Raw genomic sequence first — 57,671 nt, 5'->3', positions numbered from 1 at the left:
ATTAAAGATTGATTGTCATTAGATTACAATCAGATATATTTTCTCATTTTTAGGCAAAAAAAGAGGATAGACTGTTAAGTTTCTATCCTCTTTTATACTTTATTAAAAGGTATTCTGATATTCCGGCTTATTTAACGGCAGGAATAATATCAATTATGACAGTACGATTGTAAAAACGTTCTTCGGGAGTTTTGTTATCAAACGGAGAATTATTTTCATTTTCACCATAACCAGATACATTAAATTTAACATCATTTCTACCCGCTTTAGCTAAACTGCTCTGAAGGATAGTTTTAACATCATTTGCACGAGCCAATGATAAGTCTTGATTGTAAACTTCTTCACCAATAATATCCGTATGACCTTTAATAATTACGGTTGCTCCAACAGGAATTTTAGGCGTAACAACTTCAGTTAGGTATTTTTCATACAATGAAATTGCTTTAGAGGTATTGAATTCATAGATAATACTATATCTCATACCTTCTTCCATTTTTGCAGGAGTCCAAAGTACCATGTGAACAGGAGTTTCCTTTTCTATAATTTTACCACTTTTAGTCTGGCCAATCATTTTTACTTTGTAATCTCCTTCTGGACGGCTACCTAAAATTGCTTTTCCAGGAATGCTAACCTCATCTTGAGTATAAGGTCCAAAAGACTGTATTTTTCCTTTCTCGTCAGTTATTTGCAATGACCAAGATGATAGTGCTTCACCAGCTCCTTTATTATTGAAAGTAACATAACTTTCCAAAGGTGCTTCTTGTGAAGCTGTAATTTGAACTGGTTTCAATGGCGCATCAGGACCACTTTGAAATTCCATCAACAAATCAGCAGAATTACTTTCGATAGAAACTCTACGATCTCCTTCACGTAGTAAAACTAACTCTAATGTTCCACCTGGTTGTTCTGATGGGATATTTGGTTTACTTTGACCTTTAGTGGTAATTCTAGTTGGATTTATTGCAAATACATTTACCAAATAGGTTTTAACAGATTCAGCCATAGCAAGACCATCTGTATTGTCATTATTTGATGAACCTACCAAAGTAATTGTTGAAGAAGGATTTTTTTGCATACGATCTCCAAGGATGTTCAGCACATTATAATAAACAGTCATTTGACGTTTAGAACGATCTGATAAATTTTTTGGAGCAAATGTTTCTAATTGATCTTCTTTGAAGTCTTTTACTTGATTTGTTGTCAATAAAACATAACGATTTGGAATCTCTGTTGATCCTTCATTAAAGAAAACATAGTTTCTAAGCGGGAAAATTTCAGTCATTCTTCTTTCTCCGGGAACATTGCTAGGAGAATTTACGGAGAACTCAACTTCACGGTCTTTAGCCATATCTGTAGCTTGTTGGATATTTTGTCCTTGACCAAATTTAAGTGCAACACCAGCTCTAATTGTAGTTATGTTCCAAGTTTCTGTGGCACGAGGATTTTGACCAAAATAAGGTTGGAAAGAAACAAAAGGAGACAATACAAATTGTGTTTTGTTGCTATCTGAAGAAAGCGGTATATCATATCCTGCACCAATTTGCATTGACAGAATAGTTTTCTCAATCTCGCTAAATTCACCAGTTACTGCAGGGGAAGGAGCTTGATCAGGGAAAGCTGGATTAATACCTAATTGATAGGTAAATGATTTGTCCAAATTGAAAGCCAATCTTGGGCCTCCATAAAGGTAAAAATTAGATTTAAATGGAGCAAAACGTACGCTAGGTTCTACAGTAATGTAACTAAGATCAGTTTTTAAATCAGCAGGACAGTCGCATGCAGTAAGCACTTGGTCAAAAGAACCTTTACGGCTATCAAACCCGGCTTGCAACATAACTCCCCATCTTGAAGTAGCAGGACGATATTCTAAAAGTGGTGCAATAAAAAGCCCTGTGCCATTTCCTTCATGAAAAGTAGCCGGAGGAGTAAAGCTTGCATTTAACTGATTAGTAGAACCTTCGTAAAAATTGAAATTGGCTCCACCAGCAACACCGAAATACCAGGAAGGTTTAGCATATTTAACCACTTGAACTTCTTGTGCCTGAACAGTCGTTTGAGCACTTAACCATGTCAATGAGACTACTAAAAGACTTTTGATTGGTAAGTTAATTGGAGACCAAGCTAGGCGTAATCCCTTTTTGAAATTATTTATATTGTCCATGTTATTTTTTATTTGATTCATTTTAAATATATCCCGTCCTAAGACGGGATGAAAAGTTTGATTCTAAAATTTATTTTATCAAATACCTAGTTAGGTACATTAATAACTGTATTCACCATGGTAACTGAAGCTACTAGAGAAATCGCTCTACCATTTAGTACTGTTAAAAAAGGATTTGTGCTATTGGCAGGAGAAGACAAAGTCACACCATTGTTTGCAATGATGTTTCCTACCATAACTCCACCACCTGCGTAGTTAATAACTGCTGCACTACCAACATACCAGTATACATTATTAGGATTACCTACGCCATTTAAAAATGTAACGCTACTTGGCGCTGAATCACCTACTGTTAAAGTAGAAGGAGCTTGAAAGTACCATTTGGCATTTGGATCACCATTAGCATTTAAGGTTAGATTCCCGTTGGTTATTTTAAAAGAACTAGATGCAGTATATACACCAGGAGCTAATGTTAATCCACCTAATTCACCTGCTCCAGGGTTAACATTACCACCCGGCATTGAGGCAGGGGAGATGCTATTATAAAGGTCTCTTGCTGCATTCAATCCTGCTAATGCAGTTGCTGCTTTAGTAGTATTTCCGGGTGCAGGAGCATCAGTAAAGATACCATCTGTTACAACTCCGTTATTTAATGGGGTTACGATATAAACATCACCATTGGTTCCATCTGTAAAACCGGTCACTAAAGATGACGCAGCGGTAGTACCTATTGTACCATCTACTACAGATAATAATCCTTGGTTAGTTATTCCGGCATTACCTCCAAAAACTCCAAAAAACAGTCCGCTAGTAACTATAGGACTTGGTGTTACTGTATTTGCTGTAGTGAAATTCCACACATAGTTATTTGCTAACGGAATACCTAAAGTACTTTTAGCACCAGTTGTTATGGTAGCGGTGTAAGTAAGTCCTGGATTAAGTGAATTTACCGGGTTAAAAGAAGCTGTATTTCCACCAGTGTAAGTAACAACACCTGGAATTACTGTTGTACCTTGTCTCAAAGTAAAAGTAGTTGCATTTATAGTCAAAGGGTCCATAGCTACACTGAATGTTGCAGTAACTGTTTTACTTAAATTAACTCCTGTAGCATTATTAAGTGGATCTGTTACAGTTACTGTAGGTGCTGCTGCTGTAGTGAAATTCCATACATAATTAGCCGCTAACGAAGCATCAGCTGTACTTTCAGCTCCAGTTGTGATAGTAACGGTATAAACAGTATTTGCAGTTAACAGATTTGTTGGGGTAAAAGATACTGTTGAACCAGAATAAGTAATTACTCCAGCAACCGTATTTGTTCCTTGTTTTACCGTAAAAGTTGAACTGTTTAATGTCAAAGGATTCATTGGTACACTAAAAGTGGCAGTGATTGTTTTATTCAAAGTAATGTTTATGGCATTGTTTAGCGGATCTGTATTACTCACCATAGGAACAATAAGCATTCCTGTACTGAATGTCCAAACATAATCAGCTTGAAGTGCATTACCCATTACATCCTTAGCTCCAGTTTTAATTCTAGCACTATAGGTAGTATTAGGAGTTAGAGGAACACCAGGAGTAAACAAAGCGGTAGTTCCACTGTATGTTACTGTACCTGTAACTGTAGTACCATCAGCTTTAGTGATGATAAAAGTGGATTGATTAATTGTTGCTGCATCCATCTCTTCATTGAATGTTGCAGAAATCAGTTGTCTAAAAGGAACGGCTAAAGCTCCATTGACAGGAGTGGTAGATTCAACAACTGGGCATACGCCTTCGGTCTCTATAAAATCGTCTTCTGCACAACCTGAAATTAATGCAATAAAAAGTATTGCAAACGTTAATAGTAAATTTTTAGTTTTCATCATTATTGATTTAGGGGATTAAGTATTTTATACAACAAAGATTGTTTTATTGTGAACAGAAGCTGTTATATAATTAAAAATGGAAATTGTAAAATTCACTCATTTAAAATGTTAAAGGATTTATTGTTAATCAGTATTTATGATTTTAGAAGTGTTGTATGTGTATCAGTTTGTATAATTTTTATCTTTCTAAATATAGAAATTGTTAAAAAAAGGATCTTTAACAAATTGTAGCAGAAACATTTTTGAAGAAAAATATTTTCATGGATTTGATAAAAAAAAAATAAAAAAAAGGTCCAACTTTAATGAAAAGTTAAACCTTGTTGTCCTGAACTGACACAATTTTTAGATTGCGCATTATTAAAGTACTTTCTGAAATTTGTATTTAAATGCAATTTTCCCTTTTTTTTCCAGATTAAAAATGAATTCAGTAAGTTCTTTTGTAAAAGCATCAAGACACATAGCAGATTGCTTGATGTAATCTAAAGATTTTTCTAACTCATCGGGTGAATTGACAGATTGTTGATGTAGCAAATAAGATAAACCAAAATATTAGCAATTGGTTGTCTTACTTTATGGGAAGTTATAAACATCATTTCCTCCAATCTTATTATATATTTTAGTTGGTATTTTTCGGCTTTTTTAAGTTTATTATTAGCAATAATTAGTTCTGCAGCTCATTTTTACTTTTCTAAGTTTTAAAAAGCAAGTTTTCTGTGTCCTATTATTAGCGCTTTCTTTTTTAATCTTTTTTCTATGCTTTTTAATTAGTTTTCAAAAGATATTATCTTAAATACAATAAGTGATCCAGTTAGATATTTTGTTTTTGAGCTTATTTAAAAAAGAACAATAAATAGTTTATACCTGATTAATGTAATTATTGTATTGGAATTAAATCAATTCGAAACAAAGTACAAGCGTAGTTATAATTTTGAAGCTTCTGAATGTTTTGTTACAAGGTTAGTGATTACAAATTGTAACATCGTTCCTAATATTCTTTTGATGGGATTGTGAGTTGATCCTAATAACACTTTTTTAGTTAAGTACCCTGTTGTCATGCCAACAATATTATTTAGTATATTCCCTTTAATTTCAGGAGAGGTTGCCATAAGGCCAAAAGCATTTTTTATAAGATTTAAAGGTTTTAAACTTTCGATGGTATACTGGTACTGATCTTTTAGTTGAACTAATTCTTCGGCTTGTTTCATTTTCATTAATATGATAGTTTCCTTAAGAATTTCTGTTTGGTGTATCTTTTTCATACTAACTTTTTTTTAGCATTTTAATAATAATAAAATTGCTGATGGGCATTTTAATCCATTCATCTTTAAATATGTAAAGAATGATTGTAATTAGTAAATAAAAACTCGATACTATAAAAAAACCATAATATACTTTTCCAACTAATTCACCAATCCATAGGGAAAGGCCAATGTTTACCAAAAAAGCAAACATTGCAAAAACAACAGAAACGGTTAATCGAGAAAGTAAAGAAGACAAGACATCAGCAGTTTTATCCACTGCGTTTAACTTCGCTAATTCTACTGTTGTTCTAGTGTAATCCTCTGCTCTTTCAAAAAGCATTTCTATTGCTGTTGCGTTGTTTTCCATGATATAATTTGTAAGCGTACTTTATATTGAAATTTTAATTACTAAATATCGTATTAGATACTAGTATTTTTAATTTCGTTTTTTGCATCGTAAAATTTTGATTTTCCTTCAGAAAGTAATGATTCACCTTCATATTTAGCATCATCAAATTTTGATTTTCCTTGAGCGATTAAATCTTCGCCTTCACTCCAAATTTTCTCATACTTTTTATTAATTGTTCCCAATAAAGTATCTAATTTGTCTTTTAATTCATCAGCATAATCGTTACTCTTATCCATAATTTTTTTTCTTGTTTTGTCCCCTTTTTCAGGTGCAAACAATACTCCTAATAATGCTCCAACGGCAACGCCACCTAAAACTCCTAATATTATTTTATCTGCTTTCATAATTATGTATTTTACTGTTTTATTATTTGATTTATATACTTCTACCTTGTATTAGTCTAAATAGTATTGCAATAACTGCAATAACAAGAAGTACGTGTATAATTGATCCTAAGCTGAATGCAAAGAATCCAATAGCCCAAAAAATGACTAAAATAACTGCAATTGTGTAAAGAAGGTTGCCCATGATTTCTAGTTTTTAATGATTTATATTTTGTTTGTTTTTTTTAATTAAATAGGCAGAAAAACTAGATTTTTCTGCCTTGTATAATTCTAAATATAACTGCAATAACTGCAATAACGAGAAGTATATGAATAATTGATCCTATGCTGTATGCAAAGAAGCCAATTGCCCAAAAAAGGACTAAAATTACTGCGATTGTGTAAAGTAAATTGCTCATAATTTTTAATGATTAATTAATATGTATTAGTTTAATCTCAAACCTACGTAAACGTTAAAAACACTGTTTTTTGCGTCTGACGAAGTAAAGCTATTGTCTTTTCCTATTTTAGTTAAACCATAATTATAACGAACACCAAAGTTTACTACATCAAAATCAAGTCCTAGTCCACCAGATATACCAGCATCAATTTTGTTAAAATCATCAGTGTCTAATTCACTTTCAGATGAACCAAAATTCGAATCATTTTTTGTTTTTCCACTAACCATAAACGCTGCGTATGGACCTATATGTACATTAAAATTATCAGTCAAATTAGCAACTAATAAAACAGGAACTTCAATGTAATTGATATTGAATTTTGATGTTCCTTGAACTACTCCATTATCGTATATTTGCTCAGATCCTTTTGTTGTGTAGTTAATTTCTGGCTGAATTGCAATACTATTTGTAACTGGAAATTTTGCGTATAAACCAGCATTAAAACCTGTCAGTATGTTGCTGTCATCTACAGTATCTATATAAAAATTAGAGAAGTTTAGTCCACCTTTAAAACCATAAGAAGGTGTTTTTTCTTGCGCTTGTGCGTTTGTAAAGCTCATGAAACTTAATACTAATGAAGCAAAGATTAGTTTTTTTGAATTTTTCATTTTAATTGTTTTTGTTATTGAATTATTATACTACAAATATCACCATCTTACAGACTAACTTTGTTACAATACTTTTTGTTAAGTTTATATTATTCACACCTTAAACGATTTACTATCAGATATTTTTAAATCAAAAAAGAATTAAGCAAAAAAAAGACGAGTTGTGTAACTCGTCCTTTTAATGTACTATTTGTTGTCTACTGTGAGGTTTTTAAAAGCCTCTCCAAGTTCATCCATATCACGATTGTATTCTTGTTTAAAAGATTCCCAATCACTACTGGAATCATTTTTATACGTTTTAATCGTAGCTTTTATGTCATTATTTTTTTGTTCTAAAGCATCAATTTTTTGAGCATATTCTTCATCGATTGATTTTCCAGTTTTTCTCATACTGGCTTTCATCTCTGCGATTCTCATTTCATTTTCAGTAATTGTTGCATTAGTACTTGCCTTGAATGCATTCCATTCTTCTTCAGTTGCTGCTTTTCTTGCCTCTGTCAATTCTTCTTTTGCATCATCAAGATTTTCTCTTGCATCCTCTACATTATCTTGTGCAGCTTCTTCTTTTTTAGAAGTATTTTGACAACCTGTTAAAACGGTTCCAGCCATGAAGGTTGTTATTGCAAGGGTAAAAAGTGTCTTTTTCATAATATATAGTTTTATTTTTTTGATTTGATTAAAGAGCTTCAGGTGTACCATTTTATAATTCAAACTAGGAGTATTTAGTACTGCTACTTTGAATTATGCAACGGTATTAGCTAAAGTAAATAATGTAATAATAGGGTCAAACAAGTCTTTTTTTGAAACAAATTATTAGATGGATTCAATAATTTTAAGAATTTCGTCTTTAGTTTTACCCAATTTAATTTGGAGTTTGCCCATCATTTCTTCTTTTTTACCTTCTGTGAAAAGTAAATCATTATCGGTCAAAGCTGCAAATTTTTGTTTTAATTTTCCTTTTTGCTCTTCCCAATTTCCTGTTAGTTCTATTGAATTCATTTTTTTTGTATGTATTGTACGCGAAATAATTTTCACTTTACAAAGTTGGCGTGATTAAGGCCTAAATCAGTTATATAACTTTGGGAATTAGTTGTTATATTCACTGATTTTGTAGAATGAACAATAAACAATGAGCGTACAATTATATCAATTTTGACTATTATATCAATAAATAGTTCTATTGATTTGAATCGTGGTTATGATTTGGAATGTATTTTTTCAATATGTTTTCTAGTGATTCATAATAATCCGTTAGTGTTTTAATATTTATTTCGGGATTTGTAATATCAGGAATAGATACGGGCATCTCAGACAAATATTTTGATAATTCGGGATAGTAATTCCGAATTTTCATAGTAATTTCAAGAATAGCTTCATTAAGTTCTTTTTCTGTTTTCATGATAAATTAAATTTTAAGATTATTTGGTAAGGCACGGTTTATTTAAGTGTAAAAAATAAAATCATTAAAAATATCGCATTATGTAATGATGTTTTTAATGATTTTAAATGTATTAGGTTGTTGATAATTTTGCTTTTGCATTATAATACACCATTTATACAATAATTTTATAATATAATAAAAGCGCCTATTTCAGTAGTTAAACCGGCTGTAACTACGACATTAGTTTTTGTTACAGGTAATAACGGCAGAGCAGGAGTGATGGTAATGGTGTACATTCCTGGAGGAAGTCCCATTATTAGGAAGTCCCCTTTTTCATTTACATTACTTGTATAACTTACTGCTGTTGATGAGGTTGCTTCAACTACTGCCATAGTTCCTATTGGAGTAATTTTACCTTTTATAGAACCGCTAATTGCTTTTTCTATTGTTCTAATGACCGGTTTCAATTGGTACCCGCCATTTCCTAATTTAACTACTGATTTATTGGCATCAAAATCTAAAAGGACAGTATACAATATCCCTTCTTGAAGTGTTTGGTTAACTTGAAGTTTTAATCCGCTTTGTTCCGCACTTGGGGTACTCAAAGGATAACTTACACCATTAAGAACTACTGTATTGTCAGCACCTAGAATAAGTCTTATTTGTTTTACAGAAGAAATTTCCAGTGAATCAGTTGCAAGTAATGTATCGACACCATTAGAAAATTCTAGTAAGTTATAAATACCTTTTTCTACATTTAGTGCTACAGTTTTACCATCTTCTCCTATTACTTCCACACCTTGTACGTCTACATTCACTTCGTCATATGGTCCTGGAGCATCAGTCAATCTTACTGCATACGGGTAACTCGCATTTGTATCATCATTGTTACAGGAATAAATTAATAATCCAAGCATGATGAAAGACAGAATAAGTTTCATTTTTTTCATTTTCATTTTAATTTAAAGGTTCAAAATATTTGTAGTATTGTAAAGATACTTTGCATCTGTAAATCAAATGTTATACAACTTTGCTATAAAGTTGTAGAATTCTCACTCATAAGTAGTAAATAATAAGTATTCTCTTAATTTGATGTATTTTCGAGAAATATATTAAGCTATTGCTATTTAAAGACTATTTTATAGTATCAAATTTTGCCCCAATATTTAATTCCTTTTTCATTTCTATTTCCTCCTGATCTTCGAGCTCTTCCAGCTTTTTATCTTCTGCTTTTTTCTTTTTATTGAAATAGCCTCTTAACAGAAAATTATGTTTTGCAGCTTCTATAACTTCATTGAGTCCTTCGGTTCCTGTTTTTACATTTGTTAGGGTAGAATCAATCATTCGACCCATTTTCTCATCACTCACTAATTTTGACAGCGCTCCTTTTCCGTCATTCATTTTGATTGTGAATTTTTTAAATTCATTTGAACTGTTTTCAAGATTAGCAACCATGTTTTTTATACTGTTTCCAAATTCCTCATCGGAGACTAATTTAGATAAAGCGCCATTTCCATTGTTCATGCTATAACTGAACTGAGCAAGTTGAGCTGTAATTACACCGGCATTATCAACACTCTTTTTAACGCTGACCATTAAATCTTCCATTTCTATAGCTTGCTTTGAAGCAATATTGTCATTGTCTTCTACAATTACTTTAGAGTTTTTTCCAGAGGATATTATTAGGACTTTATCTCCCATTAAACCATCAGAACTGATACTTGCAATAGCATCTTTCTTGATGTATTTACGGACTTCTTCTTTTATGACTAATTTAATCACCACAGAAGTATCCGTTAGAAATTCAATTTCTTCGACAGTACCTATGTTAATACCCGAAAAACGAACATTATTCCCTACTTCGAGTCCATTCACCGAATTAAATTTTGAATTCAATTCAAATGTAGAGCCAAATAGATTTTTCTGTTTTCCAACAAAATATATTGTTGTAACAAAAAGTGCCAACCCTATGATTACAAACATTCCTAATTTCCATTGATATCCAGATTCTTTATTCATTTTATATTTTTTTATTGGTTATAGGAAAAAGGAACGAACCCATTCGTCATCACTTTTTTCTAATTCTTCGTAAGTTCCTTCAATATGTATAACACCATCTTTTAAAATCACAAGCCGATCAGCAGTGTGTTTTGCACAAGCCATATCATGGGTAATAATAATCGAAGATGTTTTATGTTTTTTTTGTATTTCTAATAACAATTCACTGATTTCTCTTGAAGTTATCGTATCTAATCCTGTCGTAGGTTCATCATATAATATGATTTCAGGTTTTAGAATAAGAGTTCTCGCAAGTCCAATTCTTTTTCGCATTCCTCCTGATAATTCCGAAGGCATTTTATCAATTGCCTCAGCCAGGCCAACGCTCTCCAAAACGTCTTTTATTTGATTTTCTAATTCTTCAGCAGATAAATTCTTAGCGTGTCGTTTCAATGTAAATCCTAGATTTTCTCGAACACTCATGGAATCATACAGCGCAGCATTTTGAAAAAGAAAACCTATGCGGACTCTGATTTCATTAAGCTCATTGTTATCTATTTTTGTAATATCAGTGCCAAATACATTTATTTCACCCTCGTCAGCAACAACTAAACCAACTATACATTTTATAGTTATTGATTTTCCAGAACCTGATTTTCCTAATACCACTAAATTTTCTCCTTTATTTACAGAGAAAGTAACTCCTTTTAAAACTTCGTTACTCCCGAAGGATTTATAAAGTTCTTTTATTTGGATAACTCGATCATTAGTTTTAGAAATAGGAGTAGGGGCAGTAGTTGTTATATCTTGTGTCATTTTAGAAAAATAAATCAGTTATTTGTACGGCAAGCATATCAATAATAAATATTGTTAATGAAGCAGTAACTACAGCTGAGTTAGCCGCTTTTCCAACACTTTCAGTTCCATTAGCCGCATTAAATCCTTTATAACATCCAATCATTCCAATAAAGAAACCAAAGAAAAAAGTTTTCATAGTCGCAGGAAAAATATCTAAAAAAGTAATGGATTCTAAAACTTGTGAGAGGTAACGATACATATTAACGTCACTATGAATATTAATACCTACATATCCTCCTATAATGCCAATACCATCGGCATAAATCACTAAAAGCGGAATCATGAGCGATGTGGCTAAAATCCTTGTAACAACTAGATATTTATACGGGTTTATTGCCGAAACTTCCATTGCATCTATTTGTTCTGTCACTTTCATAGAACCTAATTCAGCACCAATACCGGAAGAAACTTTACCAGCACAAATCAAAGCGGTTATTACGGGAGCAATTTCCCGGATTAATGAAAGTGCAACCATACTTGGCAACCAGGATTCTGCACCAAACTTGGCTAATGTTGGCCTTGATTGTAGCGTAAGTACTAAACCCATTATAAATCCCGTGATGGTAACTAGTGGCAAAGATTTATACCCAATAACGTAACATTGTTTTATGAATTCCTTGATTTCATAAGGAGGCCTAATTACTTCTTTGAAAAAACGCGATGCAAATAATGTAATTTTGCCTACGTCATTAAAAGTTTCTTTCAAATAGCTGATTATACTTTCTTTTTTGGCGGCTATTATACTATTCATTAGTTTTTGGGTTTTATGGATGCGAATTAAGTATGAGCTTAAAGGAAATTAGAAAAAATAAATTGCTTTAAGACTACATTAAATCTCCTGTTTTTTTTACCTATCAAGATGTGCAGTTAAAAAAATTTGCTGTGATTTAACGATGATAAGAAACGCAACTGTATGAAGCTTTAAATTATCAACTAAGGTTTCTTCATAGTTTTTATAGCTGTAAATTCTTTATACTAAAGAGTTTTTAAAATATCTTCTCTGTTTTTATCAATAAGACATGCTTTGAGATTTATCCAAAGTCTCACAAAAAAGCTGTTTTTTTTAATCACATCCACAGGAATTCCACCCATTTATTGAACTTCTTGTGCCAGTTCTGATTTAAAAATTTTACTTGTTTGTTGGAATTCAGAAAATAAATTTTTCAAATCACTTTCGTCTATGGCTATTGTTCTAGTTTCATAAACTAAATTTTATCAGTATTGTTTTCAATAAGATTATTTAATACCACAATTGATTTCTCTGTATTCATCTTATTATATTTTATCAGTGATTAAACTAGATTATACTGTACTATATTTATTTTAGATTACCTGCTTTGCAAAGGTCATTATGAATGTCGCTAAATGTGTTATATAACTATTTTTTAAAGTTGCATTATTCACACATTCAATAAATTGAAATTTCAGCATCAGAATTAAGCTTCTTTTTTAGTGCCCACAACAATCAAAACAATACCACCTACAGCAAGTATAATTCCTATAATAGGAGACCATTTTATGGGATGATTAACTTCCTTGTTGATTTGAATTGGACCTATATCAACTACTTTTTCGGTTGTTACATAATTAAAACTAGTGTACATTAACATAATTATTCCTAAAACAATCATGACGATTCCTATGGTTTTTATTTTCATTTTTTAAAAGTTTTTAAGTTGATTTATAATGGTATAAAGTTTGGATTATGCTCTTGAAAAGTATTCTTTGACAAAACTATGTTGCTGATTTTAGTCTATTTTTTCAGTGTCTTTAATATCGAATTTAATTTAAAAAAAAACGCTGTCTTCACTCAAGAGATCAAAGAGTTTTATTTTTGAATCAGTTGGTCCAAAAAGAATTACGCGTTTGTATTTTTACGGCTTCTCCAATTTTTTTATAGTATTCAAAAAGTTGTTTTTTTTCTGTATTAAAATTTGAATTTTCAGATTTCGCTAAACTTTCAATTTTTTCCTGATTGCCAAGTTCAGATTCATTGGTTTATATTTCAAAATGATTATTGGTAAATTATATTAAATGAGCCATCCAGACACCTAATTCCTTTGTTGTTTTCATAATTTTTTAGTGTTGTGTGACGTAACTGATATTGTAATTAATTACAATAGTTTAAATTTCAGTTGTTTAGTTTAGAAAAAATAGTGTATTACAATAGCTAAACATTACATAATTTACATACTTGTAAATTATATTAATGAGTAAGATTCATTTTTATTGAAGGGAATTTTGCTAACTTATTTGGATTTCCAATGTGTACTGGAATAGTTTTTTCTTCTTTTTTAAATGATTTTTCTATTGTTAATCGTGCCATCAAATAGCTCACTGTTGACTCCGCTCCTTGATTTAGATTTATATAATCCTCTTCTAATCCGTCATAACAACCTCCAGTACAAGGATTGTACATAATCTGGTGCAAATGATTATTTCCTAGAAACCAGTTGAAAGCTGTTTCCATTTTTTCGAGGTATTCCTCATTTTTATAAACAGTAGCAAATTTTCCTAACGCCAGAATAGTATATGCTACATCAATAGGTTGTTCGCCGCCTATAGGACTCTGAACCAATTGATTTTCTTTTTTCAGCCATCCTTTATTAGAAATTACCTGAATCCTGTTTTCTATAAAAATTTTGGAAAGAAGAAAGTCAAAGGATGATTTTGCAACTTCTTTATAAATTAATTTGTCTGTGGCTAACCAAGCACAAAGCATTGCTTCCGGCAAAATGCTGTTGCCATAAGTAAGATAACTTTCAAACCAATCCCATTCCTTATCTGCTTCATGTTTGTACATTTGCACTAACCTGTTAGCTAATTTCTTAATTATAGCAATGTTTTGTGGTGACGCGCTTTTTGTATTGTAGTAATACACTCCTTTGATTATGAAACCCATTGTTCGTGTGGAGTGAAATTCAAAAACATTTTCTAATGCACTTTCCATGGTAAGAGCAGCATCTTTAGCTAATTCTTCGGGAAGAATGCCGCTAATTGAATTTAGATAGCCTAAAGCCCAAATAGCTCGTCCATTTGAGTCTTCTAAGTTTGTTTTGTAATTTTGTTTAGTGAAATTATATTCTTCATTTATATAATTTAGAAAATATCCATTGGGTTGCAAACAATATTTTATAAAATCGAAATAGATCTGTATGTATTTTAAATCATTATAATCCTTTGTCAATTCATATTGTTGGCATAATGCTACCATGGCTCTCGCATTGTCATCTAATGTATATCCAGAATCAATATCCGGTTGATTAATCATTGAAAATTGAATCATTCCAAAAGAAGTGGTAAGTTTTTTTATATGATCAAGATTGACTTTTGGAAGTTTATATTGTAAGTTGAAGTTTTTCTGTCCAATTTTTTCAAATAACATGGCATGAGCAATTGCCGCATTTTCCCAAGCGGTAGGAGCAATTCTATGTATCCCGTTTGAACCCATATTTTTTCTTAACGGCTCATCAAGCAATAGCATATTTGTTTTTTGAGCTAATTGTTTTGGATTGTCAAAATCAATAATCATTCCTACATCATTCTTCAATACTTCACATGCATGGGGAATAGGAGTTGAAATAATTGGGCAGCCACAACTGATAGCATATGAAAAAGTACCACTTACGGCTTGATTTGGGTCTTTGGAAGTAAAAAGATAAATATCAGTAAGTTGTAGGTATTCTAAGAGTTCGGGTAAAGGCAGAAAATGATTTATAAATTGAACATGCTCCTGAAGTTGTAAGTCTTCAATCTTAGCTTGAAGCATCAAACGGTATTTTTCGCCTTCTTCTTTTAACACTGAAGGATGGGTTTTTCCAATAATTAAAAAGACCACATCTTTATTTTTTTTTACTATTCTAGGCAATGCTTCTAAAGTAGTTTCAATGCTTTTTCCAGAGCTTAATAACCCAAAAGTCGAAAGAATTTTTTTTCCTTCTAATTGGTATTTTATTTTTAATTCCTCTTTATCAGAATGAGGAACTAAATGAGTTCCGTGTTGAATTATTGTTATTTTATTTATTGCTATGCCATAATCTTTAACTAATAACTCTGCAGCTGAATTTGTCATTACAATTACTGAATGTGCTTCTCCTGCTATATCTTGAACAGTTGTTTTTAATGATGGATTTGGTCTAGGGAGTACAGTATGGAAAACAATAATTACAGGTTTTTTAAGTGTTTTTGTAAACTGTTTTAAACTAGCTTCATTGTTTTTAAATAATCCAAATTCATGCTGAATCAAGACCATTTGTAAATTATTATTAATATTAATTTGATTTGCCAAGTTGATAAAGGCATTTGGATGATCTGTATTGAGAATGTATTTTATGGCATCAGTATAATTATGTTGCTCATTATTAGATTCCAAAGGGCAAATTTTTATTTTAAAAGAATTCTGAAATTTATTATTCAGCGCTTTAATCAAGTCTTGAGAATACGTAGCAATACCACATTCTCTTGGAGGATATGTTGTGATAAATAGTATTTCAGGCAACTCTTTTTTTGTGTCTTGATGGAGTGAATTATTTAACACATTTCCATAAGTTTTCTTTGAAATATTTATGGATTGTATATTTTGACGTTTAAGGATGATTTTATTAATCATGATCTATAGTGTTTAGCATTAATTCTTTTAGTAATTCAGATTGATTAAGAGAAGCACAGCCAATGCGCTTATCAGCCGCACCATAATAGATATAGAGCGTATCACCAAATAAAGCCGTGCCTGATGGGAAGCATACATTATTTACGTCTCCTTTTAATTCCCAACTTAGTTCAGGTTTAAATAAAGGATAGGGTAACCGCGCAATTTCTTTTTGAGGATTGTTTAAGTCAAGTAATGATGCGCAGGCGGAATAAACAAAGCCTTTTATAGTATCTTCTACACCGTGATATATTAATAACCAACCAAATTCCGTTTCAATAGGAGGGCAGCCTCCTCCGATGTAGCTTGATTCATGATCGTATTTTGGTGTTAAAAGAATAGTATCTTCAAAATTCATAAAGTAATTTTCCCAAAATTCAGGTGTGAGTTCCGCTATTTCATTTACAGTAACAACAATTTGGATATCAGGCTTTATTCGATGTAAAAAGCAAAGCATTCCATTAATTCTTCTTGGGAAGAAAATTAAATTTTTATCCCAAAGGAGCACTTTTCCTCCATCTTTTCTTCGCACGGCTCTCTGTCGATTATAGCGAAAGTATTTTTCACTTTTTGGTTTATGAGATTCAGAAAGTTCAACAAATTCCTGATAGGTTATTTGTGCCACGATAATGCCTTGTTTTTCCCATTTGATTAAATCTTTGGAAAAAGCCAAAGCACCCAAAGCATTTATACCATCATAGGCAGTATAAGTTAGGTAATATAAATCATCGATTTTTACAATGCGAGGATCTTCAACACCATGAGACTCATAATCAAATTCAGGGATAATAACTGGGGTCTCGTTTCGGTTTTCAACAGTAAGTGGACCGTCTAATTTGCAATAGCCAATACTTGAAAAATTACCACTGCTTACTGCCCTGTAAAAGAGATGGACATTATTTCCTTCTTTTATTGATGCAGGATTTAGTACAGCTTCATTTTCAAAATCGAGTGCTGTTTTTTCAATTATAATGCCTTCTTTTTTAACTGCTACCATAGTAATTGTTTATGAAAAAGATTATTTGATAACCCTTAAGTGAAATTATGATTTTGGACAATGCATGTACTTAACTAAGAATATAAAGGTCGATTTCTTATCCGTTAAATGTGTTATATAAATTTTTAAATTATTTATACTATTCACTGTTATAGACACTAAGATTGTTATGTTTTTTATCAAAAAAAAATATTTTAATTATAAGAACCAAAAAGGGCTATTGTAAAAACAATAGCCCTTAACCAAACCTAAAAAAACCAACCTAACCTTACTATTTTAATAAATCTACTGTTGTTGTAGATTTATCTTCCTCAATTGTTTTAGGAGTTATTTTACCAACTCTACAATGACTTCTTGAAGCTGAATAAACTTCGTTTTCTGAATTTTCCATTTGTTTATATTTTCTATTATTCTAAATATCTTCTTAATGTCCAAGCCATTGTTTCGTGTGCTTCCATTAGACCAGTGAGGAAATCAGCAGTTCCAGCATCCTTATTTTCTTCGGCACTTATATCAACATCTTTTCTAAGATGAATAATAACTGTTTCATGATCTTCTAATAATTCTGTAACCATTTCTTTTTGAGATGGGTAATGATTAGGCGACTCTTTAATTATAGTTAAATCTGAAAACTCTTTCATTGTACCAATAGTTTTTCCTCCTAATTTGCCGATGCGCTCTGCAATTTCATCTATTGAATCTTCCAGTTGTGTATATTGACCTTCAAATAGTTTGTGAAATTCCATAAAACTTTCGCCAGAAACATTCCAATGAAATTTTCTTAATTTAACATATAATGTCATTTCATTGGCTAAAACTGATGATAGGATAGAAATGCTATTTTTTAAATGCTCTTGTGTAATTCCAATTTGTGGTTTCATATTTTCTCTATTTTATTATTTGATAGATGCTACTTTTTAACTATTTGTATTGGTTTATTGAAATTATTTCAACTGTGCACAACAATTAGTAAAGTATTATAATAGTACAAAGGTCATTTTATTCCTTCCTAAAAGTATTATAAAATTGTAAAAATAAGTTACATGATTCACACTTTATGTTGTTGTAAAAGCTATATAATCAGTGTTTTGTTTTGTTTTTGACGTTTTTTATCCATTTATAAATTCATACGTTATGCAATAGAAACTTCTTGATTAAGGCAAATTTCCTGAACAGCATTTATCAGCTTTACGGCTGCGTCAAAGGGATGTTGGAAAACTTTTCGGTTCATAATCATTCCGGCACTGCCAGCTCGTTTATTAATGACCGCAGTTTTTATGGCTTCAGCCAAATCAGTTTTGCCTTTATATTCACCTCCGGATTTAATCATACTGATTCGTCTAGAGAAACAGTTCATTACCTGATAGCGGCATAAGTCTATGGGATGATCGCTGGCTAGTTTGGTATACATATAAGGGTTTGTTTTGGCAAATTTTATTGCCGTAAACCGCCGTTATTAGTAGGTAGCTTTTGTTTAATAATATCAGCCTGAATGGAAGCGCCTAAGTAATTGGCTTAACAGGTAATATAAGCAGCGGTATTATAATAGACATTGTCTTTTATTAACCCATCATTTCTCGAGTAACACTGGAGTATGGTTGCCATACCTAAATTATGCGCTTCTTCAAAAGCTTTTGCTATTGCTATAATTTGTCTGTCTGATTCCGCTGAGCCAAAGTAAACAGTTGCGCCCACAGCTACAGCTTCCATATTCCAAGCGTCTCGAACACTTCTAAACATGATTTGATCTGTTTTAGCACCAAATCAGATACTTTTATTAACCTTTGTATACTTGATAATCAGTATATCCTTTTTCATCCGCACTATAAAACAAGTCCATGTTGAGGTCTTGGGATAAAGGCCAATTGTTTTCTAATCGTTCTACTAAATCAGGATTATTTATAAAGGGACGACCAAAAGCAACCAAATCTGTAAGTCCACTTTCAATAGCCTCTTTGGCGCTTTCTTTGTTATAACCACCACAAAGGATTAGCGTATTTTTGAAATTATGACGAATCATTTTTTTGATTTCCAAAGGAACCTCCGGTGCTCCCATAGCGGAATGATCTACAAGATGAATGTATGCTATTTCCAGCTTGTTGAGTTCTTTAGATAAATAATCATAAGTAGCCTCTATTTCAGTATAATGAGGCATGTCACTTGCTACTCCATAAGGTGATAAACGAATACCCGTTTTTTCTTTTCCAATAGCTAGTGCAACTGCAGTGGCAAGTTCAATAACAAAACGGCATCTGTTTTCAATGCTTCCACCATAAACGTCTGTTCTGATATTACTTACGGGCGACAGAAATTCTTCCAGTAAATATCCATTTGCTCCATGCAGTTCTACACCATCAAAACCTGCTGATAAAGCATTTTTTGCTGCAGTTACATATTCTTCTTTCGCAGTCAAAATATCTTGGACTTTCATTTCTTTTGGTACTGTAAAATCTTTAAACCCTTGTGAATCAGTCCACATTTGCCCCGCTGCTTTGACTTGAGACGGTGCTAATATCTCCGCTTTTTTAGACATATTAAGCGGATGGCTGATTCTTCCGGAATGCATCAATTGAATGATTATTTTACCTTCGTTTTCATGAACTGCGCTGGTGATTTTTTTCCAACCTTCAATTTGTGACGTATTAAAAACTCCAGGAATTCGAGCATATCCAAGACCGTTTGGTGACGGAGAAGTTCCTTCTGTTATGATCAATCCTGCACTTGCGCGCTGCTGATAATATTTTGCCATTAATTCATTAGGAATATTCCCAATTGCTCTACATCGGGTCATGGGAGCCATAACAATTCGATTTTTTAAATCAATAGAGCCTACTTTTTTTGATGTGAATAATGGATTTTTTTTCATGTTTTTAAAACTTAAAAAGTTGATAAAAGATCATTATATTTATTGGTATCTTTATTGGAAAAAGAAATAATTGATTATATAAGACACTCTAAAAAAGTCAATTATAATCTTAAAAACAATTCTATTCATGCAGTTTATATTGCATAAATAAAATTGCTCTTAAAAATTAAGTTAGATACTATTCTCTTTTAAAATCTTCTGATTAACAGGTATCAAGCTCGTGTACCACTTCGTTGGTCATAGGCGGAAGGTTGGAAAACCCCTATGTTCTTGATGCTGTTACGCCAACCTGGCAAACCAGAAAACAAACTATCTAACAAAATGGCAGTGTTGTTTTATGCCTATGCACTATTACTGATTTATTTATCCTTTAGGTGTAATTGATCCATACATTGCATTATATTTTAGTATAATTTCTGTTTCGCCAATTGAACAAAAAAAATCTTCTAAGCGTTTTAGATGATCTAATGTAAATTGCAAATGTACTTTAAGCGCATCGACTAATTCATCAGTAGTTGCATTCTTAATCATTACAGGTATGGATAGCATTAGTGCTTTTTCACTAAAATAAATTTCTTTTAACTCGTCTACAAAAATATTTCGACAATTTTCCTTTGTCTCAAGTATAGTATTTTGTGAATTTCCTTTACCTACTTGCAACTTTATTTTTTTAATAGTTTTGGTGGCTGTACTTTTCATCAGTTTCTATTTAATTATTGTTTAGAGGTGTTTAGTAAAGCTCTGTTTTTAAATCTAAAATTCATTATATAATTTTTACAATGAGTTATAAGATTCACACATATACTAATATTATAAAGGAGAGTTTAATAAAGAAAATGAGGTATTTTACATATCGCAAATAACTTCTCTTGACTGTTTTAAAAAAGCGGAGAGAAGCTATTGTAGCTATAAATTGCAACGATTCAATTCTAAATTTGTTTGAGGTATTTTTAACGCAGCATCAGGAGAATAAAGTTTAAAAGCTAATCTAAATTATTTTGTTCCCCAGTTTAAAGGTGTTAAATATCAAAAAATATTGGTAAAGAAAATGTTGTAATTTTATGATTCGTCTTTAGTTGTACGAACCAAGCTAATTCCTGAAACGAAGAAAATAATACCAAGTACACCGTAAATAATTAGTGATTTAACATCTGTCATGTCGCCAGATGTTCCAGCAAATAATATTGCGGTGTAAATAAGACCACCTATTCCAAGTGCCGTAAGTAATGCTCCAAAAATTCTTTTAAGATTCATATTTTTATTTTTTAAAGATTTATACTTTTTAGATGTGAGTTTTTAACTGAAATAGTTTTAAACAAACACTTTTAATTAATTAATATTCCGATTTAACGAGGTACTAACTACTTTACAAATGTATTGTGATTGAATAGTCAAAGTCTTATACAATTGTTAATAAAAGTTATATGATTCACAGTTTAAAGCTAATCTAATAAATCTTCAAACAAATTAATTGTTTTTAAATAGATGATAATCAGTGATGTGTAAGGTTTTTTTCATAATAGAGTGGTGGTTTGTTCTTTTTTTGACTAATGGCTTATTCTTTTTGTGTTCCAACACTTTTAATTGTGTTAAGTTCTTCCTGTAATTCGATACAAGTTTTCAGACAAACTTCTTCAAGTTGCAATACTAAGTCGTGTATCCCCTCTGATTGTTCTTGTGCTGTGGCTAATTCATGAATTTTTTTTGCTATATTTTCAAAGTTTGAACCGATTCCCATTATTGAAAAAGACGGTATCATTTTATGCACAGCGGCGCCTAATAATTGCCAATTTTGCTCGGCTAAACTTTGTTTCATTGTGCTTATTAATGGAGGAGTTTGTGCTAAATATAATGAGATCATTTCCATCATTAATATTGGATTTGATTTAGTCCTATGATGTAAATATTCTAAATTAGTGTATTTTGTTTTTTCAATTTCAACAGTACTAATTTTTTCTTTTTTATCAAGTTTAGATTTTTTTAATGTCCCTATAATTTTATTATATAACACTCTTTCATCAACTGGTTTAGCAATGTAATCATTCATTCCCACAGCTTTACATTTATCCACGTCAACGGTTGTAACATCAGCGGTTAATGCAATAATTGGAATTGTTGAATGCATTGTGTTTCTAATATATTTTGTAGCTTCAAATCCATTCATTTCTGGCATTTGCAAGTCCATCAGTATGATGTCGTAGTCTTTTTCCTGAAGTTTTTCAATCGCAATTTTACCATTTTCGGCAATTTCATGCTCAAATCCAAAATCATCTAAAAGTGTTTTCATTAGCAATTGATTTAGAACAATATCTTCTACTACTAATACTTTAATATTTTTCATTTCTGAATCTATTTCTGCCAACTCATTTTCCAATTCTACATCGGAATTTGTTTTTAGAAAAGGTAATGTGAAACTAAATGTTGACCCTTTATCAATAGTGCTATTTACACGAATAGTTCCGTTTTGAGGCTCTATTAATTGTTTTACAATAGCAAGACCCAGACCAGTTCCACCATACAATCGAGAGGTCTCGCTGTTTGCCTGTTGGAAATTTTCAAATATTGTCCCTATTTTTTCCTCGGAGATGCCAATTCCTGTATCAGTTACTGCAAATTTGAGTATTACTTTATCATCATCTTCATGCAATAAATCAACGCTAACAGTAATTTTTCCTTTAGATGTAAATTTTACGGCATTACTAACTAGATTTAAAATGATTTGATGCAAACGAATAGGATCTCCCACCAGAACATCAGGAATTTTACTGTCGTATTCCTTAACCAATTTTAAGTTTTTTTCCTGAATTTTGGTTTCAAATAAATGAAGCATGGCAGCAATGGAAGACTTCATTTTGAAAGGTGTTTTCTCAAATGTCATCTTGCCCGAATCTACTTTTGCCAGATCGAGTATGTCGTTAATAAGTACGATTAAGGCATCTCCACTTATTTTTATTGCGTTTAAATATTCTTTTTGTTTATCTGTAATCTCTGTTTTGAGAACCACTTTTGTAAATCCGATGATTGCATTCATTGGCGTACGGATTTCGTGACTCATATTCGACAAGAATTGCTGTTTGGCTTTTACGGCATTCTCAGCTATGATTGTGGAGTTTTCCGCAAAAACTTTCGCTTCAATCAATTCTGTTTCAATTATCTTTTGATTGGTCACATCTCGTGCTACAATTGCTGCTCCCATAACGTTTCCTTTATCATCTTTATATACTGATCCATTGTATAATACATGAATCAATTTGCCATTTTTATGACGAAGAATTAGTGGAGAATCAGCAACAAATCCATTTTCAAACACTTTTTGATATACTTCACGTGCCATTTGCGGTTCAGTGAAATAATCAAAAAAATCGGTTCCAATTAATTTATGACGTGTTATACCAGTTACTTTTACCGATGCATTATTTAAATCGGTTATTTTCCCTTCTGTGTTAATTGCAAATAAAGGGTCATGACTTGCTTCAATAAGACTAAGAGAATATTCAGAACGTAATTTTTGGTCTATAAGTTCTGTATTAAGTTTTTTTAGTTGTTCTGCTTGAACTAATAATTCCTGATTTTTAGTATGTAAATCTACAAAAACAGCCACTTTTGCTTTTAATATTTCTGGCGATAGCGGTTTTATCATATAATCTACAGCACCTGCCTGATAGCCTTTAAAAATTTGTTGAGAATTATCCATGCTCGCCGTTAAAAAAATAATCGGAACATGTTTCAGTTTTTCAATTTGGCGAATTAATTCTACGGTTTCAAATCCATCCATCATTGGCATTTGTACATCGATTAATATGATGGCAAAATCTTGTTGGTGTAACAGAATTTTTAGGGCCTCATTACCGGAATTTGCTTTAACACATAAATAATTTTCATTAGAAAGTATCACTTCTAAAGCAAACAAATTTTCGGGCAAATCATCGACCAATAAAATTTTAACTGGGCTATTTATTTTCATTTCTAATTGTAAAATAAAAGTTTGAATGTAGAGTATCTAGTAATGTTAAATACTAACAAAAAAATGTAACTTAAATGACATTGGGGATATCCCACCTTTGTGATGTTATTATTTACTTAACCATACGCGCATCAATGATAACAATCGTTCAACATCAATGGGCTTAGTGATATAATCGTTTGCACCTGCATCAATACATTTTTGTTTATCGTCTTTCATGGCTTTAGCTGTAAGGGCAATTATGGGTAAGTTTCTGAATTTTATTTGAGATCGTATTCGTTTCATTGCTTCGTAACCGTCCATTTCAGGCATCATAATATCCATTAAAACTAGATCAATATCAGTATGTACATCCAGCTTATTCAATGCATTCTTTCCGTCTTCTGATTTTATAACTTCCATTCCACGTTCTTGTAATATTTTAGATAATGCAAAAACATTTCGCATGTCATCATCAACTAATAATATTTTTTTGGAATGAAATATTGCTTCTTTATCATGCAAATTATTAATCATCATTTGTTTTGATTTTGGTAAATTGCTAATCGTTCGGTGAAGGAAAAGAGCAGTCTCATCCAGCAATCGTTCTTCGGATTTTATACCTTTTATAATGATACTCTCTGCATATTTGTGAAGAAGATTGTTTTCTTCTTTTGTAAGCTCTTTTCCGGTGTAAACAATAATTGGTGGTAGGTTGTGAGCTTTTACATCTCCCAGTTTTTGAATAAGTTCAAAACCAGTCATATCAGGTAATCCAATGTCTAATATGATACAATCAATATGATTGTGCTCAAATAATTCTAAAGCCTCTTTTCCTGTTTCTGCTTCGTAACATTCAACATCACCATTACCAATGAGTATTTTCATGGCTTTTCTGGAATTTTCGCTGTCTTCAATAATCAAAAGATTTTTTATTTTTCTATTCACAAAATTTTCAATCCTTATGAAAGCTTCTTCCAGACCATCTTTAGATATCGGTTTCATTAAATATTCTACTGCACCTTCTCTAATTGGTTCCAGCGAACGGTCATTTGCCGATATAATATGCACTGGTATATGTCTTACAGAAGGATTTTCTTTTAGTTCATGCAATACTTGTTTTCCTTTGATTCCTGGTAAACCCATATCGAGAATTATTGCTTGAGGTTTGTATTTTACAGCAAGCAATAAACCATCTTCTCCTGAAGAAGCTGACAAGCATTTGAATCCTTTTTTATTAGCCTGTTTTAAAAGTATAGCCGCAAAATTTTGATCATCTTCAATAATGAGCACTATTTTATCATCTGTGTTTATGGTATCTCTATCGTCTTTTATAGTTGGATAGTTTAGATAGTTGATGTCATTTACGGACCGTGGTGTATATGAAATAGGTTTCAATGGAATTTCATTGACAGACTCTTGTGTAGGATGTATTTCTAGTGGAATAATGAGTGAAAAAGTAGATCCTTTGTCTAAATTACTTTTTACTTTTATTTCTCCTTCCAGTAATTTTGCTAGTTCCCGTGAGATAGAAAGTCCTAATCCTGTACCGCCATATTTTCTGGAAGTACCGCCTTCGGCTTGCTGAAAAGCTTCAAATATGGCACTTTGCTTGTCTTGTGATATACCTATTCCTGTATCAGTAACAGAAATGTTCAAAGTAGTCACCGTATTTGGGTCAATACTTATAGTTACACTTCCTTTCTCAGTAAATTTTACAGCATTGGATAAAAGATTTTTCAGTATTTGATTTAAACGTTGTGAATCAGTGTGGATATATTCAGGTATTCCTGGTGCTAATTTGCAAACTATTTTTAATCCTTTTTGCTCCGCCTGATGTTTAAAATCACGAAGAAGATTATCTGTAAAGTTTTTCAGTGCTACTTTTTCAATATTTATAGCCATTTTTCCGGCTTCAATCTTGGATAGGTCTAATACTTCATTAATTAGCACTAGAAGATCATGACCACTTTTATAAATTATTTCCGCACTTTCAACCTGAATATCATCTAGGTTTTTCTTCCTGTTTTCTGATAAATCTTTGGATAGAATAAGCAAACTGTTAAGTGGTGTTCTTAATTCATGCGACATGTTTGCCAGAAATTCTGATTTATATTTGCTGCTAATTTCCAGTTGCTTGGTTTTTTTTTCAATATCATTTTTTGAAGCTTCAACTTCTTTGTTTTTTTCTTCTAATGATTGGGTCTGCTCTTCTAATTCTTCATTAGTCATTTGCAGTTCTTCCTGCTGTTGTTTAAGATTTTGGGCTTGTTGTTCTAATTCTTCATTCAGCTGTCTAAGTTCTTCCTGTTGTATTTGAAGTTCTTCTGCTTGATTTGAAAGCTCTTTGTTTGCAAAACTTAACTCTGCAGCTCGTTTTTCTTTTTCCTCATTTTGATAGGCAAGTTCTTTATTTGCAATGCCTAATTCTGCAGCTCGTTTTTCTTTTTCCTCATTTTGATAAGCAAGTTCTTCGTTGGCTATTCCTAGTTCTGCGGCTCTTTTTTCTTTCTCTTCATTTTGAAAGGCAAGCTCTTTGTTAGCAATGGCTAACTCTGCGGCTCTTTTTTCTTTTTCTTCAGCTTGTTGAATAGTATTAACGCTTATAGCAATGCTGTTCATAGAAACATTGATAAATTCTTTTTCGGTTTCATTAAAATCAGTAAGCTTGCCTATTTCTATTACGCCTATGGTTTTTCCGTCATGCAAAAAAGGGGTAATCAGCAAATGTTTTGGTTTTGCGTTTAATACGGACGAAGTAATCCGAATTTGATCATCAGATATATCTGTTAATGATATTTGCTTTTGTTCCCAAGCTGACTGACCAATTAATCCTTCATTTAATTTAAAATTAACACTAGTGTCTTTACCAGACGAAAAAGCAAATTTGCCTCTAAGCAGTAGCGCATTTTCGTTTTCGTTAAACAAGTAAACAGCACCAATATTAGCTTTCAAATAGGTACAAAGAAAACTTATCATATTATTTGCCAACTGCTCTATACTTTGATCTCCTATTAATTTTTCATTAAGTGCTGAGTTACCGGTAAGCAACCAGTTTTTGCTTGCAGTTTCAGACTCGGAGCTTTTAAGGGCTTTTAAATTTGTGGTAACAATAGTATATACAACGATAAGAATCATAACAATAACTAGTAATAAAACAGCAAATACAATATTAAATTTAATAGCATCGTCAGCACTGTCTTGTATCCTTTGAGCAAGTAAAGTGCGTTCTAATTCCTGCGACTCGTCAACTATTTTTCTTATTTCATCTTGTATTTCTTTTCCTTCGCCCGAAGCAATAAATGCTCTGACTTTTTCATAATTGTCTTTACGTAAGGTTATGCAAGTGTTTAAATTGTCAAACCGCATTTTTAATTGTTTCTCAAGTTCCTCAATGTTGTTCTGCTGATTGGGATTGTCTTTAGTTAATTTCTTTACTTTTTCAAGTTTCTCAATTGCTTTTATATTGGCAGTTGTAAAAGGTTTCAAAAAATTATCATCGCCCGTAATGACATAACCTCGTACGCCTGTTTCTGCATCAACAGAAGACATGAGTATTTGTTCAAATTCATATAATACCTGATTGGAAACATTTACCAGAGTATTTGAAGCGACAAATTTTTTAGTATTTTTAAAAGAGAAAATAGCAACTCCTAAAAGTACTACAGCACAAGCAATAAATCCTATTACTATTTTTCTTCCTAGAGTCATTTTCATTTTGCTATTTGTAAAGTTGATGCGGATTATTTTTCTTGTTGATTTATTTTTATTAGTAACGTAACCATATTCTCTAATGACACAATATAATCAGGTACAATAGCTGCGATTGCTGACTTTGGCATGTATTCAGAGTCTGCTGTTTTTGGATCTTCAATAATGGCCAGACCTCCACAATCCTTTATTCGTTTAATTCCTTTTGTCCCATCACTATTAGATCCTGTGAGCACGATTCCAATTAATTTATTGCTAAAGGCTTCGGCTGCTGATTCAAATAATACATCGATTGACGGTCTTGCAAAATTTACACGTTCGTCTATAGTAAGGGATAAGGTTTTATCTTTTTCAATCAGCAAATGATAATTAGGAGGAGCAATATAAATGGTACCTTTTTCAATTTTGTCTTTTTCATCTGCTTCTTTTACATGCAGATGACTTTTTTCATTTAAAAGATTTATCCAATGGCTATCGGAATGAGCGCTTAAATGTTGTACCACGATGATTGGTATATTGAAATTTAACGGTAAAGTAGAACTTATAATTTTCAAAGCATTCATACCTCCGGAAGAAACGCCTATTACAATTGCTTCATAATGCATTTTCAATATTTCTTTTTAAATATTCGTTGTTTCGTGTCTAACTCAATATATTGCTCATACAAATCGGAAAAACGTAAACTTTCTTTAGATCCTAAACATAAAACACCACCATTGATTAGGCTGTTATAAAAAAGGGTTTGGACTTTATTTTGTAAATTTTTATCAAAATAAATCAGTACATTTCGACATAAAATCAAGTTTACTTCTGCAAATACACGATCAGTTACCAAGTTATGATTGGCCCAAACAATGTTTTTTTTCAAGGATTGATTCATGATGACGTTATCATAATTAGAAGTATAATAACTTGAAAATGATTCTTTTCCTCCAGCTAATTGATAATTAGAAGTATATTCTTTTATCATTTTATTCGAAAAAATCCCATCTTTTGCTCGGTTCAAAGCCATTTGGTTAAAATCAGTAGCATAAATGGTTGTTCTGTCATACAAGCCTTCTTCTTGTAAAATAATAGCCATGGAGTAGGCTTCTTCTCCAGTAGCACAGCCTGCATGCCATATTTTTATAAAGGGGTAAGTCTTTAAAACGGGGATAACATTTTCTCGTAATGACCTATAAAAAATAGGGTCACGAAACATTTCGGTTACAGTAATTGATAAATCCTGTAAGAGTTCAGAGGCGAATATTTCATCATTTAAAACCCTAGATTGCATTTGAGAAACATCCTCTGATCCAGATACTGACATTCTGTTCATAATTCTGCGCCTAATATGGGCTTGGGAATATTCTCTGAAATCATAACCGTATTTCCTATAAATAGCTTCTAATAACAATGAAATTTCCAAATCTGAGGTGTCTTTATACCGCATTTTTTTAACAATTTTGGTTTTAATTTTTGACCAAATCAGAAATGATTAATCTAAATCTATTATTAATTTTATACAAAACTATGTTGTAAAACACATTACATCCTGTCCATATACCAATTTAATTCCTTTTCCATTTTTTGATATTTAAAAACAGAAGTAATAATTTTTTGCAGCCTAACAAAAGCAGTTTCGCTTTTCACCACATAGTCTACAGCTTTATGGTGCATGCAATTTATAGCTACTTCAATTTTATCTTGAGAGGATAGCATTACAACTGGAATTTCTGGATTAAAATCTTTAATTTTATCTAATGTTTCAATTCCGTTCATGGCATTTTCTACGATACCATCAAGTTGATAATCTAAAATCACTACATCGGGATTGTTATTTATATTAGCAATGCATAACTCTCCTGTAGAATAAGTTTCTACTATAAAATCAGCATTTTCTAAAAATTCAATTTCTAAAGATTTTAAAAATAATGCATCATCATCTACTAGGAAAATCTTTATTTTAGTTTCATTTTTCATTATATGGTATTTTTGATTATGTTAAATTCTTCTTGTAATTCTTGGCATGCTTGTAAACAAATTTCTTCAAGTTGTAGAACTAATTCCTCTATTCCGTCTGATTTTTCTTGTGCAATTGCAAATTCCTGAATGTTTTTTGCAATATTTTCAAAATTAGTACTGATGCCCATTATTGAAAAGGATGGAATCATTTTATGTGCAGCAGCTCCTAATAAGTCCCAATTTTTCTCCTCTAAACTTTGTTTTATTGTATTGATTAAAGGAGGCGTTTGTGCTAAATAAAGTGATATCATTTCCATCATTAATTTTGGATTCGATTTTGTCCTTTGATTTAAATAAACTAAATCAATACATTTTATTTTTTTATCCTCTAAATTCTCATTCAACTGTGCAGCAAGTTTTGCGAGTTTAGGTTTCTTTAATATTCCAACAATTTTACTGTATAAGAGTCTTTCGTCAATTGGTTTTGCAATATAATCATTCATTCCTACGGCTTTGCATTTAGCTAAATCCACAGTGGTGACATCAGCAGTTAAAGCAATAATTGGAATTTTTGATTTCATTGTATTACGGATGTATTCTGTAGCTTCAAATCCATTCATTTCTGGCATTTGTAAGTCCATCAAAATAATATCATAATCGTTTTCTTTTAGTTTATCGATTGCTATTTTGCCATTTTCAGCAATGTCTCTGGCAAATCCAAAATCATCTAACAATGTTTTCATTAGCAATTGATTAAGAGGAATGTCCTCGACAACTAATACTTTAATGTTTTTTATTTCACTATCTAATTCCATGATTTCATTTTCTAATTCAGCTTCTGCATTAGTTTTTTGAAAACTCAATGTAAAACTAAACGTAGATCCTTCATTAACGGTACTTCTAACCCGAATGCTACCTCCTTGTGGTTCCACTAATTGTTTTACTATGGCAAGACCTAATCCTGTTCCTCCATATAATCTTGAAGTGCCACTGGAGGCTTGTTGAAAATTTTCAAATATCTTCTCTGTTTTTTCTTTTGGGATACCAATTCCTGTATCTGTTACTGCAAATTCAATTATCACTTTATCTTCATCCTGATGTAATAAATGAACACTTACTATAATTTTTCCTTTTGAGGTAAATTTTACAGCATTACTCACTAGGTTTAAGATAATTTGATGCAAACGAATTGGATCTCCTACTAGAACATCAGGAATTTTATTATCATATTCCTTAATTAATTTTAAATTTTTCTCTTGAATTTTTGTTTCAAACAAATGAAGCATAGCAGCTATGGAAGATTTCATTTTGAAAGGTGTTTTTTCAAATGTCATTTTGCCGGCATCAACTTTTGCTAAATCAAGTATATCATTTATGAGTACGATTAATGCATCGCCACTCATTTTTATTGCGTTTAAATATTCTTTTTGTTTGGTTGTCAATTCTGTTTTTAAAACCACTTTAGTAAATCCAATAATAGCATTCATCGGCGTACGAATTTCATGGCTCATATTAGACAAGAATTGTTGTTTTGCTTTTACTGCATTTTCCGCTATGATAGTAGCACTTTCGGCATTTATTTTAGCTTCTTCAGCAATTTCTGTGGCTAATTCAGCAAATATTCTGGCTTCTATCAGCTCCGAAGCAACTCTCTTTTGATCAGTTACATCTCGAGCTACAATTACAACTCCAACTACGTTTCCTTTATCATCTTTATAAACGGAACCATTAAATAATACATCCGTTAGTTTACCTTCTTTGTGGCGAAGTGTAAGCGGAGAATCAGCAACAGAACCTTTTTCGAATACTTCTTGATATACTTCCCTAGCTTTTTGTTGCTCAGTAAAGTAATCAAAAAAATCAGAATCTGTAAGTTCGTTACGCGTCATACCCGTAATATTTACCAATGCCTCATTCATATCTGTAATCTTACCGTTGGTGTTTATAGTGACCAATGGATCCCGACTTGCTTCAATTAGACTAAGAGAATATTGGGAAGCTAATTTTGCTGCGTAACTAAGTTCTTCCAGTTCTTTAGTAGCAATTTGCTGTTTTACCTTTTCTTTGTTTTGAAATTGAAGTTCCTTGTTAGCAATGATTAATTCATCAGCTCGTTTTTCTTTTTCATTATTTTGATACGCTAATTCTTCGTTAGCTATTACTAATTCTGCCGCTCGTTTTTCTTTCACTTTATTTTGAAAAGCAAGCTCTTCATTAGCAACAACTAATTCTGCCGCTCGTTTTTCTTTTTCATCATTCTGAAAAGCAAGTTCTTTATTGGCAACAGCTAATTCAGCTGCGCGTTTTTCTTTTTCATTATTCTGAAATAGAAGTTCCTTATTAGCAATGATTAATTCATCTGCTCTTTTTTCTTTTTCATCGTTTTGAAAAGCAAGTTCTTTATTAGCAATTACTAATTCAGCTGCCCGTTTTTCTTTTTCATCGTTTTGATGCGCTAATTCTTTATTGGCAACTCCTAAATTTAATGCCCATTTTTGCTCAGCAATATCTCTGGCAACAATTACAACTCCTAATACACACCCTAAATCATCTTTATAAACAGAACCATTGAACAATACATCTGTCAATTTACCATCTTTATGCTTCAGTGTAAGTGGAGAATCTGAAACAGAACCTTTTTCAAATACTTTCTGATAGACTTCACGTGCTTTTTGTTTTTCGGTAAAATAATTAAAAAAATCAGAATTTATTAAGCCATCTCGATTCAGCCCAGTAATATTTACTGTAGCTTCATTTACATCCGTAATTTTTCCTTCAGGATTTATTGTAATTAAAGGATCTAAACTAGCTTCAATAAGACTTCTGGCGTATTGTGATTCTTGATTTTTTATGCTTTCTAGGTGTATTTACAAAATTGACATTATTTCTTTTTATTTTGAATTACCAATTTCTTCAATTGGATTACGCCTCTTGTCTTTCAATTGTTTAAAATGCGAAGGAGAAAGACCGGTAACTTTTTTAAATTGACTGGATAGATGGGCAACACTGCTGTAATTCATTTTCCAGGCAATTTCAGTGATATTTAATTCCCCATAAATGATCAATTCCTTAATACGTTCTGTTTTATGAGAAATTATAAATTGTTCAATTGTGGTCCCTTGCACTTCCGAAAATAAGTTTGATAGGTACGTGTAATCGTGATTTAATTGTTGACTTAGATAATCAGAAAAATTAATTTTTATATTTTCTGTTGAATGGTGAACCATCTGGATAATTACATTTTTTATTTTTTCGATTAGCATGGATTTTTTATCATCCATTAATTCGAGTCCGGAGTCTAAAAGCGCTGTTTTTAATCGTTGTCTTTGGTCCATAGAAATGTTTTCCATGATTTCAACTTCGCCTAAATCTACAACCATGAAGTGTAGTCCAAGTTTTTTCAATTCCTCTTTTACCGCCATTTTACAGCGATTACTGACCATGTATTTTATGTATAGTTTCAAATTATTTTTTTTAACAGATTATGTAAAAATCGAATAAAATTTAGCAACAAAACTTATATAACTAAAAAAAAAAATTATATAATTCACACATTATTAATTTTAATAATATAGTGTTTTAAAAAAAATAAGCAATTAGAAAAGAATCGTCATTAAAGCAGATTCATTAGTTACTAATTTTAATAATGTTTAAATTTACGAATAAACAGTTAGAAAGATTATGAATTGAGTTATAATAAAAATAGTAGTACCCTGTAATTGTATTATTCTTGAAATATGGATAATAAATTACTGTATGCAAAATAGTATTTATACGAGTTGTTTGAATACAATATTTCCAAAAAAAAAATATATTCGTGAATAGATTCTTTTGAATTATTATTTGGTAATCAGATAGGCTTAATACCCTTTAAAGTTTAGGACTTTTCCGGATTCATTACTCAAATAGTTATGCTGAACTGTAAAAAAAACTTTTTGAGCAATGAATTTAATTGTATCATTTTAAATTATTTCATCGAGAAAGGAGTGACCCAATCTAATGATTTAATAGATGAAACTTTATTTTCTTGGTTCATAGAAACACGAAGTTCCTTATTAGCTACTTTCTTTGTATACAATGCTTTGTAACGAAAAATAGTTGTTCCGTCAAAATTATTGTTGTAAATCTCAATTAATTGAATATCAATGAAAGTCCCATAATATTGTCGAAATCTCGTACAGGTTTTTGTCAATCTTTCCTCTGTCGTATTTTTGATGACAGATTCTGTTGCTTCATTCTGGTTGAAAGGCTTGAATTTAGAGGTATTACAAGTCATTAAAACTCTCTTTCCTAATTCATACGCTTTATTTTTTTTGCTTTCGTTAACTTCGGTCAAACCAAGTTTTTCAATTTTAGCTTTGTCCGGTTCAGCAGTTGTAATAACTTTTTTTGATTTACATCCAATGAGCAGTAGAATGCTAAAGACAATAATTATTTTTTTCATTTTATATAATTTTTAATAAGATATTCGGGTCTGGACAGTTCTTTAAATATTGCTTCAAGTCATTTTCACTGCAAACTCCAGGATAATCACCAAATGTTTGTGAAATTTTTTCTATGATCTGAAAATGTAAATGGGGTGCATAATCTCCATTCACAGCAGCATCTCCTAAAGTCGCTATTTGTTGTCCTTTTTCGAAAATATCACCAATTTCAATATCGCTGATACTTTCTAACGAAAGATGACCGTACAAAGTATAAAAACGCTGATTTTCTATTTTATGTTCTAAGATAATCGTTGGACCATAATCTCCTACACCCGTATTGTAATTAAAACTATGTACAAATCCATCAAGTGCCGCTAATACTGGAGTTCCGGCTTTTATCCATAAATCTAAACCAATATGGATATTTCGTTCCTCAGTTTTAGAATCATTGAAAATATCACTTCGTTTGTACAGATTTCTAATTTCATTATAACCACCAAAAGCTACTTTAGCATTGTTTTCGACTAAATAGTTTTCGATATATTTTTCAAAATCATTTGCAGTGTCAATAGCCTGTTTAGTAAATTTTTCATTTTGTATCGATAAATCCAATGGGATGTATTGGTTGTAATCTATTGATTTGTCTATCACTTTTACATTTTGGATGTCTTTTAAGATAGTTTCTAATGCAGTCATAATTTGTATTAATTTTTTATAATTCTTAAATTTAAAATAAAAAATGGCAACATAAAAATTTAGGTAGTTTTATAACTTTTAATTGTGAAAAATGTTTTTAAAAAAATTGCCAATATGAAATTTCATATTGGCATTCTAACATTTTGTTGCCATAATAATGGGGTGTTACTTTTTGATCTCCACTTTTGCTTCACCACTGGAAAGCTCTACGCTGGTTTTAGTTTTCCCATCTTTTGTAGTGACACTTACACCATTTGTAGCTACTTTTATTGAAGTGCTATCTTTCGCTTCAGCGGTAACAGTTGTAGTTGTTGTAGTTGTTTTACTTGAAGTTTCAGTTTGTGTTGCTGGAACTGGAGTTTCTTCTTTTTTCTTGCAGGATACAATAGCAAGTAGTGATAGGATTCCTAAAAATAATGATGCTTTTTTCATATTTTATGTTTATTAACCAATTAATTGATTTACAATTTACTGTTTTAAATCTATAAAAGAGAAAATTGATTTAATATTAAAAAAAATCCCAATCGTAATAGATTGGGATTTCAATTTATGATATTAATTCTTAATATAAATTTGGATATTTAGAAGGATTAACTTCGTTCATCATTGCATAGACTTTTTCAAAAATATCTTCTGCAGAAGGTTTTGAGAAATAGTCTCCGTCTGTTCCATAAGCAGGTCTGTGTGCTTTTGCAGTTAAGGTTTGTGGTTTGCTGTCTAAAAAGGTATAGCCATCTTGTTGCTCAATTATTTGTTGTAATATATATGCCGAAGCCCCGCCAGGAACATCTTCGTCAATAACTAACAGGCGATTTGTTTTTGCAATACTTTTTACCACATCTTGATTGATGTCAAATGGAAGTAAAGACTGTAAATCGATAATCTCACAGTCAATACCTACTTCAAGTAGTTCATTTGCGGCTTGTTGCACTAATCGCAATGTTGAACCGTATGAAACTAGTGTAATATCAGTTCCTTCTTTCAACGTTTCCACAACCCCAATTGGAGTTTTGAATTCGCCATAATTCAAAGGCATTTTTTCTTTTAATCGGTAGCCATTCAAGCATTCGATTACTAAAGCAGGTTCATCACATTCTAACAAACTGTTATAAAATCCTGCTGCTTGGGTCATATTTCTTGGAACCAAGACATGAATTCCTCGGATGGCATTTATAATCATTCCCATAGGAGATCCGGAATGCCAGATTCCCTCTAAACGATGACCACGAGTACGTATGATTAATGGTGCTTTTTGTTTTCCAACAGTACGGTAGCGTAGTGTTGCTAAATCATCACTCATGATTTGTATTGCATACAATAAATAATCTAAATATTGAATTTCAGCAATAGGACGTAAGCCTCTTAATGCCATTCCTATTCCTTGACCTAATATGGTTGCTTCACGAATTCCCACATCGGCAACACGTAATTCTCCATATTTTTCCTGCATTCCTTCTAGACCTTGATTCACATCTCCGATGGCTCCGGCATCTTCACCAAAAATCAATGTTTCAGGATATTTTGTAAAAATAGCATCAAAGTTATCACGTAAAATCATGCGACCATCCGTGTCTTCTTTTGCGTTTTCTGGGTATACCGGAAGAACCTTTTTGACAGAAAAGACATTTAAATCTGTTTCTGAAAATAAGTTACTACTAAATTTTTCCTGGGTAGTTTTAGTATAAGAACTGATCCATTGTGACAATTCTTCTTTACCGTTTTCATTTAGGATTAAGCGTAAAACTTTACGTGCTGTAACTAGAATTTCCTTTTTCAAAGGTGATTTAATACTGCTTAAATCAGATGTGAATTGTAAAATTCTATCTTTATTTTTACTGGTCTCCGCTATTTTTTCTAATAACTCGATCAGTTGTTTTTGCTCTTCAATAATGGGTTCAATAAATGCGTTCCAAGCTGCTTTTTTACCTTCTAAAACATCTTTTTTGGCTTTAGCATCAATAGCATCGATTTCTTCAGGTGAGGCAACGTTGATTGCGATCATCCATAATTTCATTTGGCGGATACAATCAAAATCTCTTTCCCATGCTAATCGGTCTGCATTTTTATATCTTTCATGAGAACCTGAACTGGAATGTCCTTGTGGTTGTGTCAATTCATTTACGTGAATTAAAACAGGAATGTGGTTTTCTCGGGCAATATCAGCAGCTTTTTCATAAGTAGCAATTAAGTCAGCATAATCCCAACCCTTTACTTTTAGTATTTCATAGCCATTGCTGCCATTTTCTCTTTGATATCCTTTTAAAATCTCAGAGATATTTTCTTTAGTAGTTTGGTGTTTTGCATGTACAGAAATTCCATACTCATCGTCCCAGATACTCATAACCATAGGAACTTGTAATACTCCTGCAGCATTAATGGTTTCAAAAAATAAACCTTCAGATGTACTTGCATTTCCTATAGTTCCCCATGCAATCTCATTTCCTTGATTAGAGAAATTAGCTGCATTTGGTATTCCTGAAACTTGTCTGTATATTTTTGAAGCTTGCGCAAGTCCTAATAATCGAGGCATTTGTCCAGCTGTTGGAGAAATATCAGCACTTGAGTTTTTTTGTTTTGTTAAGTTTTTCCAAGTTCCGTCTTCATTTAAACTATGAGTAGTAAAGTGACCACCCATTTGTCTTCCTGCTGACATTGGTTCTTGTTCAATATCGGTATGGCCATATAAACCCGCAAAAAATTGTTGCACGGTTAATTCGCCAATAGCCATCATAAAAGTTTGATCTCGATAATATCCGGAACGGAAGTCACCATTTTTAAAGGCTTTCGCCATGGCTAATTGTGGTACTTCTTTTCCATCACCAAAAATGCCAAATTTAGCCTTTCCAGTCAATACCTCTTTACGTCCTAAAAGACTACATTCTCTGCTGATTATAGCTAATTTATAGTCATTCATCACCTCGATTTTGAAATCTTCAAATGTCAATGTAGGAGTGGTTTTTTCTTTTATCATAATTGAAAAGTATAACTTTATGAGACAAATTTACTTAAAAACTAGCTATTTTCATAATTCATAAAAAAAAATAAATTTAATTATTTCAATTTATTCTAATAAAAAGAAGAATATTTTTTTGTTATATATAATTTTATATTCGTTATATTGAGAATTATTTAATAAATAATGAAAATTATATTGGATTAGAACCATTTTCGATTAAAAAGATTGATTAATGTTTTAGGCGAAAAAGTTACTATAAAACGTACTTTCTCATTATAATTATTTTGCACTATTTCCCATCCATTATTAGAGTATATAGGAAAATACAGCTCAAAGTAATCTGTAACAAGGTTGAGGCGAATACCGCTGTCGTATAAAAATGTTGCATTTTGGTTTTTATTTTTAATAAAACCTACATCTCCGTAAATTTCTATCCAGTTCCATACGCTCACGCTTGCATTTAAGCTGGTAATCCATCTATTAGCATAAGGAGTATTCATTTTTGATTTAAAACCACCTTCTGCTAATATGAATTGCTGACTATAAAAACCAGTACTTTCTGATCGGCCAAAATAATTATAATCAAATAAATAATCAGTAGGTCTGTCTGATGCGAAACTAAAAAATTCTGATTCAGTTTTGTTATATAAAAAACTTCCCGCATAGAATCGCAAATTAATTTGACGATTGTTTTCAAAAAGCTTTCGATATTCTATTTCGCCATTTACTTTTCCAAATTCTCCTGAAATTTGAATATTTGAACTAAAATTGAAATGATTCGTTACTTCGGTTTTTGTGTTCACATAACGTGCATCAAATATGGAATAATTAGATGGAGCATTGTCCATTGCAAAAGCGCTTTTTTCCCTGTTTACAATAACTTGGCGCAAAAGTATCAGCTGTTTTCTGTTGTCTCTGAAATTTGGCTCCCGAATTCGCAATTGCACCATAGGATTTAGTCTCAGGTATGAAGCATCCTGCGCATAATGAAAGTAAGAGCCACTAACAGAGTATTTTACATTGTAAAGTGTGCTGTTTCGATAATTTTGATTGACTACAAATGAAGCTGATCCAGATAAATTATTGGATTTAGTAGAGTAGGATGGATTGATGTCAAAAGTAAAAGGCTTGTCTAAAATAGTTTTATTATGCAATCGCAATCCAGGTGTTATTCCGTCGTATAAATTATAATATATAGAAGGTACATATAAAACCTGATTGTAATAAGGGTCTTCTAAATCTTTCATGAATACAAATTTAACAGGACGATTATTGGGAAAAAAACCTTCTATTTTCTTCCAATTATTTCTTAAATTGTATTCTGGTACTTCGTTTTTTAGATTTAATACGATCTTATCAATATTATTTCGTGGAATCGTAAAAGTACTGTCACATTCTTCGATATCCAGCCATTGCTTAAAAACAATTTCTCCTTTTTTGGTGCCATAAACTGGAATTGGAATAGGAGTTTCTGTTTTGTTTATTACTGAAAAAGTGATGCTGTCTCTGGTTTTCTTAACATTGGAAAATTTATAATCAATAATAGCTCTGGAATTAATAATGGTATTAAAAAACCAGTTAATGTCTTTTTCAGTATTTGATTTTAGGATGGTTTCAAAATCAGTTCTGGAAACTTGTTGTTTCTTATTTTGATTGTAAAATTGCTTTATACTGGAAGGTACAGCATCATTTTGTAAATAATTATCCAAAAATCGAATACTTAATCCGGAGCGATATTTACTAGCTATTTGTTCATTGAATTTTATTAAAGTGTTTTTAGGATCGCCAAGCGGTTGGTCTAGATTTTTTCGTGCCATTAACATATAGAAATAACTATACTGATCATTAAAACCTATATTGGCAATATTAAAACTTTTCAATAGTCTAATATTAGAGGCACTTCCCATCATTTTAGTATTGGGGTGATTTTCATCCATATATTTCATCATGGCATAAACCTGCAATCCGTCATATATCCAGTTGTCTTTTCGCGGATTTATTTGTAAACTTGTTCTTAAATATTCATTCAGATAGGTTTTTAGAAATTTAATTTCAAAAAGAAATTCATCCGAAAACGGGCTTATAAAAGAAGGAAGCTGATTCAATCCATAAAAAGGATTTCTCTCGTAATCCGTTTGAGAAACAATAATCTTTTCATGAGGATATTTCCCAATTAAATCGTTTGTAAAATTTACGATACGATCTATCACAATCGCTTTTTGAATATTATCTAATTTGTTGTTTCTTAAATCGGTCAGTACTTCAACAGCACCATTCTTATAGCTTTCAAAATTAGTTTTTGGCTCTATGATAAGATTAAAATCGGCTCTGTTATTTTCTGATAATTTATAGTTTATAAAAGTGTAATTATTTGATTTACTGCTTTTTAAATCAGAAATAGCTTCGAAATTTATAGGTATTTTTAAATCAATATCAAAACTTGAATAGGCATTAGCGATATCATCTAAATTAGTATTGCTGTAGCGAATAAAATCATGGTTTTCATAACGGGCTGGGGTAAGAAACCAGTTTTTAAGATGTATAATTCCGTTATTATTGTATCCGTATTTTGTAAATTTAGCGCTGGGAATTTTAGTTATATAAGTAATGTATACCATAACTTTCTGATTCGGAAGTAAATTTTCGGCTAGTTTAACTTCAATCAAATCAGGATTTTTATCTGGTCTATCCCATAATAAAACCAATTTATTTTCGTCTAAAATAATTATATTTTTCGTGCTTCCGCGTTCTTCCTCTTTAGCTAAGTGAAAACCTCTATAAAACTCATCAGAAAAACGTTTGGCTAAAGGAGTGTTTTTAGTTGAAAAAGCATTATTCCAATCGTTCAATACAATCGAGGTTAACGTATCGTTTGAGTGATTAAAAAAAGTAATTTGTTGTAGAATAGTCAACGTTTTATTCTCCGTATTTAACTCAGCCGTTATATCAGAATGATGTTGTGAATAATGTTTTATTGGAAGTAATAAAACAAGAGTATAAAACGTAATTTTAAAGATTGAGTTCAAATTCAAGAATTATTTTATTAAAAAAATAAATATACTTTTTTTTTAGAATAAAACACTACAAGAAGGGTCTAATTAACATAAAAAAAGCCGTCGATTTAGACAGCTTTTGTATTAAAAATTAGGGGTTAAATCGTATTTTTTATAGAATTTATCTAACACATCAACGACTTCATCTTCAGTATCCACAATTTTGAATAAATTCAAATCTTCAGCGCTTACCGTATGTTCTTTTTCTACTAAAACTGTTTTAATCCAATCGATTAATCCGGACCAAAAACTGGTTCCCACAAGTATAATAGGGAATCTGGCTATTTTTTTTGTCTGAATCAAAGTAATCGCTTCAAACAATTCATCCATGGTTCCAAAACCTCCTGGCATTACCACAAATCCTTGGGAATATTTAACAAACATTACTTTTCGAACAAAGAAATAATCAAAATTCAAGTTTTTATCGCTGTCAATATACGGGTTGAAATGTTGCTCAAAAGGCAGCTCAATGTTCAATCCCACTGATGTTCCTCCGCCTAGATGTGCGCCTTTATTTCCGGCTTCCATAATTCCCGGCCCACCACCGGTAATCACACCGTAGCCGGCTTTACTTATTTTGTAGGCAATTTTTTCTGCCAATAAATAATTAGGATCTTCAGGTTTGGTTCGTGCGGAACCAAAAATACTCACACACGGACCTATGCGTCCCATACTTTCATAACCGTTTACAAATTCGGCCATGATTTTAAAAATCGCCCAACTATCATTGGTTCTAATCTCATTCCAAGTCTTTCTTTTTAATCGGTCTTGGATTACTTTATCCTCGTCATTATCAAAATCTTCTAATCTCATATTCTCTATTTTAAATCTTATTTTTTTGGAGCTACTTCCAGCTATTCGTTTCAATCTTAATCGCCTAACCCCGGCTCATAAGGATTTCCACTGCTATCTGGGCTAATACTTTTGAATACTAAAGTAATTCTTTTTTCAAAAACTGCGCAGTGTAACTCTTCTTAATTTTTATGATTTCTTCAGGCGTTCCTTTGGCAATAAGCTGTCCGCCACCTTTTCCACCTTCAGGGCCAATGTCAATTATGTAATCTGCCAATTTGATAACATCCATATTATGCTCGATAATTAATATCGTATTACCTTTATCAACCAGTTTATTAATTACTTCCATCAACACTCTAATGTCTTCAAAATGCAATCCTGTTGTAGGTTCGTCCAGAATATAAAACGTATTTCCAGTATCTTTTTTGGATAATTCTCCTGCCAGTTTAATACGTTGTGCTTCACCACCAGAGAGCGTAGTGCTTTGTTGTCCTAGGGTAATATAGCCCAAACCAACATCCTGAATGGTTTTTACTTTTCTATAAATCTTCGGGATCATTTCAAAAAATGGAACCGCTTCATCTACAGTCATATTCAACACATCCGAAATGGATTTCCCTTTGTATCGAATTTCTAATGTTTCTCTGTTAAAACGTTTTCCTTGACAGGTTTCACATTCAACATAAACATCAGGCAGGAAGTTCATCTCAATCGTTCGCACACCAGAACCTTCGCAGGTTTCGCAACGTCCGCCTTTTACATTAAAACTAAATCGTCCCGCTTTGTATCCCCGAATCATGCTTTCAGAGGTCATCGTAAACAGATTTCTGATTTCGGTAAAAACTTCCGTATAAGTTGCCGGATTGCTTCTAGGTGTTCTCCCAATCGGACTTTGGTCAATATCAATCACTTTATCGATATGTTCTAATCCTTCAATTTTTTTATACGGTTGTGGTTTTTTGACACCATTAAAATAATACGCGTTCAAAATAGGGTAGAGCGTTTCATTAATCAGAGTAGATTTTCCACTTCCCGAAACTCCGGTCACACAAATCATTTTACCCAAAGGCAATTCTATCGAAACATTTTTTAAGTTATTTCCTGTTGCTCCGCTTAGTTTTAGGAATTTACCATTTCCTTCTCTACGCTTTGCAGGGACTTCAATTTTCATTTCGCCATTCATGTACATCGCTGTGATAGTGTGATGTTTCAAGATTTCAGCAGGTGTTCCTTTGCTGATGATTTCGCCTCCGTATTTTCCTGCTTTTGGACCAATATCAATTACATAATCAGCTCTTTCAATCATGTCTTTATCATGTTCCACCACAATCACAGAGTTTCCAATATCGCGTAATTGTTCGAGAGAATGAATCAGTTTATCATTGTCTCTTTGGTGTAAACCAATACTTGGCTCATCCAAAATATACAAAACACCAACCAGTTGCGAACCAATTTGAGTGGCCAAACGAATACGTTGTGCTTCACCGCCCGAAAGTGATTTTGAACTTCGGCTTAAAGCCAAATAATCTAAACCTACATTCATCAAAAAGTTTAATCGATCCTTAATCTCTTTGATTACTTCAGTAGCGATACGCTTTTGTTTATCAGAGAGATGACAATCTAAATTATTAAACCAAGTGGTCAAATCTGAAATGTCCATATCACACAATTCGGTAATATTTTTTTCATTGATTTTAAAGAACTGCGCTTCTTTTTTCAAACGAGAACCTTCACAAACCGGACATTTTATTTCGTCCATAAATTCCTTGGCCCAACGCTTTATGCTTGTTGAACCGCTTTCTTCATGTTGGTTTTTGATGAAATGCGAAATCCCTTCAAAATCAATTTTGTATTCTCGGGCAACACCTAAATCTTTTGAATTAATGGTGAACTTTTCTTTTCCACCATTCAAAATCATTTCCATCGCTTCATCAGGAATTGTGTTAACTGCATCTGTCAATTTGAAGCCATATTTTTCACCAATAATTTCCAATTGCTTAAAAATCCAGGATGATTTATATTCGCCTAATGGAGCAAATCCTCCTGCTTTTATCGATAATTTTGGATTTGGAATAATCTTCTTTGGATTAATTTCATTTACCGTTCCTAATCCGTTGCAATGGTCACAAGCGCCTTTTGGCGAATTGAAAGAAAATAAATTGGGTTCTGGATTTTGGTAGGAAATTCCGGTAGTTGGACACATCAAATTCCTACTGAAAAAACGAACTTCATTTGAATCTTGGTCTAAAACCATCAACACATTTTCACCGTGATGCATGGCAGTGTTAATGCTTTCTGTCAAACGTTTTTCATTGTCAGCAGTGTCTTCAATAATCATGCGGTCCACTACAATTTCGATATCATGTGTTTTGTAACGGTCGAGTTTCATTCCTAAAGTAATATCCAACACATCACCGTTTACACGAACTTTAAGGAATCCTTGCTTGGCAATTTGTTGAAAAAGTTCAGCATAATGTCCTTTACGAGCACGAATAACTGGAGCCAAAATATTGATTCGTTTTCCTGAAAAGTCCTGAATAATCAAATCCTTGATTTGCTCATCAGAATAAGAAACCATTTTCTCGCCGGTGTTGTAGCTATAGGCATCAGCGCCACGAGCGTACAATAAACGGAGGAAATCGTAAATTTCTGTAATCGTTCCTACGGTGGAACGCGGACTTTTACTGGTTGTTTTTTGTTCAATAGCAATTACAGGAGAAAGTCCATCAATTTTATCTACATCAGGACGTTCTAAACCACCCAGAAATTGACGTGCATAAGCAGAAAAAGTTTCTACATAACGGCGTTGGCCTTCGGCATAAATGGTATCGAAAGCTAAGGAGGATTTCCCAGATCCAGAAAGACCGGTAATTACAACCAGCTTTTCACGAGGAATGGAAATATCTATATTTTTTAAGTTGTGCACACGAGCGCCTTGAACTTCAATGGTATTTTCTTTGTCTAGCATGTTTTTTATAAATTCCGAATGGTCGGAAGCAAAGTTACCATTTTGATTTATTCTTTCGATAGAACAGTTTAGAAGATTGTGTTAAAAAGGGGTATAAAAAAACGCTAATTAGAGTTAGCGTTTTCTTTTTCGGGTTGCCATATAATCTTCAACGGCTTCTCTGGTCGTTAGCCAGTTTCTACCTTCTTTGTAAGCATCAATTTTTCCTGTTCTAGCCAATAAACTAATGTATTCTTGGCCGTAAGGCATATTAGGTTCTTGAACTAAATTTGAAATTGCTACATATTCTTTGTCATTTCCGGGTAAAGCATTAATGTAAATATTGAGTGTCCTTTCAAGAGATTGACACATCAAAAGGGTTAATTTTTGATAATTACCACCATTAGCTTGGTTAAGAGCTTCATAATATTTCTTCCTGTCATTTTTCAAGATTATGGCAGGCGGAAAACCAGAACGCATCAACAATAAATTCATTGCCAACCGAACCGTGCGACCATTTCCATCAAAGAAAGGATGTATCCAAACTAATTTATGATGAAAAACGGTTGCAAGCTCAATATCATTAAGCTGCAAAGGATTTTTATTGATGAAATCAATCAATTCACCCAATAAATCCGGAACTTTATTTGCATTTGGTGGGGTAAAATTAGCGCCTGTAATGCGAACACCCCCATTACGAATACGTCCTGCAAAGTCATCTTCGATAGAACGCAAAACTAAACCATGCAAAGATAAAATATCTATACTCCTTAAATTGTAATCGTCATCTACGATAGAATATAAATAGTCAATGGCTTTATCATGGTTGTGAGTTTCAAAATGTTCTCTAAGCGATTTGCCTTTAATGGTGATACCTTCTTGAATAACCATTTGTGTCTCTCGAAGGCTCATTGTATTTCCTTCAATACTATTAGAGTTATAGGTCCATTCAATGGAAAGGCTTTCCCTGATTTTATGTAAGGCGATATTTGGCAATGGTCTGCTGGTTTGCAGAACTTGCTTTTTTTCATACAATCTTTCAAAAGTTGTTTGAAATTCTTCTCTATAGTTTACGTCTATCTTCCACATAACCACAAAGGTACTTCTTATTATCGGATATTTTACATTTAAACGCTATCCGATATTAAAATTATTCAATCGTCATCGATTTTAGTTTTGTTCGATAAGCTTCAAGCGCAACAGATTTGGAAATAAAACCGTAATATTTCCCTTCTTTGAGAACGGGTAAGAATGCTTTTTTTGATTTTTCAAACTTATTCATGACCATTTCCATGCTGTCATCAGGAGAAATGATTTCTGCAGGTTCTATCATTATTTCTCTAACCAAAGTGTATTTAACTCGGTAATTATTAAATATTATTTCTCGAATATCATTAAAATGAACAATACCTAATAAGTTTTGTTCTGTATCAACTACCGCAAATATCACTTGGTTGGAGTGAGAAATGAGATCAACGAGTTTTTCTAAATTTTCATTAGGGGAAACCGTTAAATAGTCGGTTTGTATAATAGAAGTAGTCTCTAAAGTCGAAAGGATATTAGTGTCTTTATTGCTGGTAAATGCATGGCCTTTTTTGGCTAAATTCTTAACATCCATCGAATGTTTTTCAAATCGTTTTGAAATTGCAAAACTAATGGAAGCCACAATCATCAAAGGAATCATCAAGTTATATCCACCTGTAATCTCTGCAATTAAGAATATTGCAGTCAAAGGCGCATGAAACAAACCACTTAAAATCCCCGCCATTCCAACCAATGTAAAATTACTAACAGGCAATTTAGTAAGTCCTGTGAGATTTATAAATTTGGAAAAAAAGAAACCAACATAAGATCCCAAAAATAGCGAAGGAGCAAAATTCCCTCCGTTTCCACCGCTGCCTAAAGTGATTCCTGTTGCAAAAACTTTCAGCATCATAGTCAATCCTACAAATACCAATAAAGCCCAACTATTGTCTCGAAAACCACTGAATAATGTGTTTTCCAATAATTTCCCCGGATCATTGTCTGATAATGTTTTGATGCTTTCGTAACCTTCTCCAAAAAGCGTTGGGAAAATAAAAATAAGAATGGCTAAAATCGAAGAACCAAGCAACGCTTTTTTATAAGGTGATAATTTTAGTCTTGCAAAAAAATGCTCTACTCTCTGAAAATTTCGGGAATAATAAACAGAAATAAACCCGGTAAACAAACCTAAAAGGATATAAAAAACAATGTTATGATAATCAAAACTTTGTTGCTGTTTGAACGAAAGTAAAATTTCTTCATCTAATGCAATTACAGAGACCAAAGCACCAGTGGCAGCAGCAATCATAATGGGAGTAAATGCTGCAATACTCACATCCACCAATAGTACTTCGATAGCAAATAAAACCCCGGCAATAGGCGCATTAAAAGCAGCGGCAATTCCCGCAGCAACACCGCAACCTATGAGAAGCGTTCGGTCTTTATAACTTAATTTATATTTTTGTGCATAGTTTGAACCAAACGCGGCTCCTGTAATGACAATAGGACTTTCTAAACCTGCAGAGCCGCCTAAACCAACAGTTAACGAACTGGTTACGATTTGGGCATACATTTGTTTTTTTGGAATAATACTCGCTTTTTTTGCAACAGCATATAAAATTTGTGATGTTCCTTTTTGGATAGTTCCTCCCAAAACTCTTTTGACAACAAAAACAGTAAGCAAAATACCAATTATCGGCAAGATACTATTAATGAATCCCAATTTTAAAATTCCACTGACATAAGTAGCAAAAGAAAATACCCAGTGTGCAAAGGTTTTTAAAACGATAACAGCAAAAGCTGCAGAAATACCAACCAAAACCGCCGATAAAAATATAAATTGCTTGGGCGTCAACATGGATTGTGCAAAAGCTATTATGGTTTCTAATTTCGAAATATATTTTTTGAACATGATACTTTTTAAAAGGGGGTGCAAAACTACTATTATTTTAATTTCAACAAATATTTTTCAACGCTTCTTTTATACTTAATGGTTTTAAATTACTGTTTTCTACAAACTGCTTTACAATTTCGGGATTTGACTTTGCATATTCCCGTAACGCCCAACCAATTGCTTTTTGAATGAAAAACTCCTTAGAATGAGCTTGTTTAAGACATTCTGAGAATAAAAAATCAGCATTCGTTTTTTGTTTGTAACCCAATTGAAATAAAATAGCACTTCGGTTCAACCACATGTTTTCTGAACTTGAAAATCGTTCTATTACATTTTTGGTTTCTAATGGAAATCCCAACAGATATTCTCCTAAAATGTACTTAGCAATCGTATCAATGCTATCCCACCAAGAATTATTTAGTATCAATTTTTCAATAAGTTGGATATCTTCTTTTATATAATTTCCCTTGAGTTCTTTTATCAAAATTTCAATCGCACAATAATGAAATTCCCGTTCTGGTTTTGAATATAGATCTAGTGCTATTACTCTTGCGTTTGCTGAAACCTCGTTTTTGTTTTCTTTCCAAATTTCCTTAAAAATACGTCTTCGTTCTTCCGTTTTTATTCCAAAAAAAGGAAAGTTATTCTTCATGTATTTTGCCATCGCAAAGGCATTTTCAGGATTTTTATTTGCTGTAAAATCGGTTTCTAAGGCAAATATAAAGTTCATAAATAGTAAATTTGTCGTTCTCTTGAGCGCCGCCGAAAGATTAAAATCCAACTGCTTTATCGTCTCCTCTAAAATCAGCACCACCTTCGAGTTTTTTATTTGGTAAAACCAAAATAGCATCTACTTTTCCTATTACTGGTGTTGTTTTTTCATTGATAAGATATCCTTTTGATTTCAAGGTTTCAAAGGTTTTAATGTCGAAAGTATTAGGTTCAAAAGTGATTAAATCTGGTAACCATTGGTGGTGAAAACGTGGTGCATTTACCGCTTCTTGCATACTCAAACGATACTCATAAACATTTAATATTGTTTGTAATACTGATGTAATAATCGTAGAACCACCGGGAGAACCCACAACCATAAATAATTTTCCGTTTTTCTCAACAATTGTTGGTGTCATGGAACTCAACATTCTTTTTTGCGGTGCAATGCTATTGGCTTCATTTCCTACTAATCCAAACATATTCGGTTCACCCGGTTTGGCACTGAAATCATCCATTTCATTGTTGAGGAAAAAGCCTAATTCATCACAGTAATATTTAGAACCATAACCGTCGTTTAATGTTGTAGTTGACGAAACTGCATTGCCGAACTGATCTACAATCGAATAATGGGTAGTCTCTGTACTTTCATTATAATTTACTTTTCCTTCTTTTATTTCCGATGATAAAGTGGCTTTTTCAAAACTAAAATTTGACATTCTTTGTTTCAAATAATCATCTGCCATTAAAGCTTTCAAAGGAATTTTCACAAAATCTGGATCTCCCAAATAATAGCTTCTGTCGGCATAGGCTCTTCTTTCAGCTTCTACAATAACTTGAATGGCTTCTGTTGAGTTATGTCCCATTTTAGTCAGGTCGAAAGGTGCTATCATTTTGAATATTTCAGCCAAGCATATTCCGCCACTGCTGGGTGGAGGCATAGAGATTACCTTTAAATCTTTGTAACCAAAAGTAAGCGGCGTTCTCCATTTGGCTTCGTATTTATTCAAATCTTCCAAAGTGATTATCGCTCCTTTTTGCTGAAGGTATTTGACTAATATTTTAGCAGTTTCTCCTTTGTAAAATTCATCTCTGCCATTTTTTGAAATTCTTTTTAAGGTAGTTGCCAGCGCAGGATATTTGATGATATCATTTTCTTTGAAAGAAGTTGCAAATAATGTTTTATTGCCATTTACTTTTATGATTTTGTCGCGATACGCAGCTAATCTATCTTCTTGTTTTTTGGTAACAATAACCCCTCTTTCTGCTAACTCAATTACTGGTTTCAGAATTTCTTCGATAGGCAAGGAACCCAATTTTTCATGAACTGCAAAAACACCGGCAATTGTTCCGGGAACCCCTATGGCAAGAGGAGATTCTGTGCTTTTTCCTTTAATGACATTTCCTTTTTCGTCCAGAAACAAATCTTTTGTAGCTGCCAATGGTGCTTTTTCTCGATAATCTAAAGAACCAGTTTCTCCGTTTGCTTTTCGATACACCATAAAACCGCCACCTCCAAGATTTCCTGCAAACGGATAGGCAACAGCCAAAGCCAATTCGGTTGCCACCATTGCATCAAAAGCATTGCCACCTTTTTTCATGATTTCAACTCCAATTTTTGAAGCTTCTTCACGTGCCGAAACAACCATTGCTTCATTAGCAACAAGTCCTGTGGGTTGAACCACTACATTTTGGGTTTTACAACCAATAGAAAGAACACTCAATAGAATAATAATTTTTTTCATTCGAATAGTAAAATTTAAAAACCAACGGCTTTATTATCGCCTCTTTTGTCTGCGCCACCTTCCAATTTTCCATTTGGCAACATCAAAATCGCATCAACTTCACCAATGATTTCTTTGTTTTTTTCATTGATTAAATATCCTTTTTTCTTCAAATTAGTTAATAATTCTTTATCAAATGAATTCGGTTCAAAAGTAATTTCATCCGGTAGCCACTGATGATGAAAACGTGGTGCATTTACTGCTTCTTGCATACTCATATCAAATTCATACACATTCAATATCGTTTGCAACACCGATGTGATAATGGTGGAACCTCCCGGCGTACCTACAACCATGAACAGTTTATTGTCTTTTTCAACAATCGTTGGTGTCATGGAACTCAACATTCTTTTTCCGGGAGCAATACTATTGGCTTCACTTCCAGTCAATCCGTATAAATTAGGAACACCAGGTTTGGCACTAAAATCGTCCATTTGATTATTCAAAAAGAAACCCAATTCATCACAATATATTTTAGAACCATAATTATCATTTAAAGTAGTCGTTGCCGAAACTGCATTTCCTTTTGAATCCACAATTGAATAATGCGTAGTTTGGTTGCTTTCATATCCTTTGATTGTTCCATGGGCAATATCCGAGGATTTTGAAGCTGTATCGAATGAAAAATCACTCATTCTTTTTTCTAAATAGGATGGACTTAGTAATTCTTTTACTGGAAGTTTTACAAAATCTGGATCACCCAAGAAATAATTCCTGTCAGCATACGCTCTTCGTTCTGCTTCTGTAATTACTTGAATCGTTTTTACGCTGTTGTGTCCCATTTGCGATAGGTTGAATGGCTCAATCATTTTCATGATTTGATTGAGACAAATTCCGCCACTGCTTGGTGGTGACATTGAAGTGATTTTTAAATTTTTATACTGAAAAGTAATTGGAGTTCTCCATTTAGCATTATAACTGTTCAAATCTTCTAATGTGGCATTTCCGCCTTTTTTGGCAAGAAAAGCAACTAATTTTTGAGCTGTTTCTCCTTTATAAAATTCGTCCCGACCGTTTATGGCAATTCGTTTTAATGTTGCTGCTAATGCGGTATATTTTATCGTGTCATTCTCTTTATATGCTCTAGAAAACAAACTATTCTTGCCATTGCTTTTGATAAAGGAAGCGCTGTAATAAGCCAAACTTTCGGCTTGAAATTTTGTGACAACAACACCTCTTTCGGCCAAGGCAATTACAGGTTCCAGAATTTCATTGATGGGTAAAGAGCCATATTTTTTGTGGACTTCAAATATTCCTGCAATCGTACCTGGAATTCCCGATGCCAAAGCCGTTGCAGTACTTTTTCCTTCAATTACATTTCCTTTTGTATTCAAGTACATGTCTTTTGTGGCTGCTAAAGGTGCTTTTTCTCTATAATCGATAGCTCCAGTTTCACCATTTGCTTTTCTGAAAACCATAAAACCACCACCGCCAATATTTCCTGCCTGTGGATGTGAAACTGCTAATGCCAGTTCCGTGGCAACCATCGCGTCAAAAGCATTTCCACCTTTTTTCATGATTTCCACTCCAATCTGTGAAGCTTCTTCACGGGCGGATACTACCATAACTTTTGAAGTTACTAAACCAGTTGGTTCTACCGTTTTTTCATTCGATTTGCAACCTAAAATGGTAAAGGCAAGCAGAAAAAGTATTTTTTTCATAAAGTGATTATTTTAGTATTCGAAAATAGGATTAATTCTTGAAAGAAATTGGTGAATTCCTCTTCAAATTCTAAATAAAATTCAGAAAGTTCATTGGTAGCAAACCGCATTTTAGATTCGTTTTTGGTTCGTTGATCCATTTGCGTCAAAATGCGATGGATTCCCTCGATTGTTTGATAACTCACCAGCCAATTGTGTTCAATCATATAGGGCATCATTCCCTTAGTTCTTTCCGAAAGAATACTGTGATTATCGTGTAATGATTGGTAAAAGCGTTCTACAAATTCTTCTAATTTTTCATCGGAATACTTATTCCAGTTTTTAGCTAAAAAATGATCATAAAAAACATCCACAATTACACCTGCGTAATGATGGTATTTTTCATGAAGGCGTTTGGTGCTTTGTCTAAAAATGGGATGAGCGTCGGTGAATGTATCAATGGAGCGATGTAAAATGATTCCTTTCTGAATGTCTAAAGGATAACTTTCAAAATGTTTTCCCCGAATTCCATCGGCCATGAAATTACCAATTTTGATTAAATCATTATCACCGGAAAGATAGATGTGTGCTAGAAAATTCATTCGCCTAATTTAGGAATTTAAATGATGAATTTTGAATTCTAAATGACTTTTATAAACCGTCAATTATTATATTTGTGAGCAGTTTAAAATTTATAATTCAAAAATTAAAATAATAATCAATGACTTTAATAAAATCAATATCGGGAATTCGTGGAACAATAGGAGGTAAAGTTGGGGATAACCTGACACCTGTTGATGCAGTTAAATTTGCTTCGGCGTATGGAACTTGGTTGAAAAAATATATTGGCAAAGAAAAAATTACTGTTGTTGTAGGTCGTGACGCCCGTATATCGGGACCAATGATTCACAATTTGGTAGTGAATACTTTAATTGGTTTAGGAATTGACGTGATTGATTTGGGTCTTTCGACAACACCTACTGTTGAAGTTGCTGTTCCTTTAGAAAAAGCCGAAGGTGGAATTATCCTTACTGCTTCCCACAATCCAAAACAATGGAATGCGTTGAAATTATTGAACGAAAAAGGAGAATTCCTGAATGGCGAAGAAGGGCTAAAAATTCTTGAAATTGCTGAAGCGGAAGCTTTCGATTTCTCGGATGTGGATGATTTGGGAACCATTATGATTAATGATGCCTATATGGATATACATATTGATGAAGTATTGAATTTGCCTTTGGTAGATGTTGATGCGGTGAAAGCAGCTAAATTTAAAGTGGTAGTGGATGGTGTAAACTCTTCGGGAGGAATTATTATTCCAAGATTATTGGAATTAATGGGCGTTGAAGTGGTCGAATTATACTGCGAACCGAATGGGCATTTTCCTCATAATCCAGAGCCGTTAAAAGAACATTTAACTGATATATCCGAATTGGTTGTCAAAGAAAAAGCCGATTTAGGAATCGTTGTGGATCCTGATGTAGATCGTTTGGCTTTCATTTGTGAAGACGGTGAAATGTTTGGTGAAGAATACACTTTGGTTGCTTGCGCCGATTATGTATTGAGTAAAACACCGGGAAATACGGTTTCGAATATGTCTTCTTCTCGTGCATTGCGTGACGTGACTAATTTGCATAACGGAAGCTATGAAGCAAGTGCCGTGGGCGAGGTGAATGTAGTGGAATTAATGAAAAAGAATAATGCTGTGATAGGTGGTGAAGGAAATGGTGGAATCATTTATCCGGAACTGCATTATGGTCGTGATAGTTTGGTGGGAGTGGCGTTGTTTTTAACGCATTTGGCAAATAAGAGAATGACAGTTTCTGCTTTGCGTGCTTCGTATCCTGAATATTATATGAGCAAAAACAAAATCGAATTGACGCCACAAATTGATGTTGATGCGATTCTTGTTGCCATGACGGAGAAATACAAAAATGAAGATATTACCACTATTGACGGAGTGAAAATTGACTTTACTGAAAATTGGGTTCATCTACGAAAATCGAATACAGAACCAATTATACGTATATACACCGAAGCGGCTTCACAAGAAAAAGCAGATGCATTGGCGCTTAGAATCATTGACGAAATAAAAGCAGTGGCTGGAATATAATCACGTATTTTTATACAAAACGAACCCTTTCAAAAATAGTATTTGAAAGGGTTTTTTTGTTTGAGATATGATGGTCTGACTTTTCGTTTAAATTATTTTAGACAATAATTTTAATCCAAAAGACGTTAGTTTTCGTAAATGAATAAGAACATATAATTTATGTTACATTACGATAGTATCAATATTCCTAATTTAGAAAAACTTTGAAAAAAAAAATTAAATTACTCGCAATTGTTTTGTTCCTCTCGGTAGCATCCTGTTCAAAAGAAGATGATCCCTTAGCTAATCCAGTTGCAATAAATCCTAATACGAATAAACAGCAAACAGGAAGTTCTGCCAACGATTTATTATCGGATAAAAAGTTTAAGAGTATGGTTATTGAAGTAGTCTACGTAGCCGGTTTTGAACCAAGTACTACAGCTATTAATAATTTTGTAAACTTTCTTACAGCAAGAACATACAAGCCAAACGGAATTCGTGTTATAAAACGTTCTATAGCATCTCCGGGGAATTCACCTTATTCTAATGAGGAGATTACAAGTATTGAAGATCTTAACAGAACTAAATACAATAATACTGATGAAATAGCGGTTTGGGCATTTTTTGCAGATGGAAAATCTTCAAAAGACACTGATACATCAGTTATTCTAGGAACGGCCTATAGAAATACTTCCTTTGTTATTTATGAACAAACGCTTCAAGCATTAAGCGACAGTCCATTTGAACCTAACAGAAGTTTATTAGAAACAACAGTAATTACCCATGAATTCGGACATATTCTTGGATTGACAAACCTTGGTACAGCCTTGCAAAGCAATCACGAAGATGCTGAACATCCAAAACATTGTATTGAAAAAACGTGTTTAATGTATTGGTCTTCAGAAACTGGCGGTGGTATTTCAAATATGGTTTCAGGTGGTACAGCTCCACAATTAGATGCGCAATGTATTGCAGATCTTCGTGCCAATGGAGGGAAATAAAAGTAATATTATAATTGATTTGTTTTAATAAGAATGCCCAAGAAATTTTCTTGGGCATTTTTTATATTTTCCAAAGGATATAAGCTTATTTTTTAAAAAGACACTTTGTAAATTATTCCTGCGGTGAATTTCCTAGTTAATCCATCAGGACGAACTTCACGAACTACAAATGGTGTAGCTAGAGATAATTCAATACTGTTTTTAGCACTAATTGCATAGGCGCCAATTATGTTTCCGTTTATGGTTAATCCATCAGAGTTTTGTATCGTTTCTCTATTTCCAAAAACATTCTCAAAACTATCTTCCCCTAAATGATAAATGAATAATACATTGGGTTTAAAAGTGAATTTTTTATTAGAAGTTTGGAAAGTATATGTCGTTCGAAACAAAGCGTCTGATTTTCTTTCGAATAAATTAGTGGAAGTGAAATCATCTGTATTAGAGAATTCCTTGAAATACGAATTTTTATTGTTATTGAAAACAGGAATCTGAACAGCCGTATTAAAATCCCATTTTTTATAATTAAGATTCAGTCCTGCGATCACATCAAAAGTTCCCAAACTAGATTGATAGTCTAAAGGAATTGAAAACTCATTTATTTTAAGATTTGAACTTGTAAAAGGTATTTTGAGGCCCAAAAGGGAACTCCATTGCGTATTTGTTTTTGGTTTCCAATTATAATTCCCTATCAAATAGGCATCACCAAAAGCACCTCGTTGACCAAAGCTTCCGCCAGCAACAGAATATGTAACTTTAGAACTTAATGACAATCGCTCGTTTATAGTTCTGGTATAAGTAATATAGGGTGAAATATAAGTCACATCAGCTTCACCAGCACCAATAATACTTCCCACTTCAATCCCGTTTTTTAATTCTTTATCGGTCGTTTGAAAACCGTTTCCTATGGAACAAATTCCGGCATCGCTACAACCTTGTGCAAAGGAGTTAGAGCATATTCCAATAGCGATAATTAGTAGTAGTTTTTTCATAAATTAGATTTTAATTTTGAGATAATGGTGCTACTGCAAAAAGATGATTGTATTGTTGGCAGTGAATTAGTACATATTTATAAGCTGAAAGATTTACTTGTATTGGGATTGCATAGACTGTTGAAGATGTTAAATTTCCCAAATTCACAAAGTCTGTAGGTGTTTCATTCTTAGACAAGTATACTTTCAAATCAGGACCACTGGAAACACTGAAATTTTCCAATCGAACTTCATTTTGATTTCCATTCAAATAAATTTTAGCTGAACCAGTAACTTTAATTCCTGACGTTGGTGTAAAATTACCGGTAGCCACAGGAGGAGTGTTTTCTGGAATTGAGGTACTTAACTCAGCATCACGGGTCAAATCGCCTTCAACTTCACACGATAGTAAAAGCAAGAAAATAGGTAGTAAAAAGATTTTTTTTTTCATGGCTAGAATATTTTAGGATTCATCAACCAAATATAAACCGAATGAAAATTATAGTTTGTCAGCTACTTTACATTTGGATCATATTTATAAATTTATTTAAAATAAGTATTCACTAAATTTGAAAAAGACTATTTAGTAAAAATCAATATATTTGAACTCAAATAAAACACACAATGATTATTAAAGAAGTACCATCACAATTAGAGCAATACTTTCAGCAGTTTCGTAATAACATAATCGGAATAGATCAAGGGTTTGAATCTCCTTACGGACAAAAACAAATTATTTATACGGATTGGACAGCCAGTGGTCGTTTGTATCGTCCTATTGAAGAAAAATTGATGAATCAATTTGGTCCTTTTGTAGCTAATACCCATACAGAAACTACGGTTTCAGGAACAGCAATGACTAAAGCCTATCATCAGGCTCGTCACATTATTAAACACCATGTGCATGCAAGTGCTGACGATGTTTTGATTACCGATGGAACAGGAATGACCGGCGTTGTCAATAAATTTCAACGAATTTTGGGCTTAAAAGTACCTGAAAATTTAAAAAACTTCATCACTATTCCAGCCGAAAAGAAACCAATTGTTTTTATTTCGCACATGGAACACCATTCAAATCAAACGTCTTGGTTAGAAACTATTGCTGATGTTGAAGTTATTCCTTCTTCAGAAGATGGTTTGTTCAGTATAGAAAATCTTGAATTTTTATTAGAAAAATATAAAGAAAGGCCTTTTAAAATAGCTTCAATAACCTCTTGTTCAAATGTTACGGGAATCAGAACTCCGTATCATGAAGTGGCAAAAATAATGCATCAACATAACGGACTTTGTTTTGTTGATTTTGCTTGTTCAGGACCTTATGTGAAAATTGATATGCATCCTGAAAATACTGAAAGTTATTTGGATGCCATTTTCTTCTCGCCACATAAATTCCTTGGCGGACCAGGAACTTGTGGTGTTTTGGTCTTTAATAAAAAATTATATCAAAATTTAGTTCCTGATAATCCTGGTGGAGGAACAGTAAGCTGGACGAATCCTTGGGGAGAACATAAATACATAGATAATATTGAAGATAGGGAAGATGGTGGTACTCCGGGTTTTCTTCAGGTGATAAAAACCGCATTGGCAGTTCAGTTGAAAGAGCAAATGGGAATTGAAAATATCTTAAAAAGAGAGCACGAAATAGTGGATTATATTTTCTCCCAATTAGGAGCTATTTCTAATATTAAAATTCTAGCTGGACAGCACCAGGATAGGTTAGGAGTGATTTCTTTCTTTGTGGAAGATTTACATTTTAACTTAGGTGTAAAATTGCTGAATGATAAATTCGGAATTCAAACTCGTGGCGGTTGTAGTTGTGCCGGAACCTACGGACATTTTTTATTGCATGTAGACCAAGAAACCTCCCATAAATTAATTGATGAAATTACGCTTGGAGATTTAATCAGAAAACCGGGCTGGATTAGAATGTCTATTCATCCTACAACTACAAATGCCGAAATTGAATTTGTTTGTAACGGAATAAAAGCATTAGCTGAAAACCATAAAAAATGGGCTTTAGATTATGATTATAATTCAGCTACTAATGAGTTTGTCAATAAGAACGCGCTACCTTTAGAAGATGAATTGGTAAAAAACTGGTTCTCCTTATAAAAAGTTGAAGTTTTAATAAACTAAAAAAAATCACATATTATAAACAATAGCGTTTATAATATGTGATTTTTTTACGAAACACTGTTTCTGATTGCTGTAAACTGAATCCTGAACACTATCTTCTGTGTTTCCATCTTTTATGTGTCCAGAAATAATATTCA

At 32.5% G+C, this 57,671-nt stretch carries 50 protein-coding genes (1 of these 50 running past the window's edge); 3 read left to right on the top strand and 47 right to left on the bottom strand.

What is annotated here, in order from left to right:
- Positions 1–127: 127 nt before the first annotated feature.
- The 44 genes from ACNQF6_RS12250 to ACNQF6_RS12035 form a co-directional block, all read right to left on the bottom strand.
- Positions 128–2,182: an OmpA family protein gene (locus ACNQF6_RS12250; protein ID WP_417966184.1), complete on the bottom strand. Its 2,055-nt coding sequence runs from the start codon at positions 2,180–2,182 to the stop codon at positions 128–130.
- A 65-nt stretch (positions 2,183–2,247) separates the two neighbouring features.
- Positions 2,248–4,023, bottom strand: coding sequence for an Ig-like domain-containing protein (locus tag ACNQF6_RS12245; RefSeq protein ID WP_417966183.1), 1,776 nt, complete (start codon positions 4,021–4,023; stop codon positions 2,248–2,250).
- A 923-nt stretch (positions 4,024–4,946) separates the two neighbouring features.
- Complete coding sequence (locus tag ACNQF6_RS12240; protein WP_417966182.1) at positions 4,947–5,285, bottom strand: hypothetical protein; 339 nt, start codon at positions 5,283–5,285, stop codon at positions 4,947–4,949.
- 1 nt (position 5,286) lies between these two features.
- Positions 5,287–5,634, bottom strand: a complete 348-nt coding sequence (locus ACNQF6_RS12235; RefSeq protein ID WP_417966181.1) for a hypothetical protein — start codon at positions 5,632–5,634, stop codon at positions 5,287–5,289.
- Positions 5,635–5,687: 53 nt separating this feature from the next.
- Positions 5,688–6,020, bottom strand: coding sequence for a YtxH domain-containing protein (locus ACNQF6_RS12230; RefSeq protein WP_417966180.1), 333 nt, complete (start codon positions 6,018–6,020; stop codon positions 5,688–5,690).
- A 31-nt stretch (positions 6,021–6,051) separates the two neighbouring features.
- A complete protein-coding gene (locus tag ACNQF6_RS12225; protein WP_315207628.1) occupies positions 6,052–6,204 on the bottom strand; it encodes a lmo0937 family membrane protein in 153 nt (50 codons plus the stop codon).
- A gap of 61 nt (positions 6,205–6,265) precedes the next feature.
- Positions 6,266–6,418, bottom strand: a complete 153-nt coding sequence (locus ACNQF6_RS12220; RefSeq protein WP_417966179.1) for a lmo0937 family membrane protein — start codon at positions 6,416–6,418, stop codon at positions 6,266–6,268.
- Between the two features lie 26 nt (positions 6,419–6,444).
- Positions 6,445–7,068: a porin family protein gene (locus ACNQF6_RS12215; protein WP_417966178.1), complete on the bottom strand. Its 624-nt coding sequence runs from the start codon at positions 7,066–7,068 to the stop codon at positions 6,445–6,447.
- Positions 7,069–7,254: 186 nt separating this feature from the next.
- Complete coding sequence (locus ACNQF6_RS12210; protein WP_417966177.1) at positions 7,255–7,716, bottom strand: sll1863 family stress response protein; 462 nt, start codon at positions 7,714–7,716, stop codon at positions 7,255–7,257.
- A gap of 165 nt (positions 7,717–7,881) precedes the next feature.
- Entirely contained in the window at positions 7,882–8,067 is a 186-nt protein-coding gene (locus ACNQF6_RS12205) for a CsbD family protein (RefSeq protein ID WP_417966176.1), read from the bottom strand.
- A 178-nt stretch (positions 8,068–8,245) separates the two neighbouring features.
- A complete protein-coding gene (locus tag ACNQF6_RS12200; protein WP_417966175.1) occupies positions 8,246–8,467 on the bottom strand; it encodes a hypothetical protein in 222 nt (73 codons plus the stop codon).
- A 167-nt stretch (positions 8,468–8,634) separates the two neighbouring features.
- Positions 8,635–9,399, bottom strand: coding sequence for a DUF4382 domain-containing protein (locus tag ACNQF6_RS12195; RefSeq protein ID WP_417966174.1), 765 nt, complete (start codon positions 9,397–9,399; stop codon positions 8,635–8,637).
- A gap of 184 nt (positions 9,400–9,583) precedes the next feature.
- On the bottom strand, positions 9,584–10,468 hold the full coding sequence (locus tag ACNQF6_RS12190) for an MlaD family protein (RefSeq protein ID WP_417966173.1): 885 nt from the start codon (positions 10,466–10,468) through the stop codon (positions 9,584–9,586).
- 18 nt (positions 10,469–10,486) lie between these two features.
- Positions 10,487–11,263 (bottom strand): ABC transporter ATP-binding protein, encoded by a 777-nt coding sequence (locus ACNQF6_RS12185; RefSeq protein WP_417966172.1) that lies wholly within the window; start codon positions 11,261–11,263, stop codon positions 10,487–10,489.
- Position 11,264: 1 nt separating this feature from the next.
- Positions 11,265–12,023 carry an MlaE family ABC transporter permease gene (locus ACNQF6_RS12180; RefSeq protein ID WP_417966214.1) on the bottom strand — a complete coding sequence of 253 codons (759 nt, stop codon included), beginning with the start codon at positions 12,021–12,023 and terminating at the stop codon, positions 11,265–11,267.
- Between the two features lie 718 nt (positions 12,024–12,741).
- Complete coding sequence (locus tag ACNQF6_RS12175) at positions 12,742–12,963, bottom strand: YidH family protein (RefSeq protein WP_417966171.1); 222 nt, start codon at positions 12,961–12,963, stop codon at positions 12,742–12,744.
- A 548-nt stretch (positions 12,964–13,511) separates the two neighbouring features.
- Positions 13,512–15,914: a glycosyltransferase gene (locus tag ACNQF6_RS12170; RefSeq protein WP_417966170.1), complete on the bottom strand. Its 2,403-nt coding sequence runs from the start codon at positions 15,912–15,914 to the stop codon at positions 13,512–13,514.
- Positions 15,907–16,950 carry a glycoside hydrolase family 130 protein gene (locus tag ACNQF6_RS12165; protein WP_417966169.1) on the bottom strand — a complete coding sequence of 348 codons (1,044 nt, stop codon included), beginning with the start codon at positions 16,948–16,950 and terminating at the stop codon, positions 15,907–15,909. The genes ACNQF6_RS12170 and ACNQF6_RS12165 overlap by 8 nt, the downstream gene beginning before the upstream one ends.
- 407 nt (positions 16,951–17,357) lie before the next feature.
- Positions 17,358–17,831, bottom strand: a complete 474-nt coding sequence (locus ACNQF6_RS12160; RefSeq protein WP_417966168.1) for a Dps family protein — start codon at positions 17,829–17,831, stop codon at positions 17,358–17,360.
- Between the two features lie 251 nt (positions 17,832–18,082).
- Positions 18,083–18,361 (bottom strand): beta/alpha barrel domain-containing protein, encoded by a 279-nt coding sequence (locus tag ACNQF6_RS12155; RefSeq protein WP_417966167.1) that lies wholly within the window; start codon positions 18,359–18,361, stop codon positions 18,083–18,085.
- A 104-nt stretch (positions 18,362–18,465) separates the two neighbouring features.
- Entirely contained in the window at positions 18,466–18,690 is a 225-nt protein-coding gene (locus ACNQF6_RS12150) for a beta/alpha barrel domain-containing protein (protein ID WP_417966165.1), read from the bottom strand.
- A 37-nt stretch (positions 18,691–18,727) separates the two neighbouring features.
- A complete protein-coding gene (locus tag ACNQF6_RS12145; RefSeq protein WP_417966164.1) occupies positions 18,728–19,816 on the bottom strand; it encodes an alkene reductase in 1,089 nt (362 codons plus the stop codon).
- A 363-nt stretch (positions 19,817–20,179) separates the two neighbouring features.
- Positions 20,180–20,515: a DUF892 family protein gene (locus ACNQF6_RS12140; protein WP_417966163.1), complete on the bottom strand. Its 336-nt coding sequence runs from the start codon at positions 20,513–20,515 to the stop codon at positions 20,180–20,182.
- A gap of 360 nt (positions 20,516–20,875) precedes the next feature.
- On the bottom strand, positions 20,876–21,070 hold the full coding sequence (locus ACNQF6_RS12135) for a hypothetical protein (protein WP_315207589.1): 195 nt from the start codon (positions 21,068–21,070) through the stop codon (positions 20,876–20,878).
- 301 nt (positions 21,071–21,371) lie between these two features.
- Positions 21,372–23,780, bottom strand: a complete 2,409-nt coding sequence (locus ACNQF6_RS12130; RefSeq protein ID WP_417966162.1) for a response regulator — start codon at positions 23,778–23,780, stop codon at positions 21,372–21,374.
- 108 nt (positions 23,781–23,888) lie between these two features.
- Positions 23,889–27,476, bottom strand: coding sequence for a response regulator (locus ACNQF6_RS12125; protein WP_417966161.1), 3,588 nt, complete (start codon positions 27,474–27,476; stop codon positions 23,889–23,891).
- A gap of 26 nt (positions 27,477–27,502) precedes the next feature.
- A complete protein-coding gene (locus tag ACNQF6_RS12120) occupies positions 27,503–28,075 on the bottom strand; it encodes a chemotaxis protein CheB (protein WP_417966160.1) in 573 nt (190 codons plus the stop codon).
- Between the two features lie 2 nt (positions 28,076–28,077).
- On the bottom strand, positions 28,078–28,902 hold the full coding sequence (locus tag ACNQF6_RS12115) for a CheR family methyltransferase (protein ID WP_417966158.1): 825 nt from the start codon (positions 28,900–28,902) through the stop codon (positions 28,078–28,080).
- A 95-nt stretch (positions 28,903–28,997) separates the two neighbouring features.
- Complete coding sequence (locus ACNQF6_RS12110; protein WP_417966157.1) at positions 28,998–29,432, bottom strand: response regulator; 435 nt, start codon at positions 29,430–29,432, stop codon at positions 28,998–29,000.
- The gene (locus ACNQF6_RS12105; protein ID WP_417966213.1) at positions 29,432–32,266 is read right to left on the bottom strand and encodes a PAS domain S-box protein; all 2,835 of its coding nucleotides are present in this window, start codon (positions 32,264–32,266) and stop codon (positions 29,432–29,434) included. Before ACNQF6_RS12105 ends, ACNQF6_RS12110 begins: the two co-directional genes overlap by 1 nt.
- A 39-nt stretch (positions 32,267–32,305) precedes the next feature.
- Complete coding sequence (locus ACNQF6_RS12100; RefSeq protein ID WP_315207752.1) at positions 32,306–32,857, bottom strand: helix-turn-helix domain-containing protein; 552 nt, start codon at positions 32,855–32,857, stop codon at positions 32,306–32,308.
- 524 nt (positions 32,858–33,381) lie between these two features.
- Entirely contained in the window at positions 33,382–33,858 is a 477-nt protein-coding gene (locus ACNQF6_RS12095) for a hypothetical protein (protein WP_417966156.1), read from the bottom strand.
- Position 33,859: 1 nt separating this feature from the next.
- Positions 33,860–34,537, bottom strand: a complete 678-nt coding sequence (locus ACNQF6_RS12090; protein ID WP_417966154.1) for a peptidoglycan DD-metalloendopeptidase family protein — start codon at positions 34,535–34,537, stop codon at positions 33,860–33,862.
- 165 nt (positions 34,538–34,702) lie between these two features.
- Positions 34,703–34,969, bottom strand: coding sequence for a hypothetical protein (locus tag ACNQF6_RS12085; RefSeq protein WP_417966153.1), 267 nt, complete (start codon positions 34,967–34,969; stop codon positions 34,703–34,705).
- A 130-nt stretch (positions 34,970–35,099) separates the two neighbouring features.
- Positions 35,100–37,508 (bottom strand): alpha-ketoacid dehydrogenase subunit alpha/beta, encoded by a 2,409-nt coding sequence (locus ACNQF6_RS12080; RefSeq protein WP_417966152.1) that lies wholly within the window; start codon positions 37,506–37,508, stop codon positions 35,100–35,102.
- Between the two features lie 185 nt (positions 37,509–37,693).
- Positions 37,694–40,519 (bottom strand): gluzincin family metallopeptidase, encoded by a 2,826-nt coding sequence (locus ACNQF6_RS12075; RefSeq protein WP_417966151.1) that lies wholly within the window; start codon positions 40,517–40,519, stop codon positions 37,694–37,696.
- A 111-nt stretch (positions 40,520–40,630) separates the two neighbouring features.
- Positions 40,631–41,359 carry an LOG family protein gene (locus ACNQF6_RS12070; RefSeq protein WP_282713405.1) on the bottom strand — a complete coding sequence of 243 codons (729 nt, stop codon included), beginning with the start codon at positions 41,357–41,359 and terminating at the stop codon, positions 40,631–40,633.
- A 118-nt stretch (positions 41,360–41,477) separates the two neighbouring features.
- The gene (gene uvrA, locus ACNQF6_RS12065) at positions 41,478–44,309 is read right to left on the bottom strand and encodes an excinuclease ABC subunit UvrA (RefSeq protein WP_417966150.1); all 2,832 of its coding nucleotides are present in this window, start codon (positions 44,307–44,309) and stop codon (positions 41,478–41,480) included.
- Between the two features lie 114 nt (positions 44,310–44,423).
- On the bottom strand, positions 44,424–45,377 hold the full coding sequence (locus ACNQF6_RS12060; protein WP_417966149.1) for a Fic family protein: 954 nt from the start codon (positions 45,375–45,377) through the stop codon (positions 44,424–44,426).
- A 61-nt stretch (positions 45,378–45,438) separates the two neighbouring features.
- Complete coding sequence (locus tag ACNQF6_RS12055) at positions 45,439–47,223, bottom strand: chloride channel protein (protein WP_282743883.1); 1,785 nt, start codon at positions 47,221–47,223, stop codon at positions 45,439–45,441.
- 43 nt (positions 47,224–47,266) lie between these two features.
- A complete protein-coding gene (locus tag ACNQF6_RS12050) occupies positions 47,267–47,935 on the bottom strand; it encodes a DNA alkylation repair protein (RefSeq protein WP_417966148.1) in 669 nt (222 codons plus the stop codon).
- 40 nt (positions 47,936–47,975) lie between these two features.
- Positions 47,976–49,661, bottom strand: coding sequence for a gamma-glutamyltransferase (gene ggt, locus ACNQF6_RS12045; protein ID WP_417966147.1), 1,686 nt, complete (start codon positions 49,659–49,661; stop codon positions 47,976–47,978).
- A gap of 14 nt (positions 49,662–49,675) precedes the next feature.
- A complete protein-coding gene (gene ggt / locus ACNQF6_RS12040; protein ID WP_282743880.1) occupies positions 49,676–51,361 on the bottom strand; it encodes a gamma-glutamyltransferase in 1,686 nt (561 codons plus the stop codon).
- Positions 51,358–51,942, bottom strand: a complete 585-nt coding sequence (locus ACNQF6_RS12035; protein WP_282743879.1) for an acyl carrier protein phosphodiesterase — start codon at positions 51,940–51,942, stop codon at positions 51,358–51,360. The genes ggt (ACNQF6_RS12040) and ACNQF6_RS12035 overlap by 4 nt, the downstream gene beginning before the upstream one ends.
- Before the next feature lie 119 nt (positions 51,943–52,061).
- Here ACNQF6_RS12035 and glmM point away from each other — a divergent pair, with 119 nt between their 5' ends.
- Complete coding sequence (gene glmM, locus ACNQF6_RS12030) at positions 52,062–53,450, top strand: phosphoglucosamine mutase (RefSeq protein ID WP_417966146.1); 1,389 nt, start codon at positions 52,062–52,064, stop codon at positions 53,448–53,450.
- 203 nt (positions 53,451–53,653) lie between these two features.
- Positions 53,654–54,430, top strand: a complete 777-nt coding sequence (locus tag ACNQF6_RS12025; protein WP_417966145.1) for a membrane metalloprotease — start codon at positions 53,654–53,656, stop codon at positions 54,428–54,430.
- A 92-nt stretch (positions 54,431–54,522) separates the two neighbouring features.
- On the opposite strand, the gene ACNQF6_RS12020 is transcribed toward ACNQF6_RS12025, so the two are convergent.
- Positions 54,523–55,419, bottom strand: coding sequence for a hypothetical protein (locus tag ACNQF6_RS12020; RefSeq protein ID WP_417966144.1), 897 nt, complete (start codon positions 55,417–55,419; stop codon positions 54,523–54,525).
- Between the two features lie 10 nt (positions 55,420–55,429).
- Positions 55,430–55,849, bottom strand: coding sequence for a DM13 domain-containing protein (locus tag ACNQF6_RS12015; protein WP_417966143.1), 420 nt, complete (start codon positions 55,847–55,849; stop codon positions 55,430–55,432).
- Positions 55,850–56,022: 173 nt separating this feature from the next.
- On the opposite strand from ACNQF6_RS12015, the gene ACNQF6_RS12010 reads away from it, so the two are divergent.
- Positions 56,023–57,510 carry an aminotransferase class V-fold PLP-dependent enzyme gene (locus ACNQF6_RS12010; RefSeq protein WP_417966142.1) on the top strand — a complete coding sequence of 496 codons (1,488 nt, stop codon included), beginning with the start codon at positions 56,023–56,025 and terminating at the stop codon, positions 57,508–57,510.
- 115 nt (positions 57,511–57,625) lie between these two features.
- On the opposite strand, the gene ACNQF6_RS12005 is transcribed toward ACNQF6_RS12010, so the two are convergent.
- Positions 57,626–57,671: the 3' portion of a lysophospholipid acyltransferase family protein gene (locus ACNQF6_RS12005; RefSeq protein WP_417966141.1), read on the bottom strand. The gene runs 824 nt beyond the window's last position; the window shows 46 of its 870 coding nt (coding positions 825–870); its start codon lies beyond the right edge, outside the window; its stop codon occupies positions 57,626–57,628.

Source organism: Flavobacterium pasteuri, assembly GCF_048286615.1.
Taxonomy (GTDB): Bacteria; Bacteroidota; Bacteroidia; order Flavobacteriales; family Flavobacteriaceae; genus Flavobacterium.
Note: the sequence above shows the minus strand (reverse complement) of the source record. Positions and strands in the feature narration are given on the sequence as shown.

Excerpts from the sequence above, each read along its gene's own strand:
- ACNQF6_RS12145 (WP_417966164.1), bottom strand. The coding sequence starts at position 19,816 with ATGAAAAAAAATCCATTATTCACATCAAAAAAAGTAGGCTCTATTGAT.
- ACNQF6_RS12015 (WP_417966143.1), bottom strand. The coding sequence starts at position 55,849 with ATGAAAAAAAAAATCTTTTTACTACCTATTTTCTTGCTTTTACTATCG.
- ACNQF6_RS12140 (WP_417966163.1), bottom strand. The coding sequence starts at position 20,515 with ATGAAAAGTACAGCCACCAAAACTATTAAAAAAATAAAGTTGCAAGTA.
- ACNQF6_RS12135 (WP_315207589.1), bottom strand. The coding sequence starts at position 21,070 with ATGAATCTTAAAAGAATTTTTGGAGCATTACTTACGGCACTTGGAATA.
- ACNQF6_RS12230 (WP_417966180.1), bottom strand. The coding sequence starts at position 6,020 with ATGAAAGCAGATAAAATAATATTAGGAGTTTTAGGTGGCGTTGCCGTT.
- ACNQF6_RS12070 (WP_282713405.1), bottom strand. The coding sequence starts at position 41,359 with ATGAGATTAGAAGATTTTGATAATGACGAGGATAAAGTAATCCAAGAC.
- glmM (WP_417966146.1), top strand. The coding sequence starts at position 52,062 with ATGACTTTAATAAAATCAATATCGGGAATTCGTGGAACAATAGGAGGT.
- ACNQF6_RS12215 (WP_417966178.1), bottom strand. The coding sequence starts at position 7,068 with ATGAAAAATTCAAAAAAACTAATCTTTGCTTCATTAGTATTAAGTTTC.
- ACNQF6_RS12170 (WP_417966170.1), bottom strand. The coding sequence starts at position 15,914 with ATGATTAATAAAATCATCCTTAAACGTCAAAATATACAATCCATAAAT.
- ACNQF6_RS12220 (WP_417966179.1), bottom strand. The coding sequence starts at position 6,418 with ATGAGCAATTTACTTTACACAATCGCAGTAATTTTAGTCCTTTTTTGG.
- ACNQF6_RS12035 (WP_282743879.1), bottom strand. The coding sequence starts at position 51,942 with ATGAATTTTCTAGCACACATCTATCTTTCCGGTGATAATGATTTAATC.
- ACNQF6_RS12100 (WP_315207752.1), bottom strand. The coding sequence starts at position 32,857 with ATGGTCAGTAATCGCTGTAAAATGGCGGTAAAAGAGGAATTGAAAAAA.
- ACNQF6_RS12080 (WP_417966152.1), bottom strand. The coding sequence starts at position 37,508 with ATGATAAAAGAAAAAACCACTCCTACATTGACATTTGAAGATTTCAAA.
- ACNQF6_RS12150 (WP_417966165.1), bottom strand. The coding sequence starts at position 18,690 with ATGTTTAGAAGTGTTCGAGACGCTTGGAATATGGAAGCTGTAGCTGTG.
- uvrA (WP_417966150.1), bottom strand. The coding sequence starts at position 44,309 with ATGCTAGACAAAGAAAATACCATTGAAGTTCAAGGCGCTCGTGTGCAC.
- ACNQF6_RS12160 (WP_417966168.1), bottom strand. The coding sequence starts at position 17,831 with ATGAAACCACAAATTGGAATTACACAAGAGCATTTAAAAAATAGCATT.
- ACNQF6_RS12125 (WP_417966161.1), bottom strand. The coding sequence starts at position 27,476 with ATGAAAATGACTCTAGGAAGAAAAATAGTAATAGGATTTATTGCTTGT.
- ACNQF6_RS12020 (WP_417966144.1), bottom strand. The coding sequence starts at position 55,419 with ATGAAAAAACTACTACTAATTATCGCTATTGGAATATGCTCTAACTCC.
- ACNQF6_RS12250 (WP_417966184.1), bottom strand. The coding sequence starts at position 2,182 with ATGAATCAAATAAAAAATAACATGGACAATATAAATAATTTCAAAAAG.
- ggt (WP_417966147.1), bottom strand. The coding sequence starts at position 49,661 with ATGAAAAAAATTATTATTCTATTGAGTGTTCTTTCTATTGGTTGTAAA.
- ACNQF6_RS12055 (WP_282743883.1), bottom strand. The coding sequence starts at position 47,223 with ATGTTCAAAAAATATATTTCGAAATTAGAAACCATAATAGCTTTTGCA.
- ACNQF6_RS12090 (WP_417966154.1), bottom strand. The coding sequence starts at position 34,537 with ATGACTGCATTAGAAACTATCTTAAAAGACATCCAAAATGTAAAAGTG.
- ACNQF6_RS12130 (WP_417966162.1), bottom strand. The coding sequence starts at position 23,780 with ATGAAAATAAATAGCCCAGTTAAAATTTTATTGGTCGATGATTTGCCC.
- ACNQF6_RS12115 (WP_417966158.1), bottom strand. The coding sequence starts at position 28,902 with ATGCGGTATAAAGACACCTCAGATTTGGAAATTTCATTGTTATTAGAA.
- ACNQF6_RS12205 (WP_417966176.1), bottom strand. The coding sequence starts at position 8,067 with ATGAATTCAATAGAACTAACAGGAAATTGGGAAGAGCAAAAAGGAAAA.
- ACNQF6_RS12155 (WP_417966167.1), bottom strand. The coding sequence starts at position 18,361 with ATGTATACCAAACTAGCCAGCGATCATCCCATAGACTTATGCCGCTAT.
- ACNQF6_RS12235 (WP_417966181.1), bottom strand. The coding sequence starts at position 5,634 with ATGGAAAACAACGCAACAGCAATAGAAATGCTTTTTGAAAGAGCAGAG.
- ACNQF6_RS12175 (WP_417966171.1), bottom strand. The coding sequence starts at position 12,963 with ATGAAAATAAAAACCATAGGAATCGTCATGATTGTTTTAGGAATAATT.
- ACNQF6_RS12085 (WP_417966153.1), bottom strand. The coding sequence starts at position 34,969 with ATGAAAAAAGCATCATTATTTTTAGGAATCCTATCACTACTTGCTATT.
- ACNQF6_RS12245 (WP_417966183.1), bottom strand. The coding sequence starts at position 4,023 with ATGAAAACTAAAAATTTACTATTAACGTTTGCAATACTTTTTATTGCA.
- ACNQF6_RS12185 (WP_417966172.1), bottom strand. The coding sequence starts at position 11,263 with ATGACACAAGATATAACAACTACTGCCCCTACTCCTATTTCTAAAACT.
- ACNQF6_RS12060 (WP_417966149.1), bottom strand. The coding sequence starts at position 45,377 with ATGTGGAAGATAGACGTAAACTATAGAGAAGAATTTCAAACAACTTTT.
- ACNQF6_RS12010 (WP_417966142.1), top strand. The coding sequence starts at position 56,023 with ATGATTATTAAAGAAGTACCATCACAATTAGAGCAATACTTTCAGCAG.
- ggt (WP_282743880.1), bottom strand. The coding sequence starts at position 51,361 with ATGAAAAAAATACTTTTTCTGCTTGCCTTTACCATTTTAGGTTGCAAA.
- ACNQF6_RS12225 (WP_315207628.1), bottom strand. The coding sequence starts at position 6,204 with ATGGGCAACCTTCTTTACACAATTGCAGTTATTTTAGTCATTTTTTGG.
- ACNQF6_RS12120 (WP_417966160.1), bottom strand. The coding sequence starts at position 28,075 with ATGCATTATGAAGCAATTGTAATAGGCGTTTCTTCCGGAGGTATGAAT.
- ACNQF6_RS12190 (WP_417966173.1), bottom strand. The coding sequence starts at position 10,468 with ATGAATAAAGAATCTGGATATCAATGGAAATTAGGAATGTTTGTAATC.
- ACNQF6_RS12050 (WP_417966148.1), bottom strand. The coding sequence starts at position 47,935 with ATGAACTTTATATTTGCCTTAGAAACCGATTTTACAGCAAATAAAAAT.
- ACNQF6_RS12110 (WP_417966157.1), bottom strand. The coding sequence starts at position 29,432 with ATGAAAAATGAAACTAAAATAAAGATTTTCCTAGTAGATGATGATGCA.
- ACNQF6_RS12210 (WP_417966177.1), bottom strand. The coding sequence starts at position 7,716 with ATGAAAAAGACACTTTTTACCCTTGCAATAACAACCTTCATGGCTGGA.
- ACNQF6_RS12240 (WP_417966182.1), bottom strand. The coding sequence starts at position 5,285 with ATGAAAAAGATACACCAAACAGAAATTCTTAAGGAAACTATCATATTA.
- ACNQF6_RS12195 (WP_417966174.1), bottom strand. The coding sequence starts at position 9,399 with ATGAAAAAAATGAAACTTATTCTGTCTTTCATCATGCTTGGATTATTA.
- ACNQF6_RS12165 (WP_417966169.1), bottom strand. The coding sequence starts at position 16,950 with ATGGTAGCAGTTAAAAAAGAAGGCATTATAATTGAAAAAACAGCACTC.
- ACNQF6_RS12200 (WP_417966175.1), bottom strand. The coding sequence starts at position 8,467 with ATGAAAACAGAAAAAGAACTTAATGAAGCTATTCTTGAAATTACTATG.
- ACNQF6_RS12095 (WP_417966156.1), bottom strand. The coding sequence starts at position 33,858 with ATGAAAAAAATAATTATTGTCTTTAGCATTCTACTGCTCATTGGATGT.